This window comes from Bacillus sp. NPDC060175, assembly GCF_042728695.1.
Classification (GTDB): domain Bacteria; phylum Bacillota; class Bacilli; order Bacillales; family Bacillaceae_G; genus Bacillus_A.
Genome location: NZ_JBHWYR010000036.1, coordinates 1 through 53,130, shown reverse-complemented (window position 1 = coordinate 53,130; position 53,130 = coordinate 1). Strand labels below are relative to the sequence as shown.

The following is a 53,130-nucleotide window of genomic DNA, read 5'->3' as shown; positions in this document are numbered from 1 at the left end:
CTATATGGAATTTTTATGAATATTACTGTAAGAAAATAATTTTTTTAAAATTTTTAATAATAATACTTTACAAATTTTAAAAAATTAGTAGAATAAGAAGTAGTAAGAATCGTCTGATAAGTATATAAAGAAAAAGAGAATTATCAGAAAATTCTTAAATAGATATCGTTTAGAATTAGGGAGGGTACAGAAAATGAAAAAGAAAAAAATGAAAAAACTAACAGCAGTTGTAGTACCGGTTTTAGCAATGAGCATGGCACTAACAGCATGTTCTACATCAGGCGGAGATAAAAAGACAAGCACAAACTCAAGTGGAGATAGCAAGTCAGAGGGAAAATTAGCGGCAAAACAAGTGTTAAATCGAACAGAAACAAATGAAATTCCAACGATGGATACTTCGAAAAATACGGATACACTTGGTTCGCAAATTTTAGGAAATACAATGGAAGGTTTGTATCGCCTAGATAAAGATAATAAGCCAACTCCAGCTGCCGCGGAATCTAGTACGAAAAGTGAAGATGGTAAAAAATATACATTTAAACTACGTAAAGATGCAAAATGGTCAAATGGTGATCCAGTAACTGCGAAAGATTTCGTATATGCATGGCAACGTCTATTAGATCCGAAAACAGCTGCTGAGTATGCGTTTATCGCATTCCCACTAAAAAATGCAGAAGCGGTTAATAAAGGAGAAAAACCTGTAACTGAATTAGGAGCGAAAGCGTTGGATGATTATACGCTTGAAGTTGAATTAGAGCAAGCGGTACCGTACTTCTTAAACTTAGTAGCATTTCCATCGTATTATCCACTAAATGAAAAATTTGTAAAAGAAAAAGGGGATAAATACGGTTTAGAATCTGATACAGTAGTTTATAATGGACCGTTCGTTCTTACTGACTGGAAACATGAGCAAGGTTGGAAGTTGAAGAAAAATGATCAATATTGGGATAAAAAGACTGTAAAATTAGATGAAATTAACTATAGCGTTGTAAAAGAGCAAGCAACTCGTGTGAATTTATATGATAGCGGTCAAGTTGACTTTGCTTTATTAAATGGTGAGTTTGTCGATAAATATAGAAATAAGAAAGATGAGTTTGGAACATATTCACAAGTGAGTACGTATTTCATCCGTCTGAATCAAAAACGTGGTGGACAAGATACACCGTTAAAGAGCAAAAAATTACGTGAAGCAATTGCGTTATCAATTGATAAAAAGAATTTAGCAACTGTTATTTTAAATGATGGCTCACAACCTGCTGATTTCTTAGTACCAAAAGGTTTAGCAACTGGACCAGACGGTAAAGACTTCCAAGAGACATTTAAAAATGGTCTGAAACAAGACTCCAAAAAGGCAGCTGCAGCATGGGAAGAAGCGAAAAAAGAGCTTGGCAAAGATCAAGTTACGATTGAATTTTTAAACTACGATACTGGTAATGCGAAAAAAGTTGGAGAATATATAAAAGATCAAATTGAGAAAAATTTAAAAGGTGTAACAGTAAATATTAAACTTCAGCCATTCAAGCAAAAACTAAAATTAGAAACTGAGCAAGAGTATGATATTTCGTTTGCTGGCTGGGGACCTGACTATGCAGATCCAATGACATTCTTAGATATGTTTGATTCTAAGCATTCTCATAACCAAATGAGCTTCTCTGATCCGAAATATGATGAAATGATCAAAAAAGCGGGCGGTGAATTAACGAATGAAGCGAAAAAACGTTGGGAAGAACTAGGAAAAGCAGAGAAATTATTACTTGAAGAGGATGTAGCGCTTGTACCTATATACCAACGTGGAGATGCTTACGTTTTACAACCAAATATAAAAGGCATTGTTCACCATAATATTAGTCCAGAGTATAGCTTTAAATGGGCTTATGTAACCGAGAAAGACGGGAAATAATAGAATTTAAAAAAGCATTCCAAAAGTAGCTAATCTACTTTTGGAATGCTTTTTTTAGTGTAATTAAATAGAGAAGAATAAGGGGTATAGTATGTAAATACAGTAGATGAGGGATAAATCATACTAAATTACGAAGAAAAAATCTGAATATTTAAAATAAAACTATTTACAAACGCGAAAAATAGAGTAGAATAATATTAGTTATAATTTTCTGAAAAGTAAACCCTTAGCAAGGGGTCTCTCAAGGGTTGGTATTGTACATATAATTGGGGAGGGTATAAAAATGAAGAGAAAAAAGATGAAAAAGTTAACAGCAGTTGTAGTACCAGTTTTAGCGATGAGCGTTGCATTGACAGCGTGCTCTGGGTCAGGTGGAGAGAAGAAAACGACTACTACATCTAATAGTGGGGAAGAAAAAAAATCTGATATTAAATATGCAGCGAAGCAAGTATTAAATCGTACGGAAAACCAAGAAATTCCGACGATGGACACTTCTAAATCCACTGATACGTTAGGGGCACAAATTTTAGGGAACACAATGGAAGGGTTATATCGTCTTGATAAAGATAATAAGCCTATTCCAGCTGCTGCAGAATCAAGTACGAAAAGCGAAGATGGTAAAAAATATACGTTTAAACTGCGTAAAGATGCGAAATGGTCAAATGGAGATCCTGTAACAGCGAAAGATTTCGTATACGGATGGCAGCGCTTACTTGATAAAAACACAGCTGCAGAATATGCGTTTATTGCTTATTATATAAAAAATGCCGAGGCAATTAATAAAGGTGAAAAACCTGGAACTGAATTAGGAGCGAAGGCGGTAGATGATTACACGCTAGAAGTAGAATTAGAAAAACCGGTACCGTACTTCTTAAATTTATTAGCATTCCCGTCATACTATCCATTAAATGAAAAGTTTGTAAAAGAAAAAGGAGATAAGTTTGGTTTAGAAGCAGATACAACGGTGTATAATGGGCCATTCGTTATGTCTTCATGGAAACATGAACAAGGATGGCAGTTGAAGAAAAATGATAAATATTGGGATAATAAGACTGTGAAATTAGAAGAAATTAATTATAGTGTAGTAAAAGAAGTTGCTACGAAAGTAAATTTATATGATACAGGATCAATTGATTTCACACTACTATCAGGAGAGTTTGTAGATAAATATAAATCGAATAAAGATGAATACGGTGAGTATGCAGAATCAAGTACATTCTTCTTACGTTTAAATCAAAAGCGTAACGGACAGGATACACCGTTAAAGAGTAAAAAACTTCGTGAAGCAATTGCATTATCAGTTGATAAAAAAGGTTTAGCAAATGTTATTTTAAATAATGGATCAAAAGCAACAGATCAATTGGTTCCAAAAGGGCTTGCGACAGGACCTGACGGTAAAGATTATCAAGATACGTTTAAAAATGGTCTGAAACAAGATACGAAAAAAGCAGCAGCTGCATGGGAAGAAGCGAAAAAGGAACTTGGAAAAGATCAAGTTACAATTGAATTACTAAGCTATGATGATGGAACTGCGAAAAAGATTGCTGATTATGTTAAAGATCAAATTGAGAAAAATTTAAAAGGTGTAACGATTAATACGAAAATTCAGCCGTTCAAACAAAAATTAAAATTAGAATCAGCGCAAGATTATGAAATCTCTTATGCAGGTTGGAGTCCAGACTATGCGGATCCGATGACATTTATTGATATGTTTGAATCGAAGAGCCCATATAACCAAATGAGTTATTCAAACCCGAAATACGATGAAATGGTACAAAAAGCAGGTAATGAATTACTGTCTGATCCGAAGAAACGTTGGGAAGCGTTAGGGAAAGCAGAAAAATTATTCCTTGAAGAAGATGCTGGATTAGTACCTTTATATCAAACAGGAAGATCATATGTAATGAAACCGAATGTAAAAGGAATTGTGAAACACAACATCAGTCCAGAATATAGCTTTAAGTGGGCGTATGTAACTGAGGATGGCGGAAAGAAATAATATGAAAGCATTTCAAAAGTGTTTAATATGCTTTTGAAATGCTTTTTTTTGTATGAATAGGAGAATAAGGCACATGGAAATTTTGAGGTTACTTTTAAAATTCTACTGTAGGAAATTAGAAAAGAGTTCAACAATTGGATAGATAAATGATAGCAGAGATTTCATATTGATGAGAAAAATATAGAATTTAGTAATAGAGAAGAATAAGAGGAGGTATGTTTACATATAGTAGATGGGGGATAATTCATATAATAGTAAAATAACAAGTTACTATCATAAAAAAATAAACTTTTAGAAAATTCTTAAAAATACTTTACAAAACTGAAAAAAATAGTAGAATATTAATTAATAAGAATTTTCTGATAAATAAAGTTGGTAGAAATCTCTAAAAGTTAGTAGCGTACATATAATTGGGGAGGGTACAAGAATGAAGAAAAAGATGAAAAAGTTCACGGCGGTTGTAGCGCCAGTATTAGCAATGAGCATGGCGTTAACAGCATGTTCAGGATCTGGTGGGGAGAAGAAGACGACTACTACAACGTCTAATAGTGGGGAAGGGAAAAACTCTGATATTAAATACGCAGCAAAGCAAGTATTAAATCGTACAGAAACGAATGAAATTCCGACGATGGATACTTCAAAAAATACAGATACATTAGGATCTCAAATTTTAGGGAACACGATGGAAGGATTATATCGTCTTGATAAGGATAATAAGCCAATCCCAGCTGTAGCAGAATCTAGTACAAAAAGCGAGGATGGTAAAAAATATACATTCAAATTACGTAAAGATGCAAAATGGTCAAACGGTGATCCTGTAACTGCGAAAGATTTCGTATTTGCATGGCAACGTCTAGTAGATCCACAAACAGCTGCTGAGTATGCATTTATTGCTTACTATCTTAAAAATGCAGAAGCAATTAATCAAGGGAAAGCAGAAGTTTCTACGTTAGGTGTAAAAGCAGTTGATGATTATACGCTTGAAGTTGAATTAGACAGACCGGTACCATATTTCTTGAACTTAATGGCATTTGCATCATACTATCCGTTAAATGAAAAGTTTGTAAAAGAACAAGGGAAGAAATACGGTTTAGAGTCCGATACAACAGTTTATAACGGTCCATTTGTGCTTACTGATTGGAAACATGAGCAAGGTTGGAAGTTGAAGAAAAATGATCATTATTGGGATAAAAAGACAGTGAAATTAGATGAAATTAATTATAGTGTGGTAAAAGAAGCAGCTACTAGGGTGAATTTATATGATACAGGCGCAATTGATTTTGCACTTTTATCTGGAGAATTCGTTGATAAGTATAGAAATAAAAAAGATGAGTTTGGAGCATATTCGGAAACAAGTACGTTTTACTTACGTCTAAATCAAAAACGTGGTGGGCAAGATACACCGTTAAAGAGCAAAAAATTACGTGAAGCAATTGCATTATCGGTTGATAAGAAGGGTTTAACTAATGTAATTTTAAATGATGGTTCAAAACCAGTTGATTACTTAGTAGCAAAAGGTTTAGCAAGTGGACCAGACGGTAAAGATTTCGCAGAAACATTCAAGAATGGTTTAAAACAAGATTCCAAAAAGGCAGCAGCAGCTTGGGAAGAAGCGAAAAAAGAACTTGGAAAAGATCAAGTGACAATTGAATTATTAAATTATGATACTGGTAATGCGAAAAAAGTTGGGGAGTACGTAAAAGATCAAATTGAAAAGAATTTAAAAGGTGTAACAGTAAATATTAAACTTCAACCATTTAAGCAAAAACTAAAATTAGAATCAGATCAAGATTATGATTTCTCATATGGTGGCTGGAATCCAGATTATGCGGATCCGATGACGTACCTTGATATGTTTGAAACAAAAAATTCTCAGAACCAAATGAGCTACTCAAATTCAAAATATGATGAAATTATTGATAAAAGTAAGACGGAATGGATGGCTGATGCAAAAAAACGCTGGGCAGAGTTAGGGAAGGCAGAGAAATTGTTACTTGAAGAAGATGTAGCGCTTGTACCTTTATATCAAAGTGCTAAGGCATATGTTATGCAACCAAATGTAAAGGGAATTGTGAAACATAATATTAGTCCGGAATATAGTTTCAAATGGGCGTATGTAGAAGAGAAATAATAAAAGAAAAAAGCATTTTCAAGTTGCGGTATTATAGCACTTGAAAATGCTTTTTTTTCTGTGCACTATTTTTTTATGGATGAATATATGTATTATAGAAAACTAAAAGGAGAATCTCATGAAACGAAACACATACATTGATTTTCTAGCTTATTACGGAATAGGGAGTGCTCATCCTGGTGGTTTTACATTAACAAAACAATTATTAGCGCAATTGCCACTTAGACATGGAGCTAGTGTCCTTGAGATAGGTTGCGGCACGGGGAAAACAGCGGCGTATATGACAAAAGAATTGGGTTATAAAGTGACAGCGGTTGAAAAGAATGAAATTATGATTCAAAAAGCGAAAGATAGATGGTTGTTTGATGGTTTAAATATACAATTGATTCAAGGAGATGTAGAAGGATTACCGTGTTTAAATGATTCATTTGAGCTTGTACTTGGAGAATCTATACTCGCTTTTACAAATAAAGAAAAGGTTATTTCGGAATGTTATCGTGTATTACAGGAGGATGGAAAGCTTGTTGTCATTGAAATGATTACCGAAAAACATATTGAGACGAAAGAGGAAGAAAAGATTGGACAGTTATATGGTATGAAAGAATTATTAACTGAGAATGAGTGGATTGATTTATTTAAAGCAGCAAATTTTAAAAGAATTACAATTGTGGGTGGCGGAACTATTGCAGAAACAGTTGCAGGACATATGGAAGAGCCAGAGTGGAATGTATCACCGTTTATTCCGGAAGAATTGTATGAGGCGTGGGTGCAACACGAACAAGTACTGCTTATGTATCAACATATTTTAGGGCATCGCATTTTTATATGTGAAAAATAGAGAAAAAGAGTTGGCTAAAGATAGTCAACTCTTTACTATGTTAGATGAAAAATAATGCAGCCAAAGTAATTCCAAAAATAAAGCCAAATCCGAGTTCAAATCCCCAGCCGCCACCAAAGCCACCGCCACCAAAGCCACCGCCACCAAAGCCACCGCCACCAAAGCCACCGCCGCCACAACCACCGCAACCACGACCGCTGCATCCACCGCCGCTAAATCCACCACTGAATCCACCACCACATCCAAATCCACAGTTATCACATCTGCTAAGACCGCCGCAAATATCACATCCGCCGTTTGAATATGCGCCATGGTATCCAAATCCTGTATCAAAAGATGAACGCTGCTGTACTGGCTCAATCCAAACAGAATCATTTGTCACGTCTATTATTTTTCCTAAATGGATATGACCATCACGATCTTCAATTCGAACAACTTTTCCGAAATAACGTTGGCATGTATTATAACATTTTTGTCTATGCATGTTCTTTCCTCCTTCCCCCATTACAGTAATACGATATGTAAGGGGGACAAGTGCGGCTTGTACGAATGACCTATCTATCATAATTGTTATAGGAAAGGGGAAATATACGAACAGGATACATAATGAGGAGGAAAGGAAATGAAATCTACAGACCAATTTCAGACGTATGAAGTTCCTTGGGAAGAATTTATAGAAGCATTGCGGGGGGAAATAAAGAAACAAGTAGGAGCAGATATTATTGATACGGTCGTATGTAATTTAAAAGATGGTTTTGAAGTGTATACATATGTGCAGGGTGATTTGGATTTCGAGTATACAGAAGCTCTTGAACGAAAATATGGGAGTGATGCGAAAATACCTAATTTGTTAACAGTTATGCTGGTAGCTAGCATTTATAATACGGGTGAAGAGAATATACGTTTACATGCAGATAATAAAGATAATCCAATTGTTGAGGTATATGTGAAGCAATGAAACACGCTGTGAAAGGCGTGTTTTTTATTTATATGATAAAATGTTAGAAAATTAAGAAAGAAGGTGAGTGAATTGAAAATTAATCATCTTAATTTAACAGTTACAGATGTAACAGCTGCTAGAGAATTTTTAGAAAAGTATTTTGGTTTAACTTGTGGTGGAACAACGGGAAATGGCTTCGCAGTTATGCGTGATAATGATGGGTTTATATTAACCTTAATGAAGGGAAAAGAAGTTCATTATCCAAAAACATTTCATGTAGGATTTCCACAAAAAAATGAAGAACAAGTTAATAAAATTAATCAAAGATTGAAGAAAGACGGATTTTCAGTCGAACCGCCTAAACATGCACATGCGTATACATTTTATGTTGAAGCACCTGGAGGATATACAATTGAAGTGATGTGCTAATTAATAATCAAACTTTTTGTTAAGAGTTTTCAGTTTTAAAAGTAGGAAAAGTCTGTTTTGAGGATGGAGCTTAAACAGGCTTTTTTACCTATATAATTGGATAGAAAATGCTAGAAGGAATATTACCAAGTTATATATCTATTTACATAATAAAGTTATGGTGCGTTCGTTGTCCTAAAATACAAGTCATATATCTTGTTTCCTCTCATAAATTTAAACATAGGAATTTGTCTACAAAGGTGGCGAAGCCTCATCATGAAAATTCGAATTTGTGCCACGTTCATGTTGTTTCTATTTATATGTTTACCTTTTTCAGCTTTTGCAAAAGGAGAGGAGGCAAAGGAAAGGGTCGTTTCACTTGTATATGATGATTCGGGCAGCATGAGAAATAACGATCGTTGGAAGTATGCCAATTACGCCTTGCAAAGTTTAGTTGCGCTATTAGATGAGAAAGATAAATTTTCTTACGTTCCAATGAGTAAGCCAAATGATCCGTTAAACATTTCGTTAACAAAGGATCAAAGGCAAACAGAAATTAATGGAATCGGCGCGTGGAAAACATATTTAAATACTCCATTTAGCGCAGTAGAAACGGCGATGCAATCTATAAAGAAGGAAGCAGATATAGATGGGAAACGTGAATTTTGGCTTATTGTATTAACTGACGGGGCATTTAATGATTTGGAGAAAGATAAGGTTGGCGGAAAAGAACAAATTACACAGAAGTTAGCACAGTTTAAGAAAGAAATGGATTCTAAAAAGATCTCTTTGCACCCAGTCTTAATCACGATGGAAGAGGATTTAGGGCAGCAAGAAAAAGAGCAGTTAAATACGTTTAAAGAAATTTGGAAAAAAGAAATGAATGGAGTTGTCATGCCGTCTAGCGGTGAGGATGGTATTGTACAAAGTGTGAATCAAGTAGCAGCATTAGTTGCAAATCGTGATCCATTTTCTTCTGTTGAATCGATTGTCAAAACGAAAATAGTAGGGAAAAAAGTAGAGATTACAACACCGTTTCCATTAAAGCGTATGACGCTTGTACGACAATCACCTTCTTTGTCTAATTATAAAGTTATGCAACTTTCCAAACCGTTACAATTGCAGTCTTCTTTTTCCATACATGCACCAGGAGAAGCTAAATTATTCGGAAATATAGTGCATGTAAGTACAGCGAATCAGGAAGTGATTAAGCCAGGGACATATACGATAGAAGTCGATCAGGACATTGAGAAAGAGGGATTACAAGTACTTGTTGAACCAGCGCTTAACTATACTGTTTCTACGTATGACAAAGATGATAAAGATAGAAAAAATGTTGAGAAAATGTATGAAGGTGTGACAGCTGTTATTGAAGCGAAACCTACTGAATTACCAATTCAAACTTCTTATTTCGAAGCAGAAGTAGAAATAGACGGAAAGCAGTATCCGATGAAGTGGGATGATAAAAGACATGTGTTTTATTACGAGACAAAGGTTGGTAAAGAGTTAGTACGCGGGAAAGTCCATATGAATATAAAGGGATTTTATAGACAGACGAAAGAATTCAAGATTGAACCAGCTGAAAAACCAAAATTAACACTTCAAGCTGTTACGAAAGATTATGAAGAAAAGGTAACAAATTTAGAAAATAGTAAACCGTTCATTTTACAACCACTATTAAATGGTGAACCGATGACAGAAGAGGCTGTAAAGAAGCTATTAAAATCTACTGGTGTCACATCGAATCAATCGATCAACTATGAATTAAAACAGCATGGTAGTCAAGTTTATGTTTATCCTCGACCTTATTACTCCGACACATTCAATTTTACAGATACCGGCACCGTAGAGGCTACCATCACGATCAATGATTCAAAATTACAAGAAGTAAAGGAAAAGATTGTACTGCACATTGAAAATGCGCCGTTTTTTGAGAAGTATGCGCTCGTTTTTAAATTTGTAATTCCTATTACTTTATTACTTTTAATAGTAGGAATTATTATTTTAGGATGGATTGTTCGTCCGAGATTTCATCGGAAAGCATTACTATATTACGAATGGGATCAAGAAGTAGCGAAAGATTGGCTTTATCAATCTGAACCAGAGTTACTTAAAAATAAATGGTGGAAGCACTATTTTGGCATTCCATTCCGAGCAGAAAGAAAGACTGTGCAATCTGTAACATTAATAGCGAAAAAAGGATCGAAATCTATATTTGTAGCGAAAGAATCGCAAGTAGTTGGGATGATTATTGATGGAATGTTTATTACAGAGGAAGAAGTGGGAATGGAGCATAAGACGTTGTATCCAAATGAACTTTTAGTAATTGATAGAGGATATGGTAAGGAGATTTACCGGTACGAATGTGAATAGTAGATAGGGTGTAAGAGGGGCGGAGGAGGCCCGGCTCTCTTTATTCTTCTTTTCAAACAAGCAAGAATAGGAAGGTGGTTCACATGACATTACAAGTTCCAACAATTTTAATTGGCTTAGGTGGAATCGGTAGTACTGTCACACATCAAATATATGAAAGATTATCTGAGGAGCGTCGTAAAAAGGTAGCGATGCATGTATTTGATACAGATGTGAATACATTGAGTAAATTTGATCATATTCGGAAGTTTAAGACGCAAACGAGCTCGAGTAAAACACCGAGAGAGTATATTGCGGGAGATCCAACGATTCCAGAGTGGTTCCCGATGGACCCGACTATACTTGATAAACCGTTAACGGAAGGAGCGGGACAGTTACGTGTCATTTCTCGTTTAGCGCTACGTGCTGCGATGAAAGAAGATAAACTCACATCGTTTTGGCAAGAAATCGAGAAGATTTTTCCAGTTACAAGTGATCAGACGGAATATGGTGTACGTGTCATTATTGTAACATCACTAGCTGGCGGAACAGGCTCAGGGATGTTTTTACAAATCGCATTATATTTGCGTGAAATGCTTCGGAAAAAATTGCAGCATCACAACATTTTAATTCGCGGTGCGTTTTTAATGCCCGATGTTTTAGTTAAGACGAGAACGGTTAGTGCGAAAGAGTTTGAAACTGTGCAAGCGAATGGTTATGCATCATTAAAAGAGTTGCACGCTATTACGCTCGGGTCGACTGGTGAATTATCAAAACGAGGCGGCGTAACGATTGAATTAGAATATCGTCCTGATCAAGTGGATGAAGATGGAAGAACAAATCATACGATAAAGCAGCATCATTTACCGTACAATTATTGTTTCTTATATGATTATGAAAATTTACATGGGCACCATTTGCACAATTTATCGGATTATATGGAGCAAATGGCAAATACGATTTATTTACAGTTATTCAGTCCAATGTCTGCAAATCATTTTGCGCAAGAAGATAATCAAATTCAGCAATTGGCAGAATCGAGTGGGAAAGGGAGATATTGCGGAGCAGGAACAGCGAAGCTCATTTATCCGTATGAGCACGTTTTGAAATACTGTGCTTTAAAATGGGCGGTGCAAGGTTTAGATGAATCTTGGCTTCATTTAGATCAACTGTTTCAAGAGAAGAAGCAAAGATATGATCAAGATGTAAAGCGCGGTATGCAGCGTGAAAAGCCAGAGCGCGGGAAAAGTTATTTAGAAGATTTAGAGCATCTTGCTACTCGTCCAGAGCAGGCCCATATTTTTTATAGACAAATGTTCAATGAGACGCGCGAAGGGGCAGAGGGCGGTAAGGTTGGTGTTGCGAAGTCTAAGTTGTTTTTAGAGGCTGTCGAAAGCTATGTACACCGTACAGTGCAAAAAGATGAAGAATTAAACCGCCTGCAGCATGAGTGTAAAATATCGGCTACGAAACTGAAAATGATGGAACAAATGAAAGGTGAAGTAGCGAGAGTTGATCATGCGGTTCGTTTATATGCTTATGCGATTCCGAGCCGTGTACATGAGCATGTGACTACACTTTTATATGACATGGTCGAATCAGACCGCTTTATACCGAGTGGATCAGAAGGACAGTCTTATCAATTAAATACATGGTTTTTAAAGAAAACGGATCCGGTTCATCCTGTCGCAGCACGTTTTATGCTGTATGAAATTCGTAAGCAGTTAGTAGAGAAGATGAATCGACTGCATGAAAATAATGAACAAAAGCGTAATTTAATTCAAAACTACGATAAGAAATTTAATGTGAGTAATATTGATGGAACGGTAACGGCTGTTCGCCGCGTTGAAATTGCTCAGCAACAAGGCTGGGTCGGGAAAATGTTTTATAATCAGCAACGTTTGTTCAAAAAAGAATTTGAAGATATCGTAACGCAATATGTCCACAAATTAAGTGAGTATCGTAAAGAAATGTTATTAGAACTCGTGTATCAATCGCTATACCAAGCAGTTGATAAAATGATCCAATATTGGGAAAGATTCTTTGATAATTTACACGAAACACGTGAAAATTTATTGTTTGAAATCCAAAAGCGAAGCAAGGAATTTGAGGGGAAAACGAACCCGACGAATGTATACGTATTAGCTGAAGAGAAATTGCAAGAAAAGATTTGGCAAGATATGCAGCAACATTTAAATTTAGGTGTATTACCGAAAGATATATCGTCCGAAATTTATATGAGCTTGTACGGGGAATATTGTCGTGATGCGAAAGCCGAAGAAATTCAGTCGAAAAAGGTGGAAGACTTCTATCGTGAACATATATTGAGTTATTGTTATGACGAACTTCAAGTGCGCTATCGTGACAAACTAGAGCTTAATATCGTTGAAGCATTGCGAAAAGAAGCAGATTTCAAGAAGCGTGATCGTGATGAATACGTTCGTGAAAAAATTGAAGATCTTTTCCATTTAGCAAGTCCGTTCGTTCCGAAAGTTTCTCATCATAGAGAATTACAATATTGGGGTGTACATCCATCTTTAAAACAAGAATTGCAAGAAGAGTTATTGCAAGAAATGTTTAAAGAAAAAGATACGGTAAACGAGGCGTTTTCACCATTTGAAGTGATTTGTTATCGTGCTCATTACGGATTATCGCTACAAGATTTTCCTAAGCTTTCATCTGGGCATATTGCAAATGGCTTTATGAACGATAAAGGTGACTACTTTCAATCGTATTATCGCCGCGTGAACAAATTAAATAGTAAAAAATCTAGTTTGACGCCGCATTTAGATAAATATTGGCACTTACCAGCCTTTATGCCAGACTTGAATGCAACGCAAACGAAGTTAGATTACGATAAATGTAATCGTGCTCTTCTATACGCGTATATGTATCGCTGGATTAGCTTAGTTGCTGTTGATGGACAATTCGTGTATCAATATAATGGTGTCGGCCGTAGCTTTTTAATCCAGTCGATGGGGAAAAATATTTCAAGCGAAAGTTATAAGTTGCACAGAGCATTGCTTCATAATCCGTTTATTTATGAAAACATCTTGTCCCGGTTTGAAGAAGAACAAGAAAAGGCAATGATACAAGGTGGGCATTTATATACACATGCATTTGTATTAGGGGCTCAAGATATTAGATGGCTTCGTAAAGAGCATGTCCATAATATTTTAGATATGATTTTAATGTATGATCGTGAAGCAAAATATGACCCGACGTTAGAAGAAACATCTGATGATTTGTTAAGGCTATTCCTTGATGAAATTGAGCTGTATTTCCAAAACTATTACGGAACAGGTGCAGATATGGTTGCAAAGAAAGAGAAAGAGATGTTTATGAAACAATTGTGGGATCGTTCGTATGCGAAAGGGTATGTGGATCCAAATAGTGCGCCTTATAAAAAATGGCAAAATGTATTACATGTTCCTGATGAAGAAGAAGTGCCAAAAACGAATGTATAATGAGTGAAAAGGGAATCCTTAAGAATGGCAATACAACTTTAGAAATGAGGGATTCCGATGCCGTTTTTAGGAAGTGTATATCAAATATTTGGATTATATCCAGAAATTTATTATGGAATGATTTCAGCAGAGCTGCAAGAAGAAGCTCGAAAGGAACATATCGATAATAGTAGTACAGAAATTGAAGCGGAAGAATAAAGCGCAGATGAACATCTGCGCTTTTTTATTGTCCTAAGTGAAAATACTGTTTGTAATTTGTAGGGAAGTTAATCGGTCTAACAAGATGAATAGTTATTTCTATATAACGAATCGACTGGTTTTATTGTGTTTGCATACGGGGATTACATTGAATTCAATGTATAAAAATGAATTTTGAAATAATGAAAAGTGTATTAAAATGGGAATTGATAGTGTTTGTTAGTGGTATCGTATATTTTGGAATGCTATTTTGTTTATAATTATTCAATTCGGGTGAATTAATTATATTGTTGACAATATAATTAATCGTGTGATAAATTCAATCAATCTTCTAAAAATATGCCTGTTAATAAGCGTATTTTCAGGAGATTGATTTTTCTGATTTTTAGGTGTGTAATTTGTGGAGTTTATATAGGGAGTGGAAGTAAAGCATGAATATTATTAATGTGTAATAGCAAAAGTAATAAAGATTGTAATGAGTAAGGGATAATTTTGAAAAAGAGGTTTCTACGAATGAGTTTATTTATAAAGAAAGCAATGAATGAAGAAAAGAAAAAAGTGTTACAACAAACTTTAGGAGCAATTGATTTAACGCTTTTAGGAATTGGAGCAATTATTGGTACAGGCATTTTCGTATTAACAGGTATTGTAGCAGCGAAACATGCTGGTCCAGCAATTGTATTATCTTTCATGTTAGCTGCAATTGTATGTGCTTGTGTAGCCTTTTGTTATGCTGAATTTGCATCTACAGTCCCGGTCTCAGGAAGTGTGTATTCGTATACGTATATGACATTAGGTGAGATTTTTGCTTTTATAGTTGGCTGGTGTGTCATGTTAGAGTACTTATTAGCTACTTCTGCGGTGGCGGCGGGATGGTCAGCCTATTTTCAGTCATTGCTACTAGGGTTTAATATTCATATTCCGGCAATCATTGCTTCTGCACCAGGGATGGGGAATGGCGGAATTATTGACTTGCCAGCGGTTATTATTATTTTAGTTGTTACATTTTTACTAAGTCGTGGCGTGAAAGAAAGCGCACGTATAAATAATATAATGGTTATTATTAAACTGGCTGTTATTTTAGTATTTATTATTGTAGGAGCGAAATATGTAAAGCCAGAGAATTGGCAGCCGTTTCTTCCTTTTGGATACCATGGTGTTATTGGAGGAGCTGCTACTGTATTTTTTGCCTTTTTAGGTTTCGATGCAGTTGCAACAGCAGCAGAGGAAGTGAAACGCCCACAACGTAACGTTCCAATCGGATTACTGGTCTCTTTATGCATTTGTACAATTCTTTATGTTGGTGTTTCATTTGTGTTAACAGGAATGGTTCCATTTACGGATCTGAATGTAGCTGATCCAGTTGCGTATGCACTGCGTATTGTAGGAGAGGATAGAATTGCTGGTCTATTATCAGTTGGAGCGATAGCTGGTTTAACAACAGTTCTGTTAGTTGCTATGTTTGCATTTGTTCGAGTATCATACTCGATGAGCCGAGATGGCTTGTTACCAAAAAGATTTTCGAGTGTTCATAAACGTTATCAAACACCATTTTTTAATACATGGATTACGGGTATTCTTGCGGCTGTATTAGCAGGTTTATTGGACTTGAATTTGTTGGCGAATTTAGTGAATGTGGGAACGATAACAGCGTTTATATTTGTGTCTATTGCTGTAATTGTATTAAGGAAGACACATCCTAATTTGGAAAGACCGTTCCGAGCTCCGTTAGTTCCATTCTTACCTATACTTGCGATAGTAAGTTGTTTATATTTAGCATTAAATCTTTCTAAAACTACTTTAATCAGTTTTGCAATTTGGGTTATTGTAGGTATTTTTATTTATTTCATATACGCGAAAAAGCATAGTAATATTAGAAATAGAGTGTAAGGTATTACAATTATGGTTATAGGTTAAAAAAATTTATTTTTTACCTATAGCCATTTTTATTTGTGTGCACCTTGTTTTCGTGTTAACATAAAGCGAATTTTTTAAGGGAGAGAAAGAGATGAAATGGATTTATTTTATTATCATCAACGTTATAGCATTTAGTATGATGGGGCTTGATAAGCGAAAAGCAAAGAAAAAGCAGTGGAGAACGCCAGAAAGTACGTTATTTTTATCAGCTGCAGCTGGAGGAGCGGTTGGAGCTTGGATTGGTATGTATATGTTTCATCATAAGACACATAAAAATAAATTTGTCTTCGGTATGCCAGTGCTCGTTATTATAACAGTAGGAGTGTTTTTATACATATAACGGATTTGTAAGAGGAATGTCGAAAGAAATGCAGATTGAATATTGGTAAAGTAAGCATGTGAGACTTTATAATGAAGAAAAAAAGAGAAGAGGAGAAAAAGAAAGATGGGGAGTCAAACAGCACAGCAAAAGCAGGGGATTATATATGCAGCAGGTGCGTATACGATGTGGGGAGTTCTTCCGATTTATTGGAAATGGGTGGAGGAAGTTCCGGCAGATGAAATATTAGCACATCGCATCGTTTGGGCATTTGTTTTTATGTTGTTAGTTTTAGGAGTAACGAAGAGGTTTCGTCAGTTTGGTGGGGAGTTAGTGACCCTTTTTAAACGACCTAAATTATTAATCTCATTAACAATTGCTTCGGTACTTATTAGTGGAAACTGGTTTGTATACATATGGGCCGTAAATCATAACCATGTAATCGAGGCAAGTCTTGGGTATTATATTAATCCACTTATAAGTATTTTACTTGGTACAGTTGTTCTAAAAGAGAAGCTTAATTTTTGGCAATATGTTGCGGTTGGTTTAGCTGGATTAGGTGTTGTTATTTTAACGATACGTTTCGGATCAATTCCATGGGTTTCTCTTTCACTTGCTTTTTCATTTGGATTATATGGATTAACGAAAAAATTATTAAATTACGACGCAACAATTGGGCTTACGATGGAAACGATGTTAGTGACGCCATTTGCACTTATATATTTGTTTATGACAGGAGTGCATGGCTTTGGTTCGTTCGGTTCTATTTCGGCAATATCAACGTTTCTTTTAATAGGGGCGGGTATTGTTACAGCATTACCACTCTTTTATTTTGCTAAAGGAGCACAACTTATTCCGCTCTATATGATAGGATTTTTACAATACATCGCGCCGACTATTAGTTTAATTTTAGGTGTGTTCGTTTTTGGTGAACATTTCACATCTACTCATATGATTGCGTTTTTCTGTATATGGATTGCTTTATTTGTCTTTTCAATGGCGAAAACAAAGTTTCTACTACAGAAACAACCAAAATTTATTAAAAATAAATCAGCAAAAGTATCATAATGCGTAGTATTTTCTACGCATTTTTCTTTATACTTATATTATATAGAAATTCCATTATAGTCAGTGAGGAGCTGAAAAACATGGAAACAATTTTACATAATGACCCACTTATAGCAGCTGTAATTTCTTGGTTTTTAGCACAGTTAACGAAAGTCGTTTTTAAATTAATAAAAACAGGCGAGTTTGATTTTGCTAAGTTCTTTGCTTCAGGTGGAATGCCAAGTTCGCATGCTTCGACTGTTACTGCACTTGCTACAGGTGTCGGGGTGGTGGAAGGTGTGGAGAGTCCAATATTTGCGGTTGCCGCTATTTTTGCCATTATTGTTATGTACGATGCTTCAGGAGTAAGGCTTGCGGTTAGTAAGCAAGCGAAAATATTGAATGATTTTTTTCATGGTAGACAAACAGAATATAAAAAGTTAAATGAGCTCGTTGGACATACACCCTATCAAGTTGTTGTTGGTGCACTATTAGGAATTGTTGTCGGGGTTGGGTATTGCTTGTAAGCAGAATGTGTGTAATACACGTTCTGCTTTTCTTTGTTTTCATACATATTTAGCTAAGTTTTCGAATATCGTATACGGACTTAGAAAGGGTGGGTGAGCGGTGTGCTACTATATGACAAAGTGCGTGAGGAGATAGAGCGGAGAACGACTGCACTTCAAACGATGCAAAGGCAAGACGGAACGTGGTCATTTTGTTTTGAAGGAGCTTTGCTAACGGATTGTCATATGATTTTTTTACTCAAATTATTAGGGCGAAATGACGAAATAGAACCGTTTGTGGAAAGGTTAGCATCTCTTCAAACAAATGAAGGGATTTGGAAATTATATGAAGATGAAAAGGAAGGGAATTTATCCGCGACGATTCAAGCATATGCTGCTTTACTTGCTTCGGAAAAATATTCGAAAGAAGATATGAATATGAGGCGAGCTGAAATGTTTATTAAGGAACATGGGGGAGTTTCTCGTGCTCATTTTATGACGAAATTTTTATTAGCGATTCATGGAGAATATGAATTTCCCGCGCTTTTTCACTTTCCAACGCCAATCTTATTTTTACAAGATGACTCACCTCTCAGTATATTTGGGCTAAGCAGCTCAGCGCGTATACATTTAATTCCGATGATGATTTGTATGAATAAGAGATTCCGTGTAGAGAAAAAGTTATTGCCAAATTTAAATCATATTGCAGGCGGGGGTGGGCAATGGTTTCGAGAGGAGCGGTCTCCGCTGTTTCAATCGTTTTTAGGTGATGTGAAAAAGGTAATATCTTATCCATTATCGTTACATCATAAAGGATACGAAGAAGTAGAGCGCTTTATGAAGGAGCGTATAGATGAAAATGGAACATTATATAGTTACGCGAGTGCTACGTTTTATATGATTTATGCTTTGCTTGCATTAGGGCACTCTATTCAGTCTCCAATTATTGAGAAAGCTGTGACAGGATTAAAATCTTATATATGGAAGATGGACAGAGGAAGTCATTTGCAAAATTCTCCTTCTACCGTATGGGATACCGCTTTACTTAGCTATTCATTGCAAGAAGCTAAAGTTACAAATGAAAATAAGATGATTCAAAGGGCGACAGAGTATTTATTGCAAAAACAACAAACTAAAAAGGTAGATTGGAGCGTACATGCATCATCACTTGTAGCTGGCGGTTGGGGATTTTCAGATGTTAATACGACGATACCTGATATAGACGATACTACAGCTGCTCTTAGAGCGTTAGCGCGAAGTAGAGGGAATGATAGAGTAGATGATGCGTGGGGAAGAGGCGTGGAATGGGTAAAAGGATTGCAAAACAATGATGGGGGCTGGGGAGCTTTTGAACGAGGGGTAACGAGCAAGTTACTAGCGAATTTGCCGATTGAAAATGCGAGTGATATGATAACCGATCCGTCCACACCAGATATTACAGGTAGGGTGTTAGAATTATTCGGAACGTATGCACCGAATGAATTGCCTGAAGAGCAAAAAAAGAAAGCTATCAAATGGTTAATGGATGTACAGGAACAGAATGGATCATGGTATGGAAAATGGGGGATATGTTATATATACGGGACATGGGCAACGATGACAGGCTTACGTGCATTAGGAGTGCCTTCTACTCATCCATCGTTGAAAAAAGCAGCTTCATGGCTCGAGCATTTGCAGCATGAAGACGGAGGGTGGGGAGAATCCTGTCAAAGTAGTGTAGAGAAAAAATTTATTTCTTTATCCTTTAGCACGCCGTCACAAACAGCGTGGGCACTTGATGCACTCATTTCTTACTACGATCAAGAAACACCGATTATTCGAAAAGGAATTTCATATTTGCTCGCGCAGTCTACTATGAATGAAAAATATCCTACTGGTACAGGGTTACCGGGCGGTTTTTATATTCGCTACCATAGTTATGGGCATATATATCCGTTACTTGCTTTAGCGCATTACGTAAAGAAATATAGAAAATAAACCGAGAGATACTCTCGGTTTATTTTGATGGGTAGTAGGTCCCTGTTGAAAAGAATAAGGAACGTTGTAGTGCCTTATTTTTCTGTTGATTGGCGTCTTTGACGTGCATCAGCGGCATTTGCACGTGCGTTTGCTTCTAAGTCATTGTGGTCAGCGAGTTCGCGAGCGAACTCAACATCAATGCCATCGGCAGCTTTGTTTCGATTTACATTCTTTTTTTTCATTCGACACAATCTCCTTGTGCTTTATCCCGCATAAACGGTTAGTAAAACTCCCACCTCAAAATTCAGATGGAACAAAGAAGCTAGGTGGGAGATTAACTGCCCGTAAATGCCCGATTGGTGAGGGCTAATAATCAGTAGGGGATGAACAAAATCCCCACTGATTAAAGTTTCACTTTATGCGGCGTTGCAAAGTTAGTTTGACACAAATAGACTTTTTTATACAAAGAGGATTTGGAAAGCATAGAGCCGAAATATACAATATAAGTAATAGAAATGGGGGATAGAGATGGAATTGTTGAATGGGAAAACAGCTGTTGTAACGGGTGCTGCGCAGGGGATTGGAAAAGAAATCGCACGAGTTTTTGCAAAACTAGGGGCCAAAGTATTAATTAGTGATGTAAATGAAGAGAAGCTACAAGAAACGACACGTGAATTATCAGATGAAGGGTATGATGTGAGTTTATATCGATGTGATGTGAGCAATCAAAATGAAGCGAAGTCGTTAATTGAATATGCGGTGCAAAAATTTGGTACATTACATATTTTAGTGAATAACGCTGGGATTACAAAAGATGCAATGTTACATAAGATGGAGAAGTCTGCTTGGGAACAAGTATTACAAGTGAACTTAACTGGCGTTTTTTATTGTATGCAGCCAGCACTTCTTTATATGAGACAACAACAGTATGGACGGATTATTAATATTTCTTCTATTAGTAGGGAAGGAAATATTGGACAAGCAAATTATGCGGCTACAAAAGCAGGGGTTGTAGGCTTAACAAAAACAGCAGCGAAAGAGGTTGGAAGTTTTGGTATTACGTGTAATGCGATTTGTCCAGGGTTTATGGATACTGATATGACAAAAACAATACCGGATAAAGTAAAAGAGAAAATGGTTGGAGCGATTCCAGTTGGAAGAATCGGAACGCCGGAAGATATTGCAAACGCAGCTGCCTTTTTAGCATCAGAGTATGCGTCTTACATTACAGGAGAGGTATTAAATGTGAGCGGTGGGTTGCAAGTGTAAATGAATACATAATGAAAAGAACCTGACCGAGTAGGTCAGGTTCTTTCTCGTTAATTTAAGTTAATCCAAACGCTCTTCACTTCTGTATAGTTGTTCAGCGCGTAAGATCCCATTTCGCGGCCAAGGCCAGATTGTTTAAATCCTCCAAATGGAGATGCTGCATCAAAGACGTTATAACAGTTTACCCATACTGTACCTGCACGTACTTTGCTTGCGATATAATGTGCCGTTTTTACGTTTTCTGTCCATACACCAGCCGCTAAGCCGAATTGTGATTTATTCGCACGATCAATTACTTCATCAATATCGTTAAACGGTAATGCGGAAATAACTGGACCGAAAATTTCTTCTTTAGCGATTGTCATCTCATCATTTACATCAGCGAATACTGTAGGAGAAACGAAGTAACCTTGGTCGAATGGTTTGTTTCCTCCGCAAAGTACTTCAGCACCTTCTGCAATTCCTTTTTCAATATAACCCATTACACGTTTTTGTTGTTCTTCAGAAACGAGAGGTCCGATTGTAGTTTCTGGATTTAGACCAGCGCCTTGAGTTAATTTTTTTGAATATAGAACGAGATCAGCCATGACATTATCGTACATTTTCTTCGGAATAAATAAGCGTGACCCAGCACAGCACACTTGTCCTTGGTTAAACATAACACCAGAAAGCGCAGCTGGAATCGCTCGAGATAAGTCAGCGTCTGGTAAAATAATGTTTGGCGACTTACCACCAAGTTCTAATGTAACGCGTTTTAACGATTCAGATGCTTGTCTCATAATTTGTTTGCCGACTGGAGTAGAACCTGTAAATGCAATTTTATCTACGAGTGGATGATTAACGAGAGCTTGTCCAGCTGTTTCACCGAATCCAGGAACGATGTTAACAACGCCTTTCGGGAATCCAGCTTCTTCAATTAATTCAGCTAAGTATAGAGCGGATAGTGGAGTTTGTTCTGCAGGTTTTAAAACGATTGTACATCCTGTTGCAAGGGCTGCTCCCATTTTCCACATTGCCATAAGAAGTGGGAAGTTCCATGGGATAATTTGACCGACAACACCAACAGCTTCATGGCGTGTATAGTTAAAATATTCACCAGAAACAGGGATTGTTTGTCCAACGATTTTTGTAGCCCATCCAGCATAATAGCGCATATGTTCAATTGCAAGAGGAACGTCTGCTGCTAAAGTTTCGCGGATTGGTTTTCCATTATCTAAAGTTTCGAGCTGTGCCAGCTCTTCTTTATGCTCTTCCATTAAATCAGCGAGCTTGTACATAAGACGGCTGCGTTCAGCAGTGCTCATGCGTGACCAAGGACCTTCATCGAAAGCCATTCGAGCAGCTACAACAGCTTTATGAATGTCTTCGCGACCAGCTTCAGCAACGATAGCGAGTGTTTCACCGGTTGCCGGGTTAGGAGTTTTGAATGTTTTTCCGGAAGCGCTTTCGATGAACGCTCCGTTCACATATAGTTTCTTTGTGCCTTGAAGAAATTTCTCTACTTTTTCATGAAGATTTACAGCTAGTTGACTCATTGTATAACCCCCTTGAAAATATAATTTAAACGCAGTACGAGACGGCGTTTATTCCGAAATCAAGGATGTGGGAACTAGATGAAAAGCCTCTACTTAAAATCATAAATAACAAATGCTGAAAATTCAAATTTCATTTTCATTACAATTGTAAAAAATATGTAATGAAACATTGTATTCTATATAATTACAAAAAATCCTGCGCGTTTTTGTTTTCTAGTAGGAAAAACTAGAAAAACAGTGGTACAATTATACATCGTGAGAGGAGGGAGAGAATGAAGAATTATCATGATGATCCGCGCTTTCGAGTTGCCCATAGAGAAGCGTTAATTGGTCTTGGATTAGCTATTATTAATTTTATAATATGGTATGGATTTGCTTATGGGCTTGGAAGTAAGGATCCGAGTGAATATACATATGTATTAGGTTTTCCAGCATGGTTTTTTTATAGCTGTATCGTTGGATTTATCGTAATGGTTATTTTGCTTATTTTAGTTGTTCGTTTTTTATTTCAAGATATTTCACTCGAAGAGGAAGAAAAAAGTGAGGAATGATAGATGAATTGGTATGTAATAATCCCAATGATAATTTCTTTTATCGTTGTGTTTTTAATTGGTGTATATGCATCAAGACGTGTACAAGCAACCGCTAATAATAAATTTTTACAAGAATATTTTCTTGGTGGGCGTGAACTAGGTGGCTTATTATTAGCTATGACGATGATTGCTACGTACGGTAGTGCAAGTAGCTTTATCGGCGGGCCTGGTATTGCTTACAATATGGGTCTTGGATGGGTGCTGTTATCAGCGATTCAAGTTGTCACAGGATATATCGTTTTAACGGTTATCGGTAAAAAGTTTGCTATTATCGCTAGGAAAATGGAAGCAATTACGCTTATTGATTATTTAAAGGGTAGATACAATAATAAAGCGGTAGTTGTTCTTTCTGCGTTATGTATTATAATCTTTTTGTTCTCAGCAACAGTAGCCCAGTGGGTTGGCGGTGGACGATTAATTGAGTCGCTAACAGGACTTTCCTACACAACGGCACTATTTTTATTTACATTTTCTGTACTTGTGTATGTGTTAATTGGTGGATTTCGTGCAGTCGCTTTATCAGATACGTTATTAGGAATCATTATGTTAGTCGGCACAACAATCATTTTAATTGCTACTGTCATTGCTGGTGGCGGAGTTGAAAAGATTATGCAGGAACTTATTCAAATTAATCCGAATTTAATAACACCGTTCGGAGCGGATGGAAGTTTAACGAAATCATATGTCACATCATTTTGGATTTTAATTGGAATTGGTGTCGTTGGATTACCGCAAATTAGTGTGCGTGCTATGTCTTATAAAAATTCAAAAGCTATGCACCAAGCATTAATCATTGGAACGGTTGTCGTCGGTACAATTATGATTGGTATGCATTTAACAGGTGTGTTTGCAAGAGTAGTCCTTCCAGGCATAACGGTACCAGATAAAGTAATGCCGCTACTCGCGATGGAAGTGTTGCCACCTTGGTTAGCTGGAGTTTTCTTAGCTGCACCAATGGCAGCGATAATGTCTACTGTGAACTCATTATTATTACTTGTAAGTTCGTCAATTATTAAAGATATATATGTGAACTACATAAATAAAGATGCCGCGGATAGTACGATAAAGAAAGGTAGCCTATGGATTACTGGTATCGTAGGATTACTCGTATATGCTGCCGCTATTAAGCCACCAGACTTTTTAATTTGGTTAAATTTATTTTCTTTCGGTGGTTTAGAAGCAGCGTTCATTTGGCCGATTGTACTAGGTTTATATTGGAGAAAGGGAAATGCAACTGGAGCTCTTGCATCTATTCTAGTTGGAGTAGGCTCCTATATGTTAATTCATCTTTGCTTCCCTAATCCATTTGGTATACATACAGTTGTTTTCCCGATTTGCTTGGCGTTTATCGCTTACATCATTGGAAGTATGAGTGTTGTGAAAAAAACAGTATAAGTTAGAAGAAAAACGTAGTCCATATAGGACTACGTTTTTCGTATGAATTTGTTCTTTTCTATTCTGTATATCCATGGCTATTCATAAATTAATAACAACTGAGGGGATGGAGTTGAGGTCGATGAAAAAAGTGTTGTTTTTGGGAGACCCGGGAATTGATGACTCTTTAGCAATAATGTATGGATTGTTGCATCCTGATATTGATATCGTTGGAGTCGTAACTGGATATGGGAATGTAACGCAGGAAAAGGCGACAAGTAACGCAGCGTATTTGCTGCAACTGGCAGGACGGGAAGATATACCTGTTATTAATGGGGCCAAAATACCTTTTTCTGGGGAATTTGTGACGTATTATCCAGAGATTCACGGCGCAGATGGCTTAGGACCTATTAAACCCCCAAAAGCTTTTTCACCAAATATAAAACCCTTTTGTGCATTTTTCGATATTCTTGAAAAATATAAAGGAGAATTAATTATTGTTGATGCCGGCAGATCAACAACATTAGCGACGGCATTTATTTTAGAAAAACCGATGATGAAGTATGTGAAAGAATATTATATAATGGGCGGTGCATTTTTAATGCCAGGCAATGTTACACCAGTCGCAGAGGCGAATTTTCATGGTGATCCTATTGCGTCACATTTAGTTATGCAAAATGCTAAAAATGTGACATTAGTGCCGCTTAACGTTACATCTGAAGCTCTTATTACGCCAGAGATGGTAAAATATATTACGAAACATTCTAAAACGAGTTTTAATAAATTAATTGAACCAATTTTCACGTATTATTATAAAGCTTATAAAAAGTTAAATCCGAAAATAACAGGAAGTCCAGTACATGACGTTGTAACAATGATGGTCGCGGCGAATCCATCTCTTTTAGATTACGTGTATCGTCGTGTGGATGTAGATACGCTTGGAATTGCAAAAGGAGAAAGTATTGCTGATTTTCGTCCTCAGCCTGATTCGAAGGCATTGAAAAATTGGGTGAGAATCGGTTGGTCATTACATTATAAAAAATTTCTTGAGGATTTTGTGAAAATTATGACGTAGACATAATAGGAGCATACAAGTTAAAATAATGGAGATGGTTATGTAAATAACCATCTCCATTATTTTATTTTTTAAAAGATAAAGAGAGAAGAGTTACACAATAGGAGAGGAATTTTACTTGAAAAAAACTATAGTATGCGCAGTGATTGTGGGTATTTTTGTTTTACTAATATCGGGTAACTTTTTAGTGAAAAAGGTGTGGAGTTCAAATAATGATGATGCGCAGTATATAGCATCTTTTATTGAAGAACATAAAGATGAAAAAAATAGTGCGCTTCTAGTAAAAAGAAATGATAAAGTTGTGTATTCTGTAAATCCAAATGTTGTATTGCCAGTTGCTAGTACGATGAAGTTAATTGTGGCGCTTGAATATACGAAACAAGTTACAGAGGGGAAAATTGATCCGTCTAGTTTCGTTTCAATTAATGATGTGAATCGTTATTATGTACCGAATACAGATGGTGGCGCACAAGATAGATGGCAAAATTATTTACAGAAAACCGGGAAGTTAACTGAAGGAGCAGTTTCTTTAGAAGAAGTTGCAAAAGGGATGGTTAAGTTCAGTTCAAATGCAAATACTGAATATTTAATGGAAGTATTAGGGCTAGATAACATTAATCGAAATTTACAAAGCTTAGCACTACCTGCACACCAACCACTATTTCCGATTGTTTCATCTTTATATATTCCAGGATATTTGCATAAAGAATTACATGTTCCAAAATATAAAATAGAGAAAAAGTTAAAAGAAATGTCTCAAGAGCAATATCGTGAATATGCTATGATTATTCATGAACGCTTGAAAAAGAAGGGGCCATTATTACAGAAGGAAATTCCTCTTTATTTAGAGGAACGATACGATAAAATTTGGTCGGATAGATTGCCTGCTGCTTCCGCAAACGATTATATGGTACTGCTTCAAAAGGCAAATCATAAAGGTGGCCTTACAGAAGCTGAAGAAAAAGTGTGGGCGAATATCGTTGAAACAGATATGACTGCAAAGAAATATCGTAAAACATTCAGACATGCTGGACAAAAGAATGGCTATACACAATGGACGGTAACTAAAGCAGTTTATGCAATGGATAAACGCGGAAACTGTACGGAAATTGTTTTCTTAGCAAATAATTTAAATGAAGATGACAGTGCTGAAATACGTAAACATTTAGCAAATTTACACTTCCAAGTATTGCAAAGTGATAAGTATGATGCGACTTTTATTAAATAAACTCGGTGCTATGAGCGCCGAGTTTATTTTTATGTACAAGCACTTTTTCACCATCCCTGGGTATGATGGGTAGTAACACTTAGGCGAAAGGGGAAAAGGTGATGAAACAGAGTAAAGAAGAGTTTATTAAGAATGAAGGCGCTGATTTCCCTGGGAAAACATATGTAGATTGTGTATTACAGCATGTATTTGATTTTCAGCGTAATTATTTATTAAAAGATATGTTTCAAGTGCATAGGGCACATATTACTATGTTAACTGAAGAAAAGTTAATGAAAAGAGAAGAAGCGAAAGTTATATTAACCGCACTTAAAAAAGTAGAGGGGATTCCAAAGGAGAAGTTGCTATATACAGAGCAACATGAAGATCTTTTTTTCTTAGTTGAACATTTGCTTTCTCAAGAAGCAAAGTGTGAATTTGTAAGTAATATGCATATCGGTAGAAGTAGAAATGATATGGGTGTAACGATGTATCGCATGAGTTTACGGCAATTTGTATTGCGGTTAATGGAACATCATTTATTGCTGCAAGAAAGTATGCTGGAGCTCGCCGGTGAACATATGGAAACAATTATGCCCGCGTATACACATACACAACCGGCGCAGCCGACAACATTTGGTCATTATGTTTTGGCAATTTACGATACGATGCAACGAGATTTAGAAAGAATGAAAAAAGCGTATCATCTTTTAAATCATTCTCCAATGGGGGCAGCTGCCCTTTCTACAACAAGCTTCCCAATTAAGAGAAAACGAGTTGCGCAGTTACTTGGGTTTACAAATGTAATTGAGAACTCATATGATGCTGTCGCTGGGGCGGATTATTTATTAGAAGTTAGTTCGTTGCTAATGGTTATTATGACGAACACGAGTAGATGGATTCATGATTTTTTACTATTAGCGACGAAAGAATATGATGGGATTACTGTAGCGAAGCCATATGTGCAAATAAGTAGCATTATGCCACAAAAACGAAATCCTGTTTCAATTGAACATGCCCGCGCTATTACGAGTAGTGCTTTAGGGGAAGCCTTTACTGTATTTCAAATGATTCATAATACACCATTTGGCGATATTGTCGATACGGAGGATGACTTGCAGCCGTATTTATATAAAGGAATTGAAAAGGCGATTCGTGTTTTTTCTATTATGAACGCGGTCATTCGAACGATGAAAGTAGAAGAAGAAACGTTAAAAAGTCGTTCCTACAAACATGCAATAACGATAACTGATTTTGCAGATGTTTTAACAAAAAACTATGAAATTCCATTTCGGCATGCACATCATGCAGCAAGTGCGATTGCGAATATGTCATTGGAGCAGAAAAAGGAGTTACATGAATTAAATTTCAAAGACATAAATGTATACTTACAAGAAAATTTGAAAGTAAATTTATTAGAAGAAGAGTGGAAAGAAATTATATCACCAGAAGCTTTTATTCAAAAAAGAAATGTATACGGCGGACCGAGTAAAAAAGAGATGGAGCGTATGATTAATAAACGTAAAGAATCGTTTCGAAAAGAAGAAGAGCTATTTGAGAAGGAAAAGAAGAGAGTTTTGCATGCTGAAAATGATTTGAACACATTAGTTTCAAATATTATTGAATCGTAAAAGAAGGATTTAATGAATTAATCGCCAATACTTAATTAAAATATAAATCGAGGGAAGAGATTGTCGATGATTCAATTACACGTATATGAAGAGATTCTTCATTTTAAAGAAGATGTTACACCATTTTTAGAAAAGAACGAGCAGGAAAATAATCTATTATTAGGTGTATTACAAGTGGCTCAAGAACCGATATTTATGGGTGTAGCGAAACGAGGAGAAGAAATTACAGTTGTATTTCTTCAAACAGAAGAGAAGATACAAATGATTGTTGCAAATTCTGAAATTTCGGAAGTAGATATAGTGAAACTTGCAAAAGAGTTAACGAAAGTATATCCAGATATTCCTGGATTAATCGGTAATAAGAAAAATGTACAGAAATTAGCGGAAGAGGTTGCGGTGTTAGAAAATAAGAAAACTAATGTTGTAATGGAACAAGGTGTGTATGCATTACAACAAGTTAAGAAAAAGTGGAACGAGGAGGGGATTTTTCGAGAAATAAATAGTGATGAGCTACCATTAATAGAAAAATGGATATATCAATTTTGCGAAGACGTGAAGCTCCCAACTACGAAAGAAGAAGCGAAACAAACCGCACATACATTAATCACTAATAATCGTCTGTTTGGTCTAGAAGTGGATGGTAAGCTCGTTTCTGTAGCTGCAAAAACGAGACCGACTACAAATAATATAACAGTCAATTTTGTATATACACCGAAAGAAGCACGAAAAAAAGGGTACGCATCTAATTGTGTGGCGGCACTCAGTCAACGTATGTTAGATGAAGGCTACAAAACAACTACACTATATACTGATCTAGCAAATCCAACATCTAATAAAATTTATCAAGAAATTGGTTATGAACAAATTGCGGAGTCTGTCCTCATATTTTTAGAGAAGTAGAATAAAAAGGCGTGCTATTTTAGCACACCTTTTTATTATTCATCAATTCTAATAACCTCGCCTTGCGGAAAGTCTGCAGTTTCTAGTAAGTTACGAATAGCTTTCGCAACATATTCAGGTGACAGTAGTTTTCCTTCTTCTTTTAATGCGGTGAATCGTTCTAAGTTAATAAAGTCTTCCTTATTTGTTTCACGAATTTGTGCTTGCATATTTGTATCAACAACACCTGGCGCAAAAGCGACGATTTTTACAGGGTGTTCTTTTTCCGCTTCTTCAGTAGCGACGCACTGGGTAAACATATTTACACCGGCTTTCGTTGTACAATAAGCACCCCAGCCAAAGTAAGGATTTTTTCCTGCACCAGATGAAATGTTTATAACACGTTTATCTACTTTCCAGCCTTTCGTATGTTTCATGAAAGTGGATGTAAGAATCATAGGTGCGATTAAATTAATTTGAACGTTCGTAATCAATAGTTCGCTTTCTGACTTTTCAATGGGCTTTATTGGTGCAACTGTGCCCGCATTATTAATTAAATGAATAGATGAGACAGTGCCTTCGTCAATAGAAGAAAGAATGTCATTAAAATGAATTTCTAAATTATGTACATCTTTAAGGTCTACGGAATGGAAAATACAATTGCTGCTGTTTTGCTCTGCGAGTTTTGTAAGCTCTTTATTTTCTCTTCTAGAAATAGAGATGACCGTTGTGTTTTCTTCTAACAATTGCGTGGCAATTGCCTCACCTAAACCTTGTGAAGTTCCTGTTACGATAACGTAGCGCATAGTTTTATAAACCCCTCTCGTATGTGCGGAATTTTGTTGGACAACGTACACTCTATAGTTTGTCTACATTTTATAGTATAGAGCACTTTTTACTATAAATGAAATGAGATGATTATGTGCCTTTTATGAATCGCTTTACAACGACAGTAACTGGTGCCGTCACGTTCACTGGGAACACGTTGGGACTCAGTCCTACATCTCCTGCACCAGGCAATAACTTCGGTACGATTGATGTATTTACTACAGTAAATACATCGCTTCAAGTGCCAGGGTTCCCAGCAGGAACGACAAATGATTGGCCATTAAATTCTTCAAGTGCAATTTTAAACCTTCCAGCAGGGAGTAGTGTTTTATACGCAGAACTAGTGTGGGCTGGCACATACAGGACTGATACTGAGGATGTTACTGCATTTTTAAATGATAATATTTCGTTTACAACACCAGCGGGAACATTTTCAGTTGCACCAGATCCTGCAACTGCTCAACAAGGATCAGTTGGGAATCAGTTTTATTACGTTAGATCTGCCAATGTAACAAACTTTGTTAATGGAGGAGGAGCGGGGACATATACAACTGGGAGTGTTCCTGCTGCGAGAACTGCTGCCAATTCAACTATTAGTCGATCGGTAGGCTGGACACTTGAGGTAGTTTATCAAAATGCGAGTTTACCACTTCGAAATTTATCAGTGTATGCAGGTCAAGAAATCATCGATGCTTCATCGCCACCAGTTGATGCTATTATTTCAGGTTTTGCAACGCCGTCTACGGGGACAGTTACAGGAAGAGTACTTGTAACTGCTCAAGAAGGTGATTCTAACATTGTTGGAGATCAACTTCGTTTTGGGCCGAACGCGAATGCTACAGTTGCATTATTCGGGCCGAGAAATCCCGCAAATAATTTCTTTCAATCACAAATTTGTAATGACAATGGGAATTTAGATACGAGCGGCACGTTTGGGAATTTGAATCAGCCGTTAGGGGCAGCCTTGGCTGTCAGAAGACAAGGGTGGGATATTACGAATGTAGATGCTTCATCATCATTAGTAAATAATCAAACGTCAGCGACAGTTCGCTTCATTACAAATGGAGATGGGTATGCAGCGGCTGGTTTTGGTGTTCAAATAGATGCGACGGGGCCAATTATAAATCCTGTTAAATCGGTTGATAAAACAGTTGCAGCGGTTGGAGATATTCTCACCTATACGATTACCGTTCCGAATACAGGGACGGGAAGTGCAGATAACGTTGTATTACAAGACAGTATTCCGAATGGAACGACATTTATAGCCGGCAGTGTGACAGTAGGAGGAGTAACGCAGCCGAGTGCGAATCCAGCTAGTGGAATAAATTTAGGTACAATCCCAAATAACGCTCAAAGAATTGTTACATTTCAAGTGAGAGTTACGTCATTCCCAAATCCAAATCCAATTTCCAACCGTGCAATGGTATCTTACCAATTCCGTCCTTTCGTCGGAAGTCCTCCTATCACAAGTACAGCTTCTTCAAATACAGTACAGACGACGGTAAACCGTGCAAATCTAAGTTTGCAAAAATCTGTAGATCTACAGACGGCAACACTTAATGACGTACTAACCTACACAGTGAGTGTCACGAACAATGGGAATGTCGCTGCAAATAATGTTATTTTTGTTGATAGTATACCTGCTGGAACAACGTTTGTAACAAATAGTGTTACGGTAAATGGAGTGGCGCGTCCAGGAGCGAATCCAGCAAGTAGTATTAATCTTGGAAGCATTAATGCTTCGCAAACGACTGTAGTGCGCTTTCAAGTTCGAGTGACATCTAATCCTCTTGTAAATCCAATTCCGAACCGTGCAAGTGCAACGTTTAACTTTATTCCGGTTCCTGGTCAACAACCAGTTTCAGGCCAAGCGACGAGTAATACAGTATTTACTACAATAAATATAGCCGATATAAGAACGAGAAAAACAGTAGATAGAGCTTTTGCGACAGTTAATGACGTTCTTACGTATACCGTTACAATTGAAAATACAGGAAATGTACTGGCGATGAACGTTATTTTTCAAGATCCAATCCCAATTGGAACGACTTTTATACCAAATAGTGTAACTGTTGATGGAGTTTCGCAACCTGGGGCAAATCCAGCGACTGGGTTTACAGTAGCGAATATATCTCCAGGTGGAAGTAGAACGGTGACTTTTCAAGTACGAGTTACATCTACCCCATCAGGAGGTACGATTGCGAATCGCGGTAATGTATCTGCTAATTTCGTCGTTATTCCGAATCAACCGCCAGTAACGATTAATAGGCAAACGAATACCGTTGTAACACAAGTTAATACAGGTGGTTTAAATGTAATAAAAGAAGTAAATACAGCTCAAGCGGCAGTAGGTGATACTTTAACATACACGATTGCCGTCCAAAATACAGGTAACGTTCCGTTAACAAACGTATTTTTCCAAGACACTACTTCTTCAGCGGTTTCTTTCGTTGCAAACTCTGTAACAATTAATGGAACACCACAAAGTGGACTAAATCCAAATTCAGGATTTTCTCTTCTGAATATCCCTGCGGCTCAGACAGTTGTAGTTACATTTGAAGTATTAATTGAGCAGGATCCGCCAAATGAAGATATTTTAAATAGTGCAACTGTATCCGCAAGTTTTCAAGTGAATCCGAGTGAACCACCAGTTACGATTACTGTTCCGAGTAACGTCGTGAATACGACAGTACAAACAGGGAGCTTTGAAGTTATAAAATCTGTGAATACGAGTGTTGCAACTGTAGGAGATATTTTAATATATACAATCGAAATAATAAATGCAGGTAGTGTACCAGCTACAAATGTATTTTTCCAAGATTCAATTCCACAAGGGACGTTATTTATTGAAAATAGTGTATTGGTTAATGGTGTTTTACAGGAAGGGGCAGATCCAGAACTTGGATTTACATTAAATAATTTACCTACTGGTGCGAGTGTAATTGTTACGTTTGAAGTATTAATTGATTCAATTCCACAAGGAAATAATGTTGTAAATAATGCGAATGTCACTGGAGATTTTCTTGTAAATCCAACAGAACCACCAATTACTGTGACGGTACCAAGTAATACCGTAATGACAGTCGTAAATTCTGCAGGATTAAATGTGATGAAAATTGTAAATGCAAGTGAAGCAGGTGTAGGAGATACGTTAACGTATACAGTTACTATACAAAATAGCGGCACGGTAGTAGCGACAAATGTATCATTTCTCGATCCGATACCAGCTGGTACAACATTCGTAGCAAATAGTGTAACGATTAACGGAACCCCGCAACCAGGATTAGATCCGACTATTGGTTTTCCGCTTGCTAATATTCCGGTTGGATCGATGGTAACAGTCATTTTTCAAGTGTTGGTAACAAGTGTACCGACGAATAGAGTACTTCCGAATAATGCAAATGTCACTGCTGATTTTCAAGTAAGCCCTCTGCAGCCACCGATTACAATTGTAACGATTAGTAATATCGTTGTGACACGAGTAAATGTAGGATCAATTAATGTAATAAAAAGTGTAAATACGCCGCAAGCAGGTGTAGGAGACACGTTAACGTATACGATTCTTATTCAAAATACAGGAACTGTTCCTGCAACAAATATCATTTTTCAAGATCCAATCCCATCTGGAGCTACATTTGTAGCGAATAGTGTAACGATAAATGGAGTTGTTCAGCAAGGTGCAGACCCTATAGCAGGTTTTCCGGTTACAAATATTCCAGTCGGGCAAACCGCTACGATTACGTTTCAAGTTACAGTGACGAGTGTTCCAAGTGGAGGGAATATAAGAAATCAATCGAACGTGACTGCAAGTTTCCTTATAAATCCGGCAGGACCTCCTATAACGACTGTTACGAATAGTAATTTTGTAGTGACACAAGTAAATACAGCGCAGTTAAATATACAAAAATCTTCATCTGTACAACAAGCAGCACTTGGAGAAACTTACACGTATTCTGTTGTCATTCGAAATAACGGAACAGTTACAGCAACGAATATTTCCTTCATTGATACAGTTGCTCCAGAAACAACATTTGTCGCAAATAGTGTAACGATAAATGGAACTTCTCAACCTGGATTTGATCCAAATGTAGGTTTTGCGCTTCCTAATATTGCAGCTGGGGCACCATTGACAGTAACGTTCCAAGTTACAGTTGTTGCACCGTCTACACGCGGAGCTGTTTTGAATACAGCATCTGCTACAGCCACTTTCTTATTAAATCCTTTACAACCACCTGTAACAACGACAAATTCAAGTAATACGACGGTAGTTACAATACCATTACCACCTCCTGGTGAGGTGACAGCAACAAAAACAGTAAATGTTGCCGCTGGAGCTGTTGGCGATGTATTAACGTATACAGTGCTAATAACGAATGTAGGAATTATTCCTGTTACAGATGTGTTCTTCCAAGATGTAATTCCAGAAGGAACGACATTTGTTGCAAATAGTGTAACGATAGGTGGAATACAGCAACCAGGTGTAAATCCAGAAATAGGATTTACAGTTACGCCGTTATTAATTGCTGGTGGAAGTATTACGGTAACGTTCCAAGTGACGATTACAGAGATTCCAGATAATGAAGTCATACTAAACGATGCTGACGTTACATTTACTTCACAACCAAATCCGCAGGAACCACCTATTACGCAAACGATATTAACGAATTTAGTCGTTACGACGATTAATATAGCGTCTATTTTTCCGTTAAAACTAGTAGATAAAGGGTCAGCAACGGTTGGGGAAATATTAACCTACGATGTACTAATTTTTAACTTTGGAACAGTGCCGGCAACGAATGTTCAATTTCTTGATTCTAGTACGAGTGGTGTAGCATTTGTTCCAGGAAGTGTGAGTATAAACGGAATACCAGAACCTGGATTCAATCCGTTCCTAGGCTTTACAGTTCCAGATATACCTGTAGGTGATTTTGTACTTGTCACATATCAAGAGATGGTAACGAGCATACCCCAAGGTGGAACAGTTGTTAATTTTGTGGATGTTACGGCTACATTTGCTGTAAGTGAAACAGAGCCGCCTATTACTGAAACGACGACAAGTAACACGACATTAACTGAAATAAATGAATCTGGTTTGAATGTTTTAAAATCAGTAAGTCAGCCGGTTGTTGCAGTAGGCGATACAATCACATATACAACAGTAGTTCAAAATACAGGGACAGTGACAGCGACGAATGTTCAATATAGTGATGTATTACCTTCCTCTATAACATTCGTACCGAACAGTGTAACGATAGACGGTGTGTTACAACCTGGGTTCAATCCTAATAATGGATTCCCACTTCCAGATATAAATCCAGGGGGAAGTGTAGAAGTCACATTCCAAGTAACTGTTGTCAGCGTTCCATCAAATGGAACGATTGCCAATACGGCAAATGTTACTGGAAGCTTTATATTAGTACCAGGAGAACCACCGGTTATAGTAAATCAGCCAAGTAATACAACACTCACAACTGTAAATAGAGGGCGCTTTAATGTTATTAAACAAGTAAATAGAGCTGCTACCCTAGTTGGAGATGTATTAACGTATACAGTGCAAATAACGAATACAGGAACAGTAACAGCTAACAATGTTCAGTTTATTGATACGATTTCAGCAGGAGCATCATTTGTACTAAATAGTGTCACGGTAAATGGAGCCCCGCAACCAAACTTAAATCCGATTACTGGATTTGGAGTTGGAGATATACTCGTTGGCGAAACTGTTATAGTGACGTTTCAAGCGACAGTTACAACCATCCCTTCATCAGGAACAATTACGAACGTTGCAAATATAACGGGAAGCTTTATTTTAGTGCCAGGAGAACCACCAGTTATAGTAAATCAGCCAAGTAATACGACAATAACGAGGGTAAATAGAGGGCGCTTCAATATAATAAAAACAGTAAATAAACAAGCAACGCGATTAGGAGATACGTTAACTTATAGTGTGCAAGTTACAAATACGGGAACGGTAACTGCGACAAATGTTCAGTTTATTGACGTTCCATCGCCTAGTTTAGAATTCGTTCCAGGAAGTGTACAAATAAATGGGATCCCGCAAGTAGGTTTAGATCCTTTTGTAGGTTTTTCATTACCGGATCTTGCAGTAGGTAATAGCGTATTAATTACATTTGAAGTAAATGTAATCGCAATACCACCTTCTAATAGTATTATGAATTCGGCGAGTGTAACTGGTGATTTTGTATTGATTCCAGGAGAACCTCCGTTTACAATTACGAATTCAAGTAATACGACAGTCACACCAGTAAATAGAGGCAGTTTAGATATGCTGAAAGAAGTAGATCATTCAATTGTTGGAGTAGGAGAAACGGTAACGTACCGTGTTCGCATATTAAATACTGGTACGGCTGATGCGATGAATGTTCAATTTATTGATGTGCTATCTCCGGAAGCTGCTTTTGTACCAAATAGTGTAACAATTAATGGAGTTCCGCAGCCGGGGTTAAATCCACAGGCCGGATTTACGATACCAGATATCCCAGTCGGTGAAACGGTGATTGTAACATATGAAGCTACGATTACAAGTTTTCCAGATGGTGGTACAGTAGTGAACGTTGCTGGGGCTTTAGCAGAATATATTTTAGTACCAGGAGAGCCGCCGATTACAGTGATGGACACGAGTAATACAGTTATTGTGACAGTAAATACTGCAATCTTATTTGTTGCAAAAGGAGCGAATTTTGAAGTAGCAATGGTAGGAGATGTTGTCACTTACGGAATTGCCGTTATAAATGATAGTACAGTTCCTGTGACGAATATTGTTTTAACAGATATCATTGATCCAAATACGTTATTTATAAATGGCACGGTAACGGTAAATGATGTACCTCTTCCATTTGCCAATCCAAATATTGGTATCCCGCTAGGTGATTTTCAGCCAAATGATGCGGCAATTATTAATTTCCAAGTTGTAATAACAGGAGGACAAATAAATAATTTAGTTACAAATACTGCTACAGCGACTGGACTCGCAACTGTAAATCCGAATGAGCCGCCTGTAGTAGTTGAAGGCGATAGCAATACAGTTGTTATCCCGTTTATCCCTCAAAATGTTTCAACGACAGTTGTAAAAACGGCAGATCTTCAAACAGCAACAATTGGAGATGTCATTACGTTTACGACAGTCATTACAAATACAGGTGATACTGTCATGCAAAATATTCGTTTTCAAGACATGTTAGATAGTAGTGTTCGATTTATCGCTGGAAGCGTAATAGTCGATAGTGTTCCATTACGAAATGTAAGTCCAGTATCGGGGTTTCTTATAGGGAGTTTAAATCCGGGTGAAGCGCGGACAGTTTCGTTTCAAGTAGCAGTTCAGAGCGCACCAAGTGGTTCAGGGAATTATATTAATCAAGCGAGTATCCGCTTCGAACATCAAGTAGGTACAGTATTGCCACCTGTTACACAAATAATAGATAGTAACATAGTTGTCATTCCATTTGTTCCAACGATAGAACAAATTTGCGAAACGAACTTTAATTGCTTAGATAAAATTCCATTTCAATGTTCTCCATGTAATCACTTGCAAATAAATAAAAAATAAATACAAAAAGAGCATCTTGTAAGAATAGGATGCTCTTTTTTATGTGTATCAATCATGTAGATTCTTTTTCGGGTGAGGTGAAAAATTCGTTGGTTTTGTTGGAGAGTAGAAATGGAATAGCTCCTTTTATGACAGAAATATCCCAGTCCCACCATGCAAGTTTTTCTAGTTTTTCAATGGTTTCTTGTGGGAAACGATATCGAACTAGTTTGGCAGGGTTCCCAGCCACAATTGCATATGGAGGTACGTCTTTTGTAACAACACTCTTCGCACCAATAATGGCCCCGTTACCAATTGTAACTCCAGATAAAATACAGGATTGATAACCAATCCATACATCGTTACCGACTACGATATCACCTTTTGACGAAGGGTGACCAGTAATATGTGCTCCTTCATCGAAAAGAGCATTAAATGGGTAAGTCGTTATCCAATCAGCGCGATGTTCACCGCCAAGTATGAAAACGATTTCTTCTGCTAATGAACAAAACTTGCCTATTTTTAATTTTGTTTCATCATTCCACGAAAAAATAGTAGGGCCTACTTTGCTATAGGTATAATCACCAATATCATATTGGGCGTATTCAGGTTTTTGATTTAAATATAACATGATTAATTTAGCATCCTTTCTGTAGCAAGTAATGGATATGGAACAGTATATGCAAGTTGGAAGGAAGGTGGATATTCTTGCAAGAGAAAAAACATGCAAGTTCTCGTACAATATAGGCTGTATGTTAAACTAATTATAAGGAGGGGGAAAATATGAGACACCAAATGGGGCTATATAACGGACCTTTTCAATCAATTTGTTCGGGTAAAAAAGTATATGAAGTTAGATTGTATGATAAAAAGCGTCAACAAATAAAACAAGGTGATGAAATTGTATTTACTAACCTTGTGACGGCAGAAATAATTGTTGTAAAGGTAACAGAGGTAAGGCGATACGAGAGCTTTAAAGAAATGTATGAACAAATTGATGGGAAATTATTTGATTGTGAAAATGTTAGTTTAGAGGAAAAGTTAGAAAGTACATACAAAATATATACGAAAGAACAAGAGCAAGAGTGGGGAACAGTTGCAATTGGCATTAAGGTAAAATAATATGAGAAGAAATTGCGGTGCAGCCATAATTATACAGGATGGTAAAATCGCTCTTATAAAACGTGTTCGAGAAGGTGAGGTATATTTTGTTTTTCCGGGCGGGGGAATTGGAGAAGGAGAAACACCTGAAGAAGCAACGAAGCGAGAGGTTTACGAAGAATTAGGGGTACATATACAAATGGGGCACCTTATTGCAACGGTGGAGTATAACGGTACCGAGTATTATTATGATGCCCATATTATAGATGGAATTTTTGGAAGTGGTAAAGGTGAGGAATTCAAACGGAAAGATAGAGGCAGCTATATTCCTTTATGGATGCCGGTAAATGAATTGGAAAATGTAAATATAAAACCTTATGAAGTGGTTGGAAGTATCTTCGATTATTATATAAGATAAGGTCTGACAACATACAAAAAAAACCATTGACATAGCCTTCTGATTTAAGTATTGTATTCGAGTATGTTTATAATCAGGAGGTTTATATGAGCAATCAAACTACTACACATCATGTGAAAATGACAACAGCAGATCCATCTGGAATCGGTCTATTTGGATTAGCGATGGTAACACTTGTAGCATCATCTCAAAAGTTAGGCTTAACAGATGGCGTTTCACTTGTATTACCATGGGCAATCTTTTTAGGAGGATTTGCACAAATCTTTGCATGCATTCACGATGCAAAGCATAACAATACGTTCGGTACAACAGCATTTGGTGCGTACGGCCTATTTTGGTTAGGTGTTGGAATGACTTGGTTAATTCAACTTGGAGTATTTGGCGAAAAATTAGCCCAAACTGCAGATTCAAAACAGCTTGGTGTAGCCTTTATCGGATACTTGATTTTCACGATCTTTATGACAATTGGTGCAATGGAAACACATAAAGTATTATTTATGATTTTCGTCCTTATTGATTTCTTATTTATCGGTCTTTCATTAAGTACTTTAGGTGTTATGCCGCACGCAATGCATAATTTAGCAGCGTATTCTGAACTATGTATTTCATTATTATCTTTCTATGGTTCAGCAGCAGCCGTGTTAAATACACACTTCGGAAAAGTTGTATTACCAGTTGGAAAACCATTTGGTATTTTTAAAAAGTAATAAAAAAGAACGGATGATTGTATAGTCATCTGTTCTTTTTTATTTATTTATTTATTGATAGCTACAGCAGTAGATCCTGTCATTTCGGAAATCTTTTGAGAGCTTGCGGGGTTGCCGTCTATTGTTACATGAACTTGTTGCTTAGGGTTCGCGGTAACAACCCAGGCGTTTGGTAAATAGCGTGATTTATGAGATAAGGTTGAAGGGATGTTTAAAATGTCTCCCATTGCGTACAATGTCGCTGACGAGCCCCCGTCCATTGCCATTGCATTTATGGCCCCTTTTTCATAAAGAATATCTTGGCAGTCTCTTAAAGAAGCTCCGATACTATGAGGCTGTCTTCCATCAATGATGAAAAACATAATTGATCCATCTTTTTTCTGAGCCATAATACTTCGGGGACCATAGCCCCATCCGCCATCATTTGTAATCATTTTTTCGCCATTTACAATTAGTTGAGGCATAAAGCCAGCAGCGGAAACGACATTCTTATTTAACAGTTGATTAGCAGAAAACTCTCCTGAAACCATTTGTCCGTATTTTGTAAGTCCACTGACGAGAGTAGGGGTATTAATGTCTTGCGGTGTGTTTATGACCTTCCCGTTTTCCATAACAATACCGATGCCTGTTTTACCACCACCATGCCCCGTTTCATCCCAGAACCCACTAGCATTTACAGCAGCAAGTGCATGGTTTCGTTTTGCCATGACATATATTTTTTCCCCAACGTCTTTTCCTTGTGAACCTTGTTGTGTAACGAGCTTTACATTTAATGGATTACTAATAGTCATTAATTTACCTTCGAAAAAATGGTCGTTATATTTTTTCTTAACTGTTTCAATTGAAACAGTTAGTGGTAAATTTTTCTTTCGCTCTAATTCTTGTTTTGAAAGTTTTGTATTGGCAAACTCGCTATTTTTCCACTTTGGATTTGTAATGGATTGAGAAATATCATTTAACTCGTTATCAGACAGTAATGTAATTTTTGCGTATTGCGGATGTTGAGACGTTAAAATACTTTCCGCTGCGATGACACGTAAATTATGGCCGTATGAAGTGCCAAATAGAATAATGGCACCCACTGTTAATAATAGTGCTGTCAAAAGGGATGATATTTTTAAAAGTCTAATAAAAATTTTTTTCATTATAAAGACTCCTCTTTTTGTAAAATCGAAATTGTTTGTTACCTGAAAAAAATGAAATGTGTAAATGGCCTTTCGCATTATATATGCAACATATTAAATGTGAAAGGATGTATATACAATAAGTTGAGAAACTAGATTTGGCAATAGATGAATATGAATGTTAATACTCAAAATGAAAAAGTAATAGTCAGATGTACGATTTCTTTTAACATAAATGAAAAGGATATAAATCGGATGAAAATAATAATTGAAATTGATTCTCATTATTAATATAATGAGAATGAGAATCATTCATTGTAAGAGGGGGATGCCAAAGTGGCGAAAATTTTAATAGCGTATGCAAGTATGTCAGGGAATACAGAGAGTATTGCTGATTTAATTAAAGTAAGTTTAGATGCCTTTGATCATGAAGTAGTATTGCAAGAGATGGAAGGTATGGATGCTGAAGAATTATTAGCTTATGATGGAATCATTTTAGGATCTTATACGTGGGGTGATGGTGAATTACCATTTGAAGCGGAAGATTTCCATGATGAGTTAGAAAATATAGATTTAACGGGTAAAAAAGTGGCTGTTTTTGGATCAGGTGATACGGCGTATGAACTGTTTTGTGAAGCGGTAACGATATTTGAAGAACGTCTTGTAAAATGCGGGGCAGAACTCGTACAAGAAGGATTGAAAATTGAATTAGCTCCAGAAGATAAAGAAGACGTTGAAAAATGCAGTGATTTTGCAATTGCTTTTGCCGAGAAGTTCTAGGAATGGGAGTGTCAACGTGGAAACAATGTTAAGTGCAACTGCTATTACAAAGTTAAGAGATGGAAAGCTTTTGTTAGCTACTACATATAATGGTTTATTCATTGAAAAAGATGGAGAATGGAAACAGGTTTTAACTGGTTTCCAAAAACGAATTCGAGATTTACATAGTGAAGGTAACGTAGTTTACGGAGTAGGAGACGAAGGAGTTTTTATTCGTAGTATGAATGGTGGAGAAACGTGGACGATCCAGCGCTTTCCAACGAAAGCAACGAGCTGGAATGTATGTAGTAATGAGAATGGAACAGTAATTGCTCATGGAGATAAAACACTGTATCATTCTAATAATTTTGGTGCCACATGGGAGACTATTCAGCCATTTCTTAATTACGGTAGTGAGGCACCATCTATTCGATCATTATTTTTATATAAACATTACTTATTTATCGGTACGAAAATACATACTAAATATGGTGGTGTTTGGCTTTTTGATTTAGAGAAACGTAAATTAAAAAGAATTAAAATAGCGATGAATCAGATGATTTCTGCGTTGACTATACATAATTCCTATTTAGTAGCGGCAAGTGGATCTTGCAGGGGAATTAGCGGGAATATTGCTTTTTGTAGAATAGATGAGAGTGTCGAAAGTGATAAAATATGTTGGCATACATGTCAAAGTGAACAAAAAGCTAGTAGCTATTTAGACTTAAGTGTAGATCAACATGTGTTATATACAACGTCAGCGCAAAATAAGGCGGGGATTAGCAATGTTTGCCGTGTGCTTCTTGAAGAAGGAATTGTTACAGTATGTGATTCGGTTAAAGGGCATGGTTGGCGCATTGTTAATGAAAAAGAAGGCTATGTTGTAGCTGGATCGGGTGAATTAAAAGCGATGCAGTGGAAGAAAAAAGCTGTATAGCTTTAAAAAAACTTTGCTTTTATTATATTGATATGATATAGTTACTTTAAACCATTTTACTTTTAATAATATAGAGATTTAAATGAGCTGTAACTTCCGAGGAGGATAGCAATGTTAAATCTCCTTCGGGGGGTTGCAGTTTTTTAAATTATAGAGTATTATTGTAAAGTGGTTGAAAATGAATATGTACATATAGGTACATTGTAGGAGGATTTTTTAAATGCAAAACGGTAAAGTAAAATGGTTTAACGCAGAAAAAGGTTTCGGTTTCATCGAGGTTGAAGGCGGAGAAGACGTATTCGTTCATTTCTCAGCTATCCAAGGCGACGGCTTCAAATCTTTAGAAGAAGGTCAAGAAGTTACTTTCGAAGTAGAACAAGGTAACCGTGGACCTCAAGCAACAAACGTAAACAAGAAGTAATTATGAAAAAAAAGAAGGGCTTGCCCTTCTTTTTTTTTGCGTTCTTATTGAATATCCTCCAATGTACATATGATAATAAGACTGAATTTTTGTTTTTTTACGAGGTATTTCATGCATAAAGTGCATGAATAAATAAATACTGAAAATAAAGTATGTGTATGAAAAGGCATTTAGAAAGAGGTAAATAAATTGAAAAGCGCTACACAGTTCATTGTGTTTGATATCGAGAGGAATTTTAGACCGTATAAATCAGAAGATCCGTCAGAAATAGTTGATATTGGAGCTATAAAAATAGATGTGAGTACAATGAAGGTTATTGGAGAATTTTCAGAGTTAGTAAAACCAAGTGCCCCATTAACTCGTCATACAACAAAATTAACTGGAATTACAAAGAAAGATTTAATTGGTGTAGAGAAATTCCCTCAAATTATAGAGGAATTTATTCAGTTCATCGGAGAAGATTCTATATTTATTTCATGGGGAAAAGAAGATTATCGTTTTCTATCTCACGATTGTACATTACACGGTGTAGAATGCCCATGTATGGAAAAAGAGAGCAGGTTTGATTTGCAAAAGTTCGTTTTCCAAGCGTATGAAGAATTGTTTGAACATACGCCAAGTTTACAGTTCGCAGTAGAACAGATCGGTTTAACATGGCAAGGGAAGCAACACCGAGCTTTAGCAGATGCTGAGAATACAGCAAATATATTTCTTAAAGTATATGGCGAGAGAGATATTAACAAACGATATAAAAGACATGGTGAGCTTGAACTTGTAAAGAACGGGAAACTAACAGAAAAAGCGAAAAAAAAGATGCGGAAATGGGTATTTAAAGAAATGAGAAAAAATACAGAGCATCCTTTTGTATGGAGTGCATTCGAAAGCAGTGACACGTGGGAAAGTATAACGGAAAGATATTATATAAGTGAATCTGCAGTAGAACTTCTAAAAAAACACTTTCCTACGGCGGTGAGAAAAGCGGAGCGGCAGCTTAGGTATTTGGCTGAGATGGAGAAAGTGCAGGAAGAGGGAAAGGTAACGTAAATGTATTAAGGTAGCTAAGGCTAGTCCTTGTTATGAGGAGAATTTATTAGTGAGCAATGTAAAAACTCCTATTCCATTTATAGATATAGGAGTTTTTTAGTATTTATTTTTTAAGTCAATTGATCGTTCAGAGTTCTATTCAATCCCACCCGGATCATATCCAAACTGCAGTTTCTTCTCAATCCGCTCAATTACATCCTGCAATTCATCCGGCTTTAGAAATTCAATCGGAGGGAACCCTTTCTCAAACGTAAGCGAATCCGCCAGCAAGTCCCTATAATACTGTATTAATCTTTTAACAACTTGTCTCCAAAATAGCAGCATGTACATAAAATACTGTATATATGATTTTAAAGGAGATGTTTTCTTGACGAAAAGAAATTGTAGAAGTCACAATCAGTCGTTTGCTCCCTTTATCAGCCCCAATCCTATTACCTCATTTAATCCGATTAAACGTTATCCAAAAATTGATAAAACAGCTTTTATAAGTCCGTTTTCTAGTGTGATAGGCGATGTGAGAATTAAAGATAATGTATATGTAGCTCCTAATGTAAGCGTTCGTGCGGATGAAGGAACTCCATTTTATATTAGTTCAAACACAAATCTGCAAGACGGAGTTATCTTACATGGTTTATTGAATAAATTTGTTTCTGTTGATGATAAAAAGTATTCCATCTATATTGGAAAAAAAGTAAGTATTGCGCATGGCGCTCTCATTCACGGTCCTTGTTATATAGGGAATAAGGTGTTCGTCGGTTTTAAAGCAATTGTGTATAATGCGATTATTGGAGAAGGAACGTTTATTTCATATAATGCAGTAGTAACAAACGGTGTGCGTGTTGCGACGAACAGGTTTGTGCCGCCTGGAGCCAATATAGATACACAAGAAAAAGCAGATGCACTTTTTCGAGTACCAAAAGACGAAGAAGAATTTGCACGAGAAGTACAACGTGTAAATCAAGAATTTCCTGCGTCTTACAACTTATTATTCGGTTCGCATCGTTGTTCGTGCGGAATGCCGTACAATCATTAAAAATCGGCAGTTTTTGAGAGGAAGAAGCTGTATAAAGAGCATGTACAGCTTCTTTAACATTATAAAAATATATTAACTCTTATTTTGGATTTTTTGCATAACTATTCGTAATTCATTTGGCTTTAGAAATTCGATGGGAGAGAGCCTCTTCTCAAACGTAAGCGTAACAGCCTCGATCATAAGTACATTAGAAGAAAATGGTCAGACTTTCGATTGGTTAGTAAGGTGGAATTTTATAAAAAAAGTGGTTTTAGTATTCATATACCTATAGTGACCACAAAATAGATATGAAAATGTGACCAAAATAAAAGAGCGCTTGTTAACAGCGCTCAGTAAAAATAGTTATATGGAAGCATTTATTCAATTCCATTTGGATCATAAGAATACTGCTGCTTATTCTCAATCCGCTCAATCACATCTTGCAATTCATCTGGCTTCAGAAACTCAATCGGAGAGAAGCCTTTCTCAAACGTAAGTGTATCAGCCTCAATCATTAATACGTATCGGTCATTTACCTTTGCGATATGTATTAGGTCTCCGAAATCAGCAAGCAGGGCCTTCACAGAGATATGATCTGCTTTTAGCTTTAATTCTACTTCAGGAGCGTGCTCGACAATTTGAGCAGTTGCTTCCATTACTTCCTCTGTTGAAAACTGTTCCATAATTTCGCGTTTTGGACTGGCAGCCCATACTTCCATCGCTTGGTCAAATTGTTCGCGTTCTTCAGTACCTTCTTCAAATACATCTTCAATTTGGTCATATACCATGTCCATTACTTGTGTTTTCATAATTTCAGGCATAGAGCGTTCGTACTCGACGAATTTTAAGAAGTCTTCAAAGTAGCGGGCGTGTGATGCCTGATGTATTTTTAGTTCGCCAGGCTCGACCATACCTTCTTCAGGCATGTATGGATATTGGATAGATTTCATATTCTTTGTTGTGATGGCCATTTCAACGTTACGAATAAGTGTTGATTCATCAGAAATGGAAGCAACCTTTGGTTCGAAGTCACATTTCATTACGAATACGAATGGATCATCAAAGTATTTGCGTAGTTTTGCTTGAGCGATTAAAAATACACCACCACGTACAGCGCTTGTGTCAAGGTATGTATAAACGAGAGGTTCGCTCATATCTTTGAAGTTTTCTTTTGTTTCTGCAAAGCGAATACGATTAAATAAGTTGTAATGAGGGTTTGAATCAAATTCGTGCCCTTCTTCTACAATAAAGCGACCAATCTTTGTTGGGGCTTGTTCTGTTTTTGCGTGACGTTCTACTTTTCGCTTTGAAATTTTTAATAATTCACCATTCAAAAATTCTTTTAAAGAGCTATCTTCATACTCTTCAGCGTCTAATGTTTGAAAATGTTTATAGCGTTTATCAACTGCTTCATCTTTTCCTTCAACTTGTACTACATAAAAGGAAAGAAAATTTATTTCAAAATCCATATTTATCACCTTGTTTCATTTCATTAACTCTTATCAGTATAGAGATGGAAAAAACTTTCGTCAATTTATATAAGGAAGGGGGAGTCCCTTCCTTATATATTTGTTATTTTTCGAAATTAAAAACCATCTTCTAATGCTGAAAATGGAATGTTTAGTCTATTTTCTACTGTACGTAAACGCTGATTTAAGCGGTTTAATCTACGTGTATGACGCTCAACTGTGTTTTCTAGTTGACGTACTCTTTGCTCAAGCTCATTTACTCGTCGTTCTAGTTGACGGTTTCCAGTGCCAGGAAAAGAGATTGGAAGTTGAAATTGTCGATTTTGATCATATGGATTAACTTCTTCTGTTTGGTCAATATATTGTTCGTATTGTGCTTGTAAATCATACTGAGGTTGGTAACCATATTGGTTATATGGATCATAAGGATTGTAGGGATACATAAAAACATCCTCCATTTCTTTATAATAGGTTAAATTCATCATAATGTATGAGCAAAAGCGGAGTAGTGGCACGGCAAATACCTATATACGCTGAAGGGATTAATTGTTTTTACCTATAAAAACTCGGTTTAAGTTGTTTAATAATGATCACATATGAGAAATCGGTATTACGGTTTTTGAAGCATGCAGGTGAATAGAGAGGTGAAATGAAAGAGTTTTACATTTGTATTTCATCTGTTGAATGGTATATACTGGATATAAATAGGTTGCATAAAAGTTACAATCTTATCAAACTCGAAAATTTATATAAATATGTATAGACATTTACAAAAGAAAAGAGTAATTTTAATAGAGTAAAAAACAACTTGTAACATTTTCTAAATATATTGTAAAATGATTGTAACAAAAGATACATAAAATGAAATAATACATAAGAAATGATGTTGGGGAAAAGGAGAGAGTATATTGTTCCGTAAAGTAAAGGGTATATTAGTAGGGGTGCTATGCGTAGCTGTAGTAAGTGGTTGTGGTACAAAAGTAAGTGATGTGGCATTAGTAAGTGATATCGGTGGGAACGTTGTGGAAGCTAAGGCTGAAGTGCAGGATAACATTAGCTTAGTGGATGGTCGTACTGGTACTGAAGTGAAGAAACTAGATTTATCGAGTTTAGGCTATTTTGAAGATGAAGCGAAATTCAAAAAATCGGTAACGAAGGTTGCTGGTGAAGTTGGGAAAAGCGTCGATAAAAAGATGGTTCCTTCACGTTTAGCACCTGATGGAAGTTGGCAAGAGGGAAAACCTGCGTATGAATTAATGGAAAAAGAGTTAGTAGACAAATTATTAAATGTAGGTATGTGGGATTCTACTTATCAGTTACCAATTGTGGAGAAAAAACCTACTGCAACATTAAGTGATGCGCAAGGCAGTGGTACTGTAATTGGTAGATATGAAACGAATTTAGGTGGTTCAACAGGTGGTCGAATTGAAAATATTCGTTTATCTGCTCAGAGCGTAAGTGGAGTTGTTTTAGCGAAAGGAGACCGTTTCTCTTTTAATGCACTAATTGGAGATACAACACCAGATAAAGGGTACCAATTAGGAAAAGAAATTGTAGATGGTAAATTAGTAGATGGATATGGTGGTGGTGTTTGTCAAACATCATCAACGTTATATAATGCGGCAGATCAAGCCGGTTTGAAAATGGTAGAGAGAACGACACACTCTAAAACAGTAGGTTATGTCCCGCAGGGAAGAGATGCTACAATTGCATATCCATATTTAGACTTAGTATTTGAAAACACGAATGATGCTCCTGTTAAGCTTTATATGGGCATTCAGGGCGGAAAGTTAGTTGCTGAAGTACATAAAATGAGATAAATATCATAAGCTATAAGAATAAAAGATTTGAAGCCGGTATTTCTAAGTTTGTTAGAAGTACCGGCTTTTTGTGTACAGTTTATTAAGAATAGTAATTTTGATGGTGTATTGTTTGTATGTTCGGAAAAAGTGTGGCTTTAATTCTTAGTTTTCCTATTGACATTGTTTTGATTTACCTGTATTCTTCATAATAACAAATTAATAAATGGAAAAATTTATTAGTTTTTTATCAAGAGAGATGGAGGGACTGGCCCGATGAAATCTCAGCAACAGGCTATAAAAGTACTGTGCTAATTCCAGCAAACGTATGAGGCGTTTGGGAGATGGGGGAAATGGATTAACATTCAACTCTTCTTATATGTGTAAGAAGAGTTTTTTGTCTAGAAAGGGGGAGCAAAGTGAAATTTGATGTGGCGTATTTTTTAGAAAGTTTTCCGCAATTATTTAAGTATGTATACATAACTTTAGGGATTACTGTTGTTTCAATGATTATTTCTTTCGTTATAGGGATTGGCCTGGCGATCATTACAAAAAACAAAACGAAATTTTTATATCCAATTGCAAGGGTGTATATCTCTTTCTTTAGAGGAACACCGTTATTAGTTCAATTGTTTGTGTTGTATTTCGGATTGCCACAAATATCTCCGGCTTTTACAGTACTTACAGCTATGCAAGCAACTTTAATTGGTCTCAGTTTAAATAATGCTGCTTATTTGTCAGAGATAATTCGAGGTTCATTAAATGCTGTAGAATCAGGACAAATGGATGCTTGTTTATCAGCAGGAATGACAAAAGCACAAGCGATGCGACAAATCATCTTTCCGCAGGCTATTCGTGTAGCTGTGCCGTCACTTGGAAATAATTTTGTTGGATTGTTAAAAGAATCTTCGTTATCTTTTGCACTTGGGGTGGCTGAAATTTTAGCGCAAGCGAAAATGCTAGCGGCGCAATCGTATCGTTATATGGAAAGTTATTTAGCGGTAGCGATTGTGTATTGGATTATTACAATCGTAATTAGCTGGGGGCAGAAAAAGTTAGAAAAGAAACTTGATGCACCGTATTTATAACAGAAATGAGGTGAAATATGTGATTGAGATAAGTGATTTGTATAAATCCTACAAACATAATGAAGTGTTAAAGGGAATTTCACTTACTGTGAAAAAAGGGGAAGTAGTAGTAATTATTGGACCTTCTGGTTCAGGAAAATCGACACTACTGAGATGTTTAAATTTATTAGAACAACCGAATGACGGAAGTATTAGAATTGAAGATTTAGAGATTCATGCGAAGAAACTTTATAAAAAAGAAATAATACAATTACGGCAAAAAACAGCTATGGTTTTTCAAAACTATAATTTATTTAAAAATAAAACAGCATTGCAAAATATTACAACACCATTAACGGTTGTACAGAAAAAAAGTGAAGAAGAGGCAAAGGGAATAGCGAGAGGAATATTAAAACAAGTAGGCTTAGCTGATAAAGAAGATTTTTATCCGGCAATGTTATCCGGCGGGCAACAGCAAAGGATTGGGATTGCTAGAGCAATGGCTTTAAATCCAGCTGTACTTTTGTTTGATGAACCGACTTCAGCACTTGATCCAGAATTAGTTAATGAGGTATTGCAAGTTATTAAAGAATTGGCAAGACAGCATATAACGATGGTTATTGTTACACATGAAATGAATTTTGCAAAAGAGGTGGCGGATCGCATTATATTTATGGCTGATGGAATTATCGTAGAGCAGGGAACGCCAGAAGAGATTTTCCGAAACCCACAAAATGAGCGTACGAAAAAGTTTTTACGGCAATTAAATGCTTCTGAAGAAGGCAATCATTTCGTTATTTAGGAGGAAGAGTTATGAAAAAATCGTCATTATTACTAACATTAGCATTAACGGTGTCGGTAGGGATTTTGTCTGCTTGTGGTTCTAATGCAGCAAGTGAAAAAACAAATGAAAAAGTAGTGAAAGTTGGGACTTCTGCAGGTCGTAGCCCATTTATATTTAAAGAGGGTGAGAAAGTAAAAGGTTTTGATGCTGAAATTATTGAAGCGGCTGCTAAAAAAGCTGGATATAAAGTGGAATGGAATGTTTCTGATTTTGAAGGATTATTCGGTTTATTAGATTCAGGCCGTATTGATACGATTGCAAATGAACTATCAGTTTCTTCGGAAAGAAAAAAGAAATATGACTTTTCAATCCCATATGTGTATTCAGGCTCTGTTTTCGCGGTGAAGAAAGATAATAAAACAATTAAGTCGCTAGAAGATTTAAAAGGAAAGACGGTAGGAGTTGGGCTTGGCACAGCAGGAGAGCAAGAGTTAAAAGCTTTAAATAAAAATAATGCTTTTACGATTAAAACGTACTCAGAGGATCCGACAGCGGAATTGAATGAAGTAGGATTTGGACGCGTCGATGCTTATTATAATGATAAAGTTCAAGTGGAAACAACAATAACAAAGGCGAAACTAGATAATGTCAAAGTTGGATTTGGTCCACTTGAATGGGGAGAGATTGCATTTCCATTTGCAAAAAAGAGTGAAAAGTTAGAAGATATAAATAAAGCATTAAAAGAATTAGAACAAGATGGAACATTAAGCGATATATCGAAAAAATGGCTAAAAGTTGATGCTACGAAAAAACAAAATTGAGGTGTATTCGTTGAATGGGGTTATTGCCCATCAACTAATATAAAAAACTAAAGGGAATAAGAGAGGAAGTTATCCATGGTACAAATTCATCCGCAAACACGCATTGGTCATGTTGAATTTAAAGTGAAAGATTTAGAGAGTCAAATTGCTTTTTATGAGAATGTAGTAGGGTTAGAAGTAATTAAGCAAGAGGGGAATAAAGCATATTTAGCTGGAAAAGGTGGTAAGAATGCTTTACTCGTTCTTGAGCAGGTGGAAGATGCAGCGCTTCAAGAACCACGTACGACGGGTATATATCATGTCGCTTTTTTAGTTCCAACTCGTGAAGCTTTTGCCTCGGCACTATTTGGTGTTATTCGTAATAAAAAGGTAATTGATAGTCCGATTGAGCAAGAAGGACGTTATACATATTCAAATGAAATTTTACCAATTTCAAGGTTTAATAGCGCAAGTGATCATACGTATAGTGAGGCGTTTTATTTACAAGACTTAGAGGGTAATGGTATCGAAATATATGCAGACCGTCCGCGTGATCGATGGGGAGAGGGACCAGGAGGGAGTACGCCACTTGATTTAAAAGAACTAGCAAAGCTCGTTGATTATGAGTTTGATGGATTACCTGCTGACACTGTCGTTGGGCACGTGCATTTACGAATAGCTGATGTCGAGAAGTCACATGAGTTTTATGTAGATACAGTAGGTTTTGAAGTACAACAGCGTGAAGATGATTGCTTATTTATTTCGGCAGGAGGTTATCATCACCATATCGGTGCAAATACGTGGAATGGGGTAAATAACCCGCATCCACCAGTACATGCAACGGGACTAAAAGTGTATACGATTGTACTGCCTCATAAAGAAGCGTTAGATGAAGTAAAAGAAAGATTAATAGAAAAACAACATGAAATAAATGAAACAACAAATGGATTTACAGTAGTAGATCCGAGTGGTATTACAGTGCAGTTTGAAATAGAAGCAGTATAAAAGGAGCCAGAAAGTGTGTAATCACTTTCTGGCTTTTTTTTGATTATTTAGAGTTCAATCCAATACCTTCTCACAACATTACCATCTTCTTCAGTGAAATCTTCATCACGGAGACCGCCGTTATGTAAAATCGTTTTCTCTGAAGCTGTATTCACTTCATCGCAAACGACAAGTGCTTTCGTGATGTTTAATTCTTTCGTTTTTTCTAATGATAACTCTAGTAACTTTGTAGCATATCCTTTTCTTCTTTCAGAAGGGCGAATGCCATAACCGATATGGCCGCCAGCATTAAATAAATGCTTCGTCAAACTATGACGAATATTAACTGCTCCCAAAATTTTATTTTCATTTGTAACGAGCCAATACGTAGAATCTGGTACCCATGTTTTAGGTATATTTATTCCGTTATGTGCCTCGTGTAATTCTTGAATCATTGCCGTGAAATTAGAAGGATCTTTTGAAATAACCCACGGAATCATCGTTTCATCGCTAGCTTTCCATTCGTTATAAAAATCTAAGTATTCTTCTTGTAAATCGGTAGTAGGTGTAATTAAAGAGACGTTCATTGTTTATAGGCTCCTTTGATTGACGTTTTATTTCATAAAATTGTGGCGTTAAATGAAAGTGTTTTCTTATTTTCTCAACCTCATTTTATGCAATCCACATTCCTTTTTTAAATAAAAATTAGTTTCGGTTTGAAATTTACAGTTTTTCATATGAAAAGTGGTTTGGTTTTTATTTATGTTAATATTTAAAATATTAACA

Annotated in this window: 44 protein-coding genes, 2 pseudogenes and 1 riboswitch; of the genes and pseudogenes, 35 read left to right on the top strand and 11 right to left on the bottom strand. The window is 36.5% G+C overall.

The annotated features are described in order from the left end of the window. Window positions 1–193: 193 nt before the first annotated feature. From ACFWDE_RS18070 to ACFWDE_RS18055, 4 genes are all read left to right on the top strand, one after another. Window positions 194–1,900 (top strand): peptide ABC transporter substrate-binding protein, encoded by a 1,707-nt coding sequence (locus ACFWDE_RS18070; RefSeq protein WP_002146345.1) that lies wholly within the window; start codon window positions 194–196, stop codon window positions 1,898–1,900. Window positions 1,901–2,183: 283 nt separating this feature from the next. Then, window positions 2,184–3,899, top strand: coding sequence for a peptide ABC transporter substrate-binding protein (locus ACFWDE_RS18065; protein ID WP_002185196.1), 1,716 nt, complete (start codon window positions 2,184–2,186; stop codon window positions 3,897–3,899). Window positions 3,900–4,326: 427 nt separating this feature from the next. Then, window positions 4,327–6,030: a peptide ABC transporter substrate-binding protein gene (locus ACFWDE_RS18060; RefSeq protein WP_377893713.1), complete on the top strand. Its 1,704-nt coding sequence runs from the start codon at window positions 4,327–4,329 to the stop codon at window positions 6,028–6,030. A 118-nt stretch (window positions 6,031–6,148) separates the two neighbouring features. Next, window positions 6,149–6,868 (top strand): class I SAM-dependent methyltransferase, encoded by a 720-nt coding sequence (locus ACFWDE_RS18055; RefSeq protein WP_377893712.1) that lies wholly within the window; start codon window positions 6,149–6,151, stop codon window positions 6,866–6,868. A gap of 40 nt (window positions 6,869–6,908) precedes the next feature. Here the strand turns inward: ACFWDE_RS18055 and ACFWDE_RS18050 are convergent, their stop codons facing one another. Further along, window positions 6,909–7,352 (bottom strand): hypothetical protein, encoded by a 444-nt coding sequence (locus tag ACFWDE_RS18050; RefSeq protein ID WP_377893711.1) that lies wholly within the window; start codon window positions 7,350–7,352, stop codon window positions 6,909–6,911. A gap of 138 nt (window positions 7,353–7,490) precedes the next feature. Between ACFWDE_RS18050 and ACFWDE_RS18045 the strand changes: the two genes are divergently transcribed. From ACFWDE_RS18045 to ACFWDE_RS18000, 10 genes are all read left to right on the top strand, one after another. Further along, a complete protein-coding gene (locus ACFWDE_RS18045) occupies window positions 7,491–7,826 on the top strand; it encodes a hypothetical protein (protein ID WP_002066455.1) in 336 nt (111 codons plus the stop codon). A gap of 72 nt (window positions 7,827–7,898) precedes the next feature. Next, the gene (locus ACFWDE_RS18040; protein WP_002185202.1) at window positions 7,899–8,237 is read left to right on the top strand and encodes a VOC family protein; all 339 of its coding nucleotides are present in this window, start codon (window positions 7,899–7,901) and stop codon (window positions 8,235–8,237) included. A 255-nt stretch (window positions 8,238–8,492) separates the two neighbouring features. Further along, a complete protein-coding gene (locus ACFWDE_RS18035) occupies window positions 8,493–10,589 on the top strand; it encodes a vWA domain-containing protein (RefSeq protein WP_377893709.1) in 2,097 nt (698 codons plus the stop codon). A gap of 83 nt (window positions 10,590–10,672) precedes the next feature. Next, window positions 10,673–14,035: a tubulin-like doman-containing protein gene (locus tag ACFWDE_RS18030; protein WP_377893707.1), complete on the top strand. Its 3,363-nt coding sequence runs from the start codon at window positions 10,673–10,675 to the stop codon at window positions 14,033–14,035. Window positions 14,036–14,092: 57 nt separating this feature from the next. Continuing rightward, on the top strand, window positions 14,093–14,233 hold the full coding sequence (locus ACFWDE_RS18025; RefSeq protein WP_002066460.1) for a hypothetical protein: 141 nt from the start codon (window positions 14,093–14,095) through the stop codon (window positions 14,231–14,233). Window positions 14,234–14,746: 513 nt separating this feature from the next. Further along, window positions 14,747–16,123, top strand: a complete 1,377-nt coding sequence (gene bcaP, locus ACFWDE_RS18020) for a branched-chain amino acid transporter BcaP (protein ID WP_377893705.1) — start codon at window positions 14,747–14,749, stop codon at window positions 16,121–16,123. A gap of 118 nt (window positions 16,124–16,241) precedes the next feature. Then, on the top strand, window positions 16,242–16,490 hold the full coding sequence (locus tag ACFWDE_RS18015) for a DUF1294 domain-containing protein (protein WP_002121300.1): 249 nt from the start codon (window positions 16,242–16,244) through the stop codon (window positions 16,488–16,490). Window positions 16,491–16,595: 105 nt separating this feature from the next. Beyond that, a complete protein-coding gene (rarD, locus tag ACFWDE_RS18010) occupies window positions 16,596–17,537 on the top strand; it encodes an EamA family transporter RarD (RefSeq protein WP_105585238.1) in 942 nt (313 codons plus the stop codon). Between the two features lie 80 nt (window positions 17,538–17,617). Continuing rightward, on the top strand, window positions 17,618–18,043 hold the full coding sequence (locus ACFWDE_RS18005; RefSeq protein ID WP_002111092.1) for a divergent PAP2 family protein: 426 nt from the start codon (window positions 17,618–17,620) through the stop codon (window positions 18,041–18,043). 102 nt (window positions 18,044–18,145) lie between these two features. Next, a complete protein-coding gene (locus ACFWDE_RS18000; RefSeq protein ID WP_377893703.1) occupies window positions 18,146–19,999 on the top strand; it encodes a terpene cyclase/mutase family protein in 1,854 nt (617 codons plus the stop codon). Window positions 20,000–20,073: 74 nt separating this feature from the next. Here ACFWDE_RS18000 and ACFWDE_RS17995 read toward each other — a convergent pair whose 3' ends face one another. After that, the gene (locus ACFWDE_RS17995) at window positions 20,074–20,223 is read right to left on the bottom strand and encodes a YfhD family protein (protein ID WP_377893716.1); all 150 of its coding nucleotides are present in this window, start codon (window positions 20,221–20,223) and stop codon (window positions 20,074–20,076) included. 286 nt (window positions 20,224–20,509) lie between these two features. On the opposite strand from ACFWDE_RS17995, the gene fabG reads away from it, so the two are divergent. Next, complete coding sequence (fabG, locus tag ACFWDE_RS17990; protein ID WP_002014354.1) at window positions 20,510–21,250, top strand: 3-oxoacyl-ACP reductase FabG; 741 nt, start codon at window positions 20,510–20,512, stop codon at window positions 21,248–21,250. Window positions 21,251–21,300: 50 nt separating this feature from the next. On the opposite strand, the gene dhaS is transcribed toward fabG, so the two are convergent. Then, window positions 21,301–22,785, bottom strand: a complete 1,485-nt coding sequence (gene dhaS, locus ACFWDE_RS17985; RefSeq protein WP_377893701.1) for an aldehyde dehydrogenase DhaS — start codon at window positions 22,783–22,785, stop codon at window positions 21,301–21,303. Window positions 22,786–23,057: 272 nt separating this feature from the next. On the opposite strand from dhaS, the gene ACFWDE_RS17980 reads away from it, so the two are divergent. The 6 genes from ACFWDE_RS17980 to ACFWDE_RS17955 all read left to right on the top strand — a co-directional run bounded on the left by ACFWDE_RS17980 (window position 23,058) and on the right by ACFWDE_RS17955 (window position 29,565). Then, complete coding sequence (locus ACFWDE_RS17980; RefSeq protein ID WP_002146375.1) at window positions 23,058–23,336, top strand: YhdT family protein; 279 nt, start codon at window positions 23,058–23,060, stop codon at window positions 23,334–23,336. Between the two features lie 3 nt (window positions 23,337–23,339). Then, on the top strand, window positions 23,340–24,773 hold the full coding sequence (gene panF / locus ACFWDE_RS17975) for a sodium/pantothenate symporter (protein ID WP_377893699.1): 1,434 nt from the start codon (window positions 23,340–23,342) through the stop codon (window positions 24,771–24,773). Between the two features lie 121 nt (window positions 24,774–24,894). Beyond that, complete coding sequence (locus ACFWDE_RS17970; RefSeq protein WP_377893697.1) at window positions 24,895–25,827, top strand: nucleoside hydrolase; 933 nt, start codon at window positions 24,895–24,897, stop codon at window positions 25,825–25,827. 118 nt (window positions 25,828–25,945) lie between these two features. Continuing rightward, entirely contained in the window at window positions 25,946–27,055 is a 1,110-nt protein-coding gene (locus ACFWDE_RS17965; protein ID WP_264538891.1) for a serine hydrolase, read from the top strand. Window positions 27,056–27,156: 101 nt separating this feature from the next. Further along, window positions 27,157–28,665: an argininosuccinate lyase gene (gene argH, locus ACFWDE_RS17960; protein WP_377893695.1), complete on the top strand. Its 1,509-nt coding sequence runs from the start codon at window positions 27,157–27,159 to the stop codon at window positions 28,663–28,665. 66 nt (window positions 28,666–28,731) lie between these two features. Next, complete coding sequence (locus ACFWDE_RS17955) at window positions 28,732–29,565, top strand: GNAT family N-acetyltransferase (RefSeq protein WP_377893694.1); 834 nt, start codon at window positions 28,732–28,734, stop codon at window positions 29,563–29,565. Between the two features lie 35 nt (window positions 29,566–29,600). Here ACFWDE_RS17955 and ACFWDE_RS17950 read toward each other — a convergent pair whose 3' ends face one another. Next, on the bottom strand, window positions 29,601–30,350 hold the full coding sequence (locus tag ACFWDE_RS17950; RefSeq protein WP_377893692.1) for a (S)-benzoin forming benzil reductase: 750 nt from the start codon (window positions 30,348–30,350) through the stop codon (window positions 29,601–29,603). Between the two features lie 116 nt (window positions 30,351–30,466). Between ACFWDE_RS17950 and ACFWDE_RS17945 the strand changes: the two genes are divergently transcribed. Beyond that, the gene (locus ACFWDE_RS17945; RefSeq protein WP_377893690.1) at window positions 30,467–37,939 is read left to right on the top strand and encodes a DUF7507 domain-containing protein; all 7,473 of its coding nucleotides are present in this window, start codon (window positions 30,467–30,469) and stop codon (window positions 37,937–37,939) included. Window positions 37,940–37,991: 52 nt separating this feature from the next. Here ACFWDE_RS17945 and ACFWDE_RS17940 read toward each other — a convergent pair whose 3' ends face one another. Next, window positions 37,992–38,549 (bottom strand): CatB-related O-acetyltransferase, encoded by a 558-nt coding sequence (locus ACFWDE_RS17940; protein ID WP_201040698.1) that lies wholly within the window; start codon window positions 38,547–38,549, stop codon window positions 37,992–37,994. Between the two features lie 152 nt (window positions 38,550–38,701). Between ACFWDE_RS17940 and ACFWDE_RS17935 the strand changes: the two genes are divergently transcribed. From ACFWDE_RS17935 to ACFWDE_RS17925, 3 genes are all read left to right on the top strand, one after another. After that, on the top strand, window positions 38,702–39,040 hold the full coding sequence (locus ACFWDE_RS17935) for an ASCH domain-containing protein (protein WP_377893688.1): 339 nt from the start codon (window positions 38,702–38,704) through the stop codon (window positions 39,038–39,040). A 1-nt stretch (window position 39,041) separates the two neighbouring features. Beyond that, window positions 39,042–39,437 carry an NUDIX hydrolase gene (locus ACFWDE_RS17930; protein ID WP_377893687.1) on the top strand — a complete coding sequence of 132 codons (396 nt, stop codon included), beginning with the start codon at window positions 39,042–39,044 and terminating at the stop codon, window positions 39,435–39,437. 86 nt (window positions 39,438–39,523) lie between these two features. Further along, window positions 39,524–40,144 (top strand): acetate uptake transporter, encoded by a 621-nt coding sequence (locus tag ACFWDE_RS17925; RefSeq protein WP_000070943.1) that lies wholly within the window; start codon window positions 39,524–39,526, stop codon window positions 40,142–40,144. 47 nt (window positions 40,145–40,191) lie between these two features. On the opposite strand, the gene ACFWDE_RS17920 is transcribed toward ACFWDE_RS17925, so the two are convergent. Continuing rightward, complete coding sequence (locus tag ACFWDE_RS17920; protein ID WP_377893685.1) at window positions 40,192–41,289, bottom strand: phosphodiester glycosidase family protein; 1,098 nt, start codon at window positions 41,287–41,289, stop codon at window positions 40,192–40,194. Between the two features lie 315 nt (window positions 41,290–41,604). On the opposite strand from ACFWDE_RS17920, the gene ACFWDE_RS17915 reads away from it, so the two are divergent. From ACFWDE_RS17915 to ACFWDE_RS17900, 4 genes are all read left to right on the top strand, one after another. Next, complete coding sequence (locus ACFWDE_RS17915; protein WP_001062757.1) at window positions 41,605–42,048, top strand: flavodoxin; 444 nt, start codon at window positions 41,605–41,607, stop codon at window positions 42,046–42,048. Window positions 42,049–42,064: 16 nt separating this feature from the next. Further along, a complete protein-coding gene (locus ACFWDE_RS17910) occupies window positions 42,065–42,964 on the top strand; it encodes a WD40/YVTN/BNR-like repeat-containing protein (RefSeq protein WP_377893684.1) in 900 nt (299 codons plus the stop codon). Between the two features lie 220 nt (window positions 42,965–43,184). Beyond that, window positions 43,185–43,385, top strand: coding sequence for a cold shock-like protein CspB (gene cspB / locus ACFWDE_RS17905; protein WP_001179147.1), 201 nt, complete (start codon window positions 43,185–43,187; stop codon window positions 43,383–43,385). Window positions 43,386–43,574: 189 nt separating this feature from the next. Further along, window positions 43,575–44,429 carry an exonuclease gene (locus tag ACFWDE_RS17900; RefSeq protein WP_377893683.1) on the top strand — a complete coding sequence of 285 codons (855 nt, stop codon included), beginning with the start codon at window positions 43,575–43,577 and terminating at the stop codon, window positions 44,427–44,429. A gap of 135 nt (window positions 44,430–44,564) precedes the next feature. Here ACFWDE_RS17900 and ACFWDE_RS17895 read toward each other — a convergent pair. Continuing rightward, window positions 44,565–44,693 (bottom strand): annotated as a pseudogene (locus tag ACFWDE_RS17895) (DUF3898 domain-containing protein); the annotation flags it as partial. A gap of 103 nt (window positions 44,694–44,796) precedes the next feature. On the opposite strand from ACFWDE_RS17895, the gene ACFWDE_RS17890 reads away from it, so the two are divergent. After that, window positions 44,797–45,462, top strand: coding sequence for an LbetaH domain-containing protein (locus ACFWDE_RS17890; protein WP_377893680.1), 666 nt, complete (start codon window positions 44,797–44,799; stop codon window positions 45,460–45,462). Window positions 45,463–45,534: 72 nt separating this feature from the next. On the opposite strand, the pseudogene ACFWDE_RS17885 reads toward ACFWDE_RS17890, so the two are convergent. The 3 genes and pseudogenes from ACFWDE_RS17885 to ACFWDE_RS17875 all read right to left on the bottom strand — a co-directional run. Further along, window positions 45,535–45,648, bottom strand: a pseudogene (locus ACFWDE_RS17885) (DUF3898 domain-containing protein); the annotation flags it as partial. Between the two features lie 170 nt (window positions 45,649–45,818). Then, on the bottom strand, window positions 45,819–46,910 hold the full coding sequence (locus ACFWDE_RS17880) for a DUF3900 domain-containing protein (RefSeq protein WP_377893678.1): 1,092 nt from the start codon (window positions 46,908–46,910) through the stop codon (window positions 45,819–45,821). Between the two features lie 116 nt (window positions 46,911–47,026). Next, a complete protein-coding gene (locus ACFWDE_RS17875; protein WP_002146390.1) occupies window positions 47,027–47,353 on the bottom strand; it encodes a hypothetical protein in 327 nt (108 codons plus the stop codon). 465 nt (window positions 47,354–47,818) lie between these two features. On the opposite strand from ACFWDE_RS17875, the gene ACFWDE_RS17870 reads away from it, so the two are divergent. From ACFWDE_RS17870 to ACFWDE_RS17850, 5 genes are all read left to right on the top strand, one after another. Continuing rightward, on the top strand, window positions 47,819–48,730 hold the full coding sequence (locus tag ACFWDE_RS17870; RefSeq protein ID WP_002146391.1) for a VanW family protein: 912 nt from the start codon (window positions 47,819–47,821) through the stop codon (window positions 48,728–48,730). A 223-nt stretch (window positions 48,731–48,953) separates the two neighbouring features. Next, a riboswitch (SAM riboswitch) is annotated at window positions 48,954–49,060 on the top strand. Between the two features lie 68 nt (window positions 49,061–49,128). Continuing rightward, window positions 49,129–49,797, top strand: coding sequence for an amino acid ABC transporter permease (locus tag ACFWDE_RS17865; RefSeq protein WP_377893676.1), 669 nt, complete (start codon window positions 49,129–49,131; stop codon window positions 49,795–49,797). 19 nt (window positions 49,798–49,816) lie between these two features. Next, a complete protein-coding gene (locus ACFWDE_RS17860; RefSeq protein WP_377893674.1) occupies window positions 49,817–50,578 on the top strand; it encodes an amino acid ABC transporter ATP-binding protein in 762 nt (253 codons plus the stop codon). 11 nt (window positions 50,579–50,589) lie between these two features. Further along, window positions 50,590–51,381, top strand: coding sequence for an amino acid ABC transporter substrate-binding protein (locus tag ACFWDE_RS17855; RefSeq protein ID WP_377893672.1), 792 nt, complete (start codon window positions 50,590–50,592; stop codon window positions 51,379–51,381). 75 nt (window positions 51,382–51,456) lie between these two features. After that, window positions 51,457–52,365 (top strand): VOC family protein, encoded by a 909-nt coding sequence (locus ACFWDE_RS17850; RefSeq protein WP_377893670.1) that lies wholly within the window; start codon window positions 51,457–51,459, stop codon window positions 52,363–52,365. 47 nt (window positions 52,366–52,412) lie between these two features. On the opposite strand, the gene ACFWDE_RS17845 is transcribed toward ACFWDE_RS17850, so the two are convergent. Further along, on the bottom strand, window positions 52,413–52,931 hold the full coding sequence (locus ACFWDE_RS17845; protein ID WP_377893668.1) for a GNAT family N-acetyltransferase: 519 nt from the start codon (window positions 52,929–52,931) through the stop codon (window positions 52,413–52,415). Window positions 52,932–53,130: the final 199 nt, after the last annotated feature.

Excerpts from the sequence above, each read along its gene's own strand:
- ACFWDE_RS17940 (WP_201040698.1), bottom strand. The coding sequence starts at position 38,549 with ATGTTATATTTAAATCAAAAACCTGAATACGCCCAATATGATATTGGT.
- ACFWDE_RS18025 (WP_002066460.1), top strand. The coding sequence starts at position 14,093 with ATGCCGTTTTTAGGAAGTGTATATCAAATATTTGGATTATATCCAGAA.
- ACFWDE_RS18045 (WP_002066455.1), top strand. The coding sequence starts at position 7,491 with ATGAAATCTACAGACCAATTTCAGACGTATGAAGTTCCTTGGGAAGAA.
- ACFWDE_RS17845 (WP_377893668.1), bottom strand. The coding sequence starts at position 52,931 with ATGAACGTCTCTTTAATTACACCTACTACCGATTTACAAGAAGAATAC.
- ACFWDE_RS17850 (WP_377893670.1), top strand. The coding sequence starts at position 51,457 with ATGGTACAAATTCATCCGCAAACACGCATTGGTCATGTTGAATTTAAA.
- ACFWDE_RS18050 (WP_377893711.1), bottom strand. The coding sequence starts at position 7,352 with ATGCATAGACAAAAATGTTATAATACATGCCAACGTTATTTCGGAAAA.
- ACFWDE_RS18060 (WP_377893713.1), top strand. The coding sequence starts at position 4,327 with ATGAAGAAAAAGATGAAAAAGTTCACGGCGGTTGTAGCGCCAGTATTA.
- ACFWDE_RS17875 (WP_002146390.1), bottom strand. The coding sequence starts at position 47,353 with ATGTATCCCTACAATCCTTATGATCCATATAACCAATATGGTTACCAA.
- ACFWDE_RS17880 (WP_377893678.1), bottom strand. The coding sequence starts at position 46,910 with ATGGATTTTGAAATAAATTTTCTTTCCTTTTATGTAGTACAAGTTGAA.
- ACFWDE_RS17920 (WP_377893685.1), bottom strand. The coding sequence starts at position 41,289 with ATGAAAAAAATTTTTATTAGACTTTTAAAAATATCATCCCTTTTGACA.
- panF (WP_377893699.1), top strand. The coding sequence starts at position 23,340 with ATGAATTGGTATGTAATAATCCCAATGATAATTTCTTTTATCGTTGTG.
- ACFWDE_RS17950 (WP_377893692.1), bottom strand. The coding sequence starts at position 30,350 with ATGCGCTACGTTATCGTAACAGGAACTTCACAAGGTTTAGGTGAGGCA.
- ACFWDE_RS17930 (WP_377893687.1), top strand. The coding sequence starts at position 39,042 with ATGAGAAGAAATTGCGGTGCAGCCATAATTATACAGGATGGTAAAATC.
- ACFWDE_RS17935 (WP_377893688.1), top strand. The coding sequence starts at position 38,702 with ATGAGACACCAAATGGGGCTATATAACGGACCTTTTCAATCAATTTGT.
- argH (WP_377893695.1), top strand. The coding sequence starts at position 27,157 with ATGAAACAGAGTAAAGAAGAGTTTATTAAGAATGAAGGCGCTGATTTC.
- rarD (WP_105585238.1), top strand. The coding sequence starts at position 16,596 with ATGGGGAGTCAAACAGCACAGCAAAAGCAGGGGATTATATATGCAGCA.
- ACFWDE_RS17970 (WP_377893697.1), top strand. The coding sequence starts at position 24,895 with ATGAAAAAAGTGTTGTTTTTGGGAGACCCGGGAATTGATGACTCTTTA.
- ACFWDE_RS18030 (WP_377893707.1), top strand. The coding sequence starts at position 10,673 with ATGACATTACAAGTTCCAACAATTTTAATTGGCTTAGGTGGAATCGGT.
- ACFWDE_RS17925 (WP_000070943.1), top strand. The coding sequence starts at position 39,524 with ATGAGCAATCAAACTACTACACATCATGTGAAAATGACAACAGCAGAT.
- ACFWDE_RS18055 (WP_377893712.1), top strand. The coding sequence starts at position 6,149 with ATGAAACGAAACACATACATTGATTTTCTAGCTTATTACGGAATAGGG.
- ACFWDE_RS17980 (WP_002146375.1), top strand. The coding sequence starts at position 23,058 with ATGAAGAATTATCATGATGATCCGCGCTTTCGAGTTGCCCATAGAGAA.
- ACFWDE_RS18065 (WP_002185196.1), top strand. The coding sequence starts at position 2,184 with ATGAAGAGAAAAAAGATGAAAAAGTTAACAGCAGTTGTAGTACCAGTT.
- cspB (WP_001179147.1), top strand. The coding sequence starts at position 43,185 with ATGCAAAACGGTAAAGTAAAATGGTTTAACGCAGAAAAAGGTTTCGGT.
- ACFWDE_RS17955 (WP_377893694.1), top strand. The coding sequence starts at position 28,732 with ATGATTCAATTACACGTATATGAAGAGATTCTTCATTTTAAAGAAGAT.
- fabG (WP_002014354.1), top strand. The coding sequence starts at position 20,510 with ATGGAATTGTTGAATGGGAAAACAGCTGTTGTAACGGGTGCTGCGCAG.
- ACFWDE_RS18035 (WP_377893709.1), top strand. The coding sequence starts at position 8,493 with ATGAAAATTCGAATTTGTGCCACGTTCATGTTGTTTCTATTTATATGT.
- ACFWDE_RS18070 (WP_002146345.1), top strand. The coding sequence starts at position 194 with ATGAAAAAGAAAAAAATGAAAAAACTAACAGCAGTTGTAGTACCGGTT.
- ACFWDE_RS18015 (WP_002121300.1), top strand. The coding sequence starts at position 16,242 with ATGAAATGGATTTATTTTATTATCATCAACGTTATAGCATTTAGTATG.
- ACFWDE_RS17855 (WP_377893672.1), top strand. The coding sequence starts at position 50,590 with ATGAAAAAATCGTCATTATTACTAACATTAGCATTAACGGTGTCGGTA.
- ACFWDE_RS17995 (WP_377893716.1), bottom strand. The coding sequence starts at position 20,223 with ATGAAAAAAAAGAATGTAAATCGAAACAAAGCTGCCGATGGCATTGAT.
- bcaP (WP_377893705.1), top strand. The coding sequence starts at position 14,747 with ATGAGTTTATTTATAAAGAAAGCAATGAATGAAGAAAAGAAAAAAGTG.
- dhaS (WP_377893701.1), bottom strand. The coding sequence starts at position 22,785 with ATGAGTCAACTAGCTGTAAATCTTCATGAAAAAGTAGAGAAATTTCTT.
- ACFWDE_RS18005 (WP_002111092.1), top strand. The coding sequence starts at position 17,618 with ATGGAAACAATTTTACATAATGACCCACTTATAGCAGCTGTAATTTCT.